The organism is Massilia sp. DWR3-1-1 (assembly GCF_049898325.1).
Lineage (GTDB): Bacteria > Pseudomonadota > Gammaproteobacteria > Burkholderiales > Burkholderiaceae_D > JAFCUW01.
Map to the genome: position 1 here is coordinate 56,368 of NZ_JAFCXL010000010.1, position 57,671 is coordinate 114,038.

At 68.1% G+C, this 57,671-nt stretch carries 39 protein-coding genes and 1 pseudogene (2 of these 40 only partly in view); 19 read left to right on the forward strand and 21 right to left on the reverse strand.

Going from position 1 to position 57,671, the window contains the following annotated elements:
- The 5 genes from ACP7EY_RS12420 to ACP7EY_RS12440 form a co-directional block, all read left to right on the forward strand.
- Positions 1 to 802, forward strand: partial view of a glucokinase gene (locus tag ACP7EY_RS12420; RefSeq protein ID WP_426193934.1) — the 3' portion only. The gene continues 188 nt to the left of window position 1, outside the view; only the last 802 of its 990 coding nucleotides appear in the window; its start codon lies off the left edge, out of view; it ends in the stop codon at positions 800 to 802.
- Positions 787 to 2,082: a sugar MFS transporter gene (locus ACP7EY_RS12425; protein WP_426193936.1), complete on the forward strand. Its 1,296-nt coding sequence runs from the start codon at positions 787 to 789 to the stop codon at positions 2,080 to 2,082. Before ACP7EY_RS12420 ends, ACP7EY_RS12425 begins: the two co-directional genes overlap by 16 nt.
- A 21-nt stretch (positions 2,083 to 2,103) precedes the next feature.
- Positions 2,104 to 3,303 carry a cation:proton antiporter gene (locus ACP7EY_RS12430; protein ID WP_426193938.1) on the forward strand — a complete coding sequence of 400 codons (1,200 nt, stop codon included), beginning with the start codon at positions 2,104 to 2,106 and terminating at the stop codon, positions 3,301 to 3,303.
- A gap of 72 nt (positions 3,304 to 3,375) precedes the next feature.
- Positions 3,376 to 4,494: a sensor histidine kinase gene (locus tag ACP7EY_RS12435; RefSeq protein ID WP_426193940.1), complete on the forward strand. Its 1,119-nt coding sequence runs from the start codon at positions 3,376 to 3,378 to the stop codon at positions 4,492 to 4,494.
- Positions 4,377 to 4,718: a response regulator gene (locus tag ACP7EY_RS12440; RefSeq protein ID WP_426194160.1), complete on the forward strand. Its 342-nt coding sequence runs from the start codon at positions 4,377 to 4,379 to the stop codon at positions 4,716 to 4,718. The genes ACP7EY_RS12435 and ACP7EY_RS12440 overlap by 118 nt, the downstream gene beginning before the upstream one ends.
- Here the strand turns inward: ACP7EY_RS12440 and ACP7EY_RS12445 are convergent.
- The gene (locus ACP7EY_RS12445) at positions 4,667 to 6,880 is read right to left on the reverse strand and encodes an ATP-binding protein (protein WP_426193942.1); all 2,214 of its coding nucleotides are present in this window, start codon (positions 6,878 to 6,880) and stop codon (positions 4,667 to 4,669) included. The genes ACP7EY_RS12440 and ACP7EY_RS12445 overlap by 52 nt on opposite strands.
- A 571-nt stretch (positions 6,881 to 7,451) precedes the next feature.
- On the opposite strand from ACP7EY_RS12445, the gene ACP7EY_RS12450 reads away from it, so the two are divergent.
- From ACP7EY_RS12450 to ACP7EY_RS12460, 3 genes and pseudogenes are all read left to right on the forward strand, one after another.
- Positions 7,452 to 9,128, forward strand: coding sequence for a ShlB/FhaC/HecB family hemolysin secretion/activation protein (locus ACP7EY_RS12450; protein WP_426193944.1), 1,677 nt, complete (start codon positions 7,452 to 7,454; stop codon positions 9,126 to 9,128).
- Between the two features lie 50 nt (positions 9,129 to 9,178).
- Entirely contained in the window at positions 9,179 to 20,206 is an 11,028-nt protein-coding gene (locus tag ACP7EY_RS12455; RefSeq protein ID WP_426193946.1) for a YDG domain-containing protein, read from the forward strand.
- A 341-nt stretch (positions 20,207 to 20,547) separates the two neighbouring features.
- Positions 20,548 to 21,255 (forward strand): annotated as a pseudogene (locus ACP7EY_RS12460) (methyl-accepting chemotaxis protein); the annotation flags it as partial.
- 128 nt (positions 21,256 to 21,383) lie between these two features.
- Here ACP7EY_RS12460 and ACP7EY_RS12465 read toward each other — a convergent pair.
- From ACP7EY_RS12465 to ACP7EY_RS12475, 3 genes are all read right to left on the reverse strand, one after another.
- Positions 21,384 to 23,657, reverse strand: a complete 2,274-nt coding sequence (locus tag ACP7EY_RS12465) for a TonB-dependent receptor domain-containing protein (RefSeq protein ID WP_426193948.1) — start codon at positions 23,655 to 23,657, stop codon at positions 21,384 to 21,386.
- A gap of 130 nt (positions 23,658 to 23,787) precedes the next feature.
- Positions 23,788 to 25,056 (reverse strand): PepSY-associated TM helix domain-containing protein, encoded by a 1,269-nt coding sequence (locus ACP7EY_RS12470; protein WP_426193950.1) that lies wholly within the window; start codon positions 25,054 to 25,056, stop codon positions 23,788 to 23,790.
- Positions 25,057 to 25,090: 34 nt separating this feature from the next.
- Positions 25,091 to 27,328 (reverse strand): TonB-dependent siderophore receptor, encoded by a 2,238-nt coding sequence (locus ACP7EY_RS12475; protein WP_426193952.1) that lies wholly within the window; start codon positions 27,326 to 27,328, stop codon positions 25,091 to 25,093.
- A gap of 242 nt (positions 27,329 to 27,570) precedes the next feature.
- Here ACP7EY_RS12475 and hmpA point away from each other — a divergent pair, with 242 nt between their 5' ends.
- Entirely contained in the window at positions 27,571 to 28,743 is a 1,173-nt protein-coding gene (hmpA, locus tag ACP7EY_RS12480) for an NO-inducible flavohemoprotein (protein WP_426193954.1), read from the forward strand.
- A 17-nt stretch (positions 28,744 to 28,760) separates the two neighbouring features.
- Here hmpA and fliD read toward each other — a convergent pair whose 3' ends face one another.
- The 3 genes from fliD to ACP7EY_RS12495 all read right to left on the reverse strand — a co-directional run bounded on the left by fliD (position 28,761) and on the right by ACP7EY_RS12495 (position 31,082).
- Positions 28,761 to 29,594, reverse strand: a complete 834-nt coding sequence (fliD, locus tag ACP7EY_RS12485) for a flagellar filament capping protein FliD (protein WP_426193956.1) — start codon at positions 29,592 to 29,594, stop codon at positions 28,761 to 28,763.
- 91 nt (positions 29,595 to 29,685) lie between these two features.
- Complete coding sequence (locus ACP7EY_RS12490; RefSeq protein ID WP_426193958.1) at positions 29,686 to 30,138, reverse strand: RrF2 family transcriptional regulator; 453 nt, start codon at positions 30,136 to 30,138, stop codon at positions 29,686 to 29,688.
- 257 nt (positions 30,139 to 30,395) lie between these two features.
- Entirely contained in the window at positions 30,396 to 31,082 is a 687-nt protein-coding gene (locus ACP7EY_RS12495; protein ID WP_426193960.1) for a GNAT family N-acetyltransferase, read from the reverse strand.
- Positions 31,083 to 31,220: 138 nt separating this feature from the next.
- On the opposite strand from ACP7EY_RS12495, the gene ACP7EY_RS12500 reads away from it, so the two are divergent.
- Positions 31,221 to 32,600 (forward strand): tetratricopeptide repeat protein, encoded by a 1,380-nt coding sequence (locus tag ACP7EY_RS12500; protein WP_426193962.1) that lies wholly within the window; start codon positions 31,221 to 31,223, stop codon positions 32,598 to 32,600.
- 274 nt (positions 32,601 to 32,874) lie between these two features.
- On the opposite strand, the gene ACP7EY_RS12505 is transcribed toward ACP7EY_RS12500, so the two are convergent.
- Positions 32,875 to 33,231, reverse strand: coding sequence for a hypothetical protein (locus tag ACP7EY_RS12505; protein ID WP_426193963.1), 357 nt, complete (start codon positions 33,229 to 33,231; stop codon positions 32,875 to 32,877).
- 264 nt (positions 33,232 to 33,495) lie between these two features.
- Between ACP7EY_RS12505 and ACP7EY_RS12510 the strand changes: the two genes are divergently transcribed.
- Positions 33,496 to 34,881, forward strand: a complete 1,386-nt coding sequence (locus ACP7EY_RS12510) for an MFS transporter (protein WP_426193965.1) — start codon at positions 33,496 to 33,498, stop codon at positions 34,879 to 34,881.
- A 43-nt stretch (positions 34,882 to 34,924) separates the two neighbouring features.
- Positions 34,925 to 35,746, forward strand: a complete 822-nt coding sequence (locus ACP7EY_RS12515) for a hypothetical protein (protein ID WP_426193967.1) — start codon at positions 34,925 to 34,927, stop codon at positions 35,744 to 35,746.
- A gap of 189 nt (positions 35,747 to 35,935) precedes the next feature.
- Here ACP7EY_RS12515 and ACP7EY_RS12520 read toward each other — a convergent pair whose 3' ends face one another.
- The gene (locus tag ACP7EY_RS12520) at positions 35,936 to 37,363 is read right to left on the reverse strand and encodes an App1 family protein (protein WP_426193969.1); all 1,428 of its coding nucleotides are present in this window, start codon (positions 37,361 to 37,363) and stop codon (positions 35,936 to 35,938) included.
- Positions 37,364 to 37,489: 126 nt separating this feature from the next.
- Between ACP7EY_RS12520 and ACP7EY_RS12525 the strand changes: the two genes are divergently transcribed.
- Positions 37,490 to 38,191: a hypothetical protein gene (locus ACP7EY_RS12525; RefSeq protein ID WP_426193971.1), complete on the forward strand. Its 702-nt coding sequence runs from the start codon at positions 37,490 to 37,492 to the stop codon at positions 38,189 to 38,191.
- Between the two features lie 51 nt (positions 38,192 to 38,242).
- Here ACP7EY_RS12525 and ACP7EY_RS12530 read toward each other — a convergent pair whose 3' ends face one another.
- Positions 38,243 to 39,187: an alpha/beta fold hydrolase gene (locus ACP7EY_RS12530; protein ID WP_426193973.1), complete on the reverse strand. Its 945-nt coding sequence runs from the start codon at positions 39,185 to 39,187 to the stop codon at positions 38,243 to 38,245.
- 146 nt (positions 39,188 to 39,333) lie between these two features.
- A complete protein-coding gene (locus ACP7EY_RS12535) occupies positions 39,334 to 40,035 on the reverse strand; it encodes a pirin family protein (protein ID WP_426193975.1) in 702 nt (233 codons plus the stop codon).
- 132 nt (positions 40,036 to 40,167) lie between these two features.
- On the opposite strand from ACP7EY_RS12535, the gene ACP7EY_RS12540 reads away from it, so the two are divergent.
- Both ACP7EY_RS12540 and ACP7EY_RS12545 read left to right on the forward strand, forming a co-directional pair.
- A complete protein-coding gene (locus ACP7EY_RS12540) occupies positions 40,168 to 41,121 on the forward strand; it encodes a LysR family transcriptional regulator (RefSeq protein WP_426193977.1) in 954 nt (317 codons plus the stop codon).
- Between the two features lie 131 nt (positions 41,122 to 41,252).
- Positions 41,253 to 44,348, forward strand: coding sequence for a CHASE domain-containing protein (locus tag ACP7EY_RS12545; RefSeq protein ID WP_426193979.1), 3,096 nt, complete (start codon positions 41,253 to 41,255; stop codon positions 44,346 to 44,348).
- 346 nt (positions 44,349 to 44,694) lie between these two features.
- Here ACP7EY_RS12545 and ACP7EY_RS12550 read toward each other — a convergent pair whose 3' ends face one another.
- Positions 44,695 to 45,153 carry a GNAT family N-acetyltransferase gene (locus tag ACP7EY_RS12550; RefSeq protein WP_426193981.1) on the reverse strand — a complete coding sequence of 153 codons (459 nt, stop codon included), beginning with the start codon at positions 45,151 to 45,153 and terminating at the stop codon, positions 44,695 to 44,697.
- A 190-nt stretch (positions 45,154 to 45,343) separates the two neighbouring features.
- Here ACP7EY_RS12550 and ACP7EY_RS12555 point away from each other — a divergent pair, with 190 nt between their 5' ends.
- On the forward strand, positions 45,344 to 45,604 hold the full coding sequence (locus ACP7EY_RS12555) for a hypothetical protein (protein ID WP_426193983.1): 261 nt from the start codon (positions 45,344 to 45,346) through the stop codon (positions 45,602 to 45,604).
- A gap of 373 nt (positions 45,605 to 45,977) precedes the next feature.
- On the opposite strand, the gene ACP7EY_RS12560 is transcribed toward ACP7EY_RS12555, so the two are convergent.
- From ACP7EY_RS12560 to ACP7EY_RS12570, 3 genes are all read right to left on the reverse strand, one after another.
- Entirely contained in the window at positions 45,978 to 46,505 is a 528-nt protein-coding gene (locus ACP7EY_RS12560; RefSeq protein ID WP_426193984.1) for a PEP-CTERM sorting domain-containing protein, read from the reverse strand.
- Positions 46,506 to 46,852: 347 nt separating this feature from the next.
- Positions 46,853 to 47,266: a c-type cytochrome gene (locus ACP7EY_RS12565; protein WP_426193986.1), complete on the reverse strand. Its 414-nt coding sequence runs from the start codon at positions 47,264 to 47,266 to the stop codon at positions 46,853 to 46,855.
- Positions 47,263 to 49,182, reverse strand: coding sequence for an AI-2E family transporter (locus ACP7EY_RS12570; RefSeq protein ID WP_426193988.1), 1,920 nt, complete (start codon positions 49,180 to 49,182; stop codon positions 47,263 to 47,265). Before ACP7EY_RS12570 ends, ACP7EY_RS12565 begins: the two co-directional genes overlap by 4 nt.
- A gap of 50 nt (positions 49,183 to 49,232) precedes the next feature.
- Here ACP7EY_RS12570 and ACP7EY_RS12575 point away from each other — a divergent pair, with 50 nt between their 5' ends.
- A complete protein-coding gene (locus ACP7EY_RS12575) occupies positions 49,233 to 49,448 on the forward strand; it encodes a hypothetical protein (protein ID WP_426193990.1) in 216 nt (71 codons plus the stop codon).
- On the opposite strand, the gene ACP7EY_RS12580 is transcribed toward ACP7EY_RS12575, so the two are convergent.
- The 4 genes from ACP7EY_RS12580 to ACP7EY_RS12595 are packed head-to-tail and all read right to left on the reverse strand — an operon-like array spanning position 49,417 to position 53,053.
- Positions 49,417 to 50,298 (reverse strand): ABC transporter permease, encoded by an 882-nt coding sequence (locus ACP7EY_RS12580; RefSeq protein WP_426193991.1) that lies wholly within the window; start codon positions 50,296 to 50,298, stop codon positions 49,417 to 49,419. The two genes, ACP7EY_RS12575 and ACP7EY_RS12580, sit on opposite strands and share 32 nt — an antisense overlap.
- The gene (locus ACP7EY_RS12585; protein WP_426193993.1) at positions 50,295 to 51,149 is read right to left on the reverse strand and encodes an ABC transporter ATP-binding protein; all 855 of its coding nucleotides are present in this window, start codon (positions 51,147 to 51,149) and stop codon (positions 50,295 to 50,297) included. Before ACP7EY_RS12585 ends, ACP7EY_RS12580 begins: the two co-directional genes overlap by 4 nt.
- A 1-nt stretch (position 51,150) precedes the next feature.
- Entirely contained in the window at positions 51,151 to 52,146 is a 996-nt protein-coding gene (locus tag ACP7EY_RS12590) for an ABC transporter substrate-binding protein (protein WP_426193995.1), read from the reverse strand.
- A gap of 31 nt (positions 52,147 to 52,177) precedes the next feature.
- Positions 52,178 to 53,053 (reverse strand): TauD/TfdA dioxygenase family protein, encoded by an 876-nt coding sequence (locus tag ACP7EY_RS12595; protein WP_426193997.1) that lies wholly within the window; start codon positions 53,051 to 53,053, stop codon positions 52,178 to 52,180.
- 327 nt (positions 53,054 to 53,380) lie between these two features.
- On the opposite strand from ACP7EY_RS12595, the gene ACP7EY_RS12600 reads away from it, so the two are divergent.
- Positions 53,381 to 54,100: a glutathione S-transferase N-terminal domain-containing protein gene (locus tag ACP7EY_RS12600; RefSeq protein WP_426193999.1), complete on the forward strand. Its 720-nt coding sequence runs from the start codon at positions 53,381 to 53,383 to the stop codon at positions 54,098 to 54,100.
- Between the two features lie 14 nt (positions 54,101 to 54,114).
- Here the strand turns inward: ACP7EY_RS12600 and ACP7EY_RS12605 are convergent, their stop codons facing one another.
- On the reverse strand, positions 54,115 to 54,816 hold the full coding sequence (locus ACP7EY_RS12605; RefSeq protein ID WP_426194001.1) for a methyltransferase: 702 nt from the start codon (positions 54,814 to 54,816) through the stop codon (positions 54,115 to 54,117).
- A gap of 240 nt (positions 54,817 to 55,056) precedes the next feature.
- On the opposite strand from ACP7EY_RS12605, the gene ACP7EY_RS12610 reads away from it, so the two are divergent.
- Positions 55,057 to 57,402 carry a hypothetical protein gene (locus ACP7EY_RS12610; protein WP_426194003.1) on the forward strand — a complete coding sequence of 782 codons (2,346 nt, stop codon included), beginning with the start codon at positions 55,057 to 55,059 and terminating at the stop codon, positions 57,400 to 57,402.
- A gap of 35 nt (positions 57,403 to 57,437) precedes the next feature.
- Here ACP7EY_RS12610 and ACP7EY_RS12615 read toward each other — a convergent pair whose 3' ends face one another.
- A protein-coding gene (locus ACP7EY_RS12615; RefSeq protein ID WP_426194004.1) for a zinc ribbon domain-containing protein YjdM crosses the window boundary here: on the reverse strand, positions 57,438 to 57,671 show its 3' portion. The gene runs 114 nt beyond the window's last position; 234 of the gene's 348 nt are visible here — the last part of the coding sequence; its start codon lies off the right edge, out of view; the stop codon is at positions 57,438 to 57,440.

Below are 57,671 nucleotides of genomic sequence, written 5' to 3' on the forward strand. Positions count from 1 at the left end.
GGCCATTGCGATTGCCAATCCGGTCGAGGACGACCTGGTGCGCATGACCAACCACCACTGGAGTTTTTCGATCGCGCACCTGCGCGCCGAGCGCCGCCTTGCCACCCTGCTGGTGGTGAACGACTTCGCCGCGCTGGCGATGGCGCTGCCGTACCTGCGCGACGACCAGCGCGCCAGGATCGGCGGCAGCGGCGCCGGTGTTGCCGGCAAGCCGATCGGCCTGATCGGCCCCGGCACCGGCCTGGGCGTGTCCGGCGTGGTGCCGTGCGGCGCCGGCTGGACCGCGCTGGCGGGCGAGGGCGGTCACGCCAGCTTCGCTCCCAACAACGAGGACGAGCTGCGCATCCTGCAGGCGCTGTGGCAGGACTTCGGCCATGTCTCGGCCGAGCGCCTGCTCTCGGGCATGGGGCTTGAACTGATGCACCGGGTGCTGGCGGGCGAGCGCCTGGGCGCGGCCGACATCACCGCCCGCGCGCACAGCGGCGCCAGCCTGGCCTGTCTGCGCAGCGTGCAGTGCTTCTGCGGGGTGCTGGGCAGCGTGGCCGGCAATGTGGCCCTGACCCTGGGCGCCACTGGCGGCATGTATATCGGAGGTGGTATCGTACCGCGCCTGGGCGAATTGTTCGCCCGCTCGACGTTTCGCCAGCGCTTCGAGGACAAGGGTCGCCTGTCCGCCTACCTGGCGCGCATCCCGACCTATCTGATCACCGAGCAGTACCCGGCCCTGGTTGGCGTGGCCGCGATGCTCACGGCCAGCCTGGCCCACGACCACACACAGGAGTCACCATGCAATCCGCAGTAAAATCCGCAGCGCCCCAGCTCGATGCCGGCGAGCGCTCGCACGGCAGCGCCCTGGTCATCGTCACCATCCTGTTCTTCATGTGGGGCCTGCTGACGTCCCTGAACGACGTCCTGATCCCGCACCTCAAAGCCATCTACACGCTCACCTATCTGCAGGCGATGCTGGTGCAGTTCTGCTTTTTCGGGGCCTACTTCCTGGTGTCGATCCCGGCCGGCGCCCTGATCCGCCGGATCGGCTACCAGAAGGGTGCGGTGACGGGCCTGCTGATCGCCGCCGCCGGCTGCGCGCTGTTCTATCCCGCCTCGCAAAGCGGCTACGCGCTGTTCCTGTTCGCCTTTTTCGTGCTCGCCTCCGGCATCACGATTTTGCAGGTGGCGGCCAATCCCTACGTGACGGTGCTGGGCGCGGCGCGCACGGCCTCGTCGCGCCTGACGCTGACCCAGGCCTTCAATTCGCTGGGCACGGCGGTCGGCCCGTTCGTCGGCGGCATGCTGATCCTGTCGGCCGGCGCGCTCGCCGCCGACCAGCTGGCGGCGCTGCCGCTGGCCGAGCAGGCTGCCTACAAGGCGCGCGAAGTGGCCACCGTCCAGGGCCCCTACCTGGCGCTGGCGGCGGCGCTGGCCGTGCTGGCGCTGGCGTTCGCCGCCGCCCGCCTGCCCAGGATCGTCCATGACAGCGGCGCCGGCCAGGCCGACGCCCCCGGCAAGGGCGCGCTGGCGCACCGCCACCTGGTGTGGGGCGCGGCCGCCATCTTCCTGTACGTGGGTGGCGAAGTGAGCATCGGCAGCTTCCTGGTCAGCTTCCTGGGCGAGGGCAGCGTCGCCGCCATGCCGGCGGCCACCGCCGCCAAGTACGTCAGCCTGTACTGGCTGGGCGCGATGATCGGCCGCTTCATCGGCGTGTTCGTCATGCGCCACGTCAGCCCCGGCAAGACGCTCGCCTTCAACGCCTGCCTGGCGATCGCGCTGGTCGTCACCGCCATGGCGGCCAGCGGTCCGCTGGCCATGTGGGCCATCCTCGCGGTCGGCCTGTGCAATTCCATCATGTTCCCCACCATCTTCAGCATGGCCCTGCATGGCCTGGGCAAATACACGAGCCAGGGCTCGGGCATCCTGTGCATGGCCATCGTCGGCGGCGCGCTGGTGCCGTTCGCCCAGGGCCTGCTGGCCGATACCTTGGGCCTGAAAATCAGCTTCGTGGTGCCGGCCCTGTGCTACGGCTTCATCTTGCTGTTCGGCCTGAAGTTCTCGCGTCTGCACCAGAGCACGGTCAACCCATAAATACCTGCCAGGGGAATTGCCATGAACACCACCGAAGTCTTCCTGCTGGCGATGTTGCTGATCTTTTCGATTCCCTACCTGGTCTGGCGGCTTGGCCGCACCGACTACTGGGCGCCGCTGGTGGTGGTGCAGATCGTCTGCGGCATCGTGCTGGGGCCCGGGGTGCTGGGCCGCGCCTGTCCCGAGTACTACCAGTTCGTCTTCAACCCGGCCGTGGTCGGCGCCCTCAACGGCATCGCCTGGTGGGCGGTGATGCTGTTCGTGATGATCGCCGGCGTCGAGCTTGACCTGGGCAAGGCCTGGCAGCACCGCAAGGAAAGCGCCATCACCGCCTCGCTGGCGCTGGGCGTGCCGATGGCCGCCGGCAGCCTGGTGGGCCTGGGCCTGCTGGGCTACGCTGGCTGGATGGGACCGCAGGCGCAGTCGTGGCAGTTCGTGCTGGGGGTGGGCATGGCCTGCGCCGTCACCGCCCTGCCAATCCTGGTGCTGTTGATGGAAAAGCTGGCCATCCTGCGCCAGCCGATCGGCCAGCGCATCCTGCGCTACGCCAGCATCGACGACCTTGCCATCTGGGGCGTGCTGGCGCTGATCCTGCTCGACTGGGAGCGGGTCGGCCGCCAGCTGGGCTTTCTGCTCGCCTTCGGCATCGCCACCGTGCTGTACCGCCGCCTGATGGCGCGCCTGCCCGCGGCCGACCGCTGGTACGTGGCGCTGATCTGGCTGGCCGCCTGCAGTTTCGGCGCCGACTGGTCGGGCCTGCACTTCATGGTGGGCGCCTTCCTGGCCGGGGTGGTGATGGAGGCGGCCTGGTTCGAGCAAAGCACCATGGACCTGCTGCGCCACCACGTGCTGATGGTGCTGATGCCCGTGTTCTTCCTCAGCACGGGCTTGCGCACCAACTGGGCACTGGGCGGCGCGGCCGTGTTCGTCGCCGCCTTCGCGCTGCTGCTCGCCTCGTGCGGCGGCAAGCTGCTGGGCACCCACCTGGCGGGCAAGCTGCTGGGCTGGGCGCCGGGCGAGGCGGGCATCATCGGCTGGCTGCTGCAGACCAAGGCGCTCATCATGATCATCTTCGCCAACGTCCTGCTCGACAAGCAGATCATCAGCGCCGAGACCTTCACCGCGCTGCTGCTGATGGCGGTGCTGAGCACCATGCTGACGGTGCCGATGGTGTACCCGCGCCTGCACCGCATGGGCCAGACGGTGCTGCGCCGCGCCTGAAGGCGCACGCTTGCCGGGTCGTGGGCGCGCGTTGTTCATGAATAAGTAGTATGGTGTGAAGGGCATCGTCGTGTGGCAGCAAACTCGCTGGCCCACGTGCCTGAAGAATTCACCCAGGACTTTGCCATGCACAGCGACCTCGTTCCCCGGTCCGCCGCCGATCCGGCCCAGCTATTGCGCGAACAGCAGCAGGCAGCTGACAAAGCCGAACTCGTATCGCTGCGCGCCACGGTCGCCCGCCTGCTTGACGACGTCGGCCGCAGCGCGGCGGCGCCGCTCCATGGCGTGGCGCACACCGAGTTCCTGTCCATGCTGGCCCACGAGTTACGCAACCCGCTGCAATCGATGGCGATGGCCAGCCAGCTGCTGGCCTTCGGCGCCGGCAGCGATGCATCGGTGGCCCATGCCCATGGCGTACTCGAGCGTCAAATCGATCACATGTCGCGCCTGCTCGACGACCTGCTCGACGCCTCGCGCGTGGCGAGCGGAAAGCTGGTGCTGCAAATGGCGCCAGTCCGTCTGCGCGACGTCATTGCCGCCGCGGTTGAAACGAGCCAGTCGAGCGTGCACCTGCGCGGGCAGAACGTGCTGATCGACCTGCCCGATCAGGCAAGCGCCGTCACGGGCGACCTGGTCAGGCTGGCGCAGGTGTTTTCCAATTTGCTCACCAATGCCAGCCAGTTCTCCGACATCGGCCGCAGCATCGCCGTCACCGTGGTGTGCAACGATGGCCACGCCGACATCACCGTCACCGATCAGGGCAGCGGTATACCCGTCGAATTGCAACCGTTTGTTTTCGATATGTTTACCCAGGGCCAGCGCACCCTGGAGCGGGCGCCCGGTGGCCTGGGCCTGGGGCTGTCGCTGGTGCGGATGATCGTCAAGATGCATGGCGGCACGGCCACCGTGTTCAGCCAGGGCAGTGGCCTTGGCAGCAGTTTTACGGTTCGCCTGCCGCTGGCGCTGGCGGCATTGCCGGTGCCGGCTGCACCGGCCGCCACGGCGCCCCCTGCCAGCGCGCGCCGCATCCTGGTGATCGAGGACAATGTCGATGCCAATGAAATCTGGCGATGCTGCTCGAACTCGAGGGGCACCAGGTCCGCAGCAGTTTTGACGGCAGCGCCGGTTTGCGCATGGCCCTCGAGGGGCAGTTCGACGTCGTCCTGTGCGACCTCGGTCTGCCGGGGCTGACCGGTTTCGATGTGGTGGCCGCCCTCAAGGCTGCGCACGATGCGCCGCCGCTGGTCATTGCCACGACCGGCTACAGCGACGCGCGCCAGCGCGAGCTGGCCGACGCCGCCGGCTTTGACCACTTCCTGGTCAAGCCGCTCGACTTGTCAGTCTTGCTTCAGATCATCAGCGCTCAGGCGGCCAGCGGGATCGACACCGTGAATGTGACTTTTCCGGCGCAGTGAGAGTAGGCGATGGTGCCGCCGTGTTCGAACACGATGCGCTCGGCGATATACAGGCCCAGTCCCATGCCGCCGCGATTTCTCGCATTGTGCAGCGAGGCGGCCTTGAACGGCGCGTACAGGCTGCGGACCGTCAGCAGATCGAGGGCGTCGGCCACATTGCTGACCGCGAAGCGGGCGCAGCCGTCGGCCACTGACAGTCCGACATCGATGGCGCCGTTGCGTCCGCCGTGGCTGCGGGCGTTGCTGAGCAGGTTGGTGGCCACCTGGGCCAGCCGGTCCGGGTCGCCACTGACGCGGGCACCGCCGTCGTTCACCGTGAGGCGGTACTGCAGGTCGGGATAGCCCGTCATCGCCTCGTCGACGACATCGCCGAGCACCGCCGCCAGGTCGAGCGGGCGCATTTGCAAGCCCAGGCCGATACCCGTTTCGATCTTGCTCACGTCGAGTACCTGGCTGATGAGCCGGCTCATGCGGTTGCCGGAGGACTGAATCCGGATACCCATCGGCACCCCCGGTCCGCCCCTCTGCAAGACGGCCGCCGCCATCTGGATGGCGTGCAAGGGTTCGCGCAAGTCATGTCCGAGCATGGCCATCAGCTGGGCCCGGGCCAGGTCGGTTTCCGCCTGGCGCGCGATACTGGCGCGGTGCAGCTCTTCCTGCATCTGGCCGGCAATCGACAAATGCGTGCTCGACCAGCCTTCGGCGCGCCCGCGTACCGTTTCGCGCCACTCATCGAAGGAACCACGCGGGGTCAGGCGCGTTCCCAGCGGGCCCACCTGGAGAATTTTTTCCGGCTTGCCGGCCCAGCGGATCGATCCTTCCTGTTCAGGCCGCATTGCGATGATCCAGCCATCGGTGGGCGGATCGAAGCATATCGCCAACATGCCCGGCCAGCGCGCAATCTGCGCGCGCGCCGCCGCCGGCCAGTCGTCCACCTGCAGTCGCTCGAGCAGGCTGGCGGCGGCGTCGGGATGCGAGCGGGCGATCACGCTGGCGGTGGCGGCGTCGATATCGCCATGCACCAGGTGCCGGCCCGACTGGGTGATGATCAGGGCAGGGCAGTCGAGGGTGGCGCAAATGGCCGCCGCATGGGCGGCCACGCCATGCAATACGTCCTCGCCCGTGAGCAGCGACTGCAACAGGCTGGTGCGCATGGCGGCAGCCCGTTCGACCGTCTCGGCATGGTGCCTGGCCTCGAGCGTTTGCACGGTGGCGGCGAGCACCTGGGCGATGACGTCGGCGGTCATGCGAATCGCGTAGGGGACCCGGCGCGCGCGCATGTGGTGACAGGCGATCAGGCCCCACAGTTTGCCATCGACGATGATCGATACGCTCATCGAGGCGCTCACGCCCATGTTGCGCAGGTATTCGATGTGCACGGGCGAAACGCTGCGCAGCACGCAGTGGCTCATGTCGATGGCGGCGGCGCCCGGCCGGCCCAGCACCGGCACGGGCACCGCCTGCGCCGTGAGATCGGCGATCAGGCGCAGGGTATTCATCACGTACAGGCGGCGTGCCTGCGCCGGGATGTCGCTGGCCGGATAGCGCATGCCCAGCAGTGGCGCCAGGGTGTCGATGCGCGACTCGGCGATCACCTCGCCGCTGCCATCGCGGCCGAAGCGGTAGCCCATCACCCGATCGAAACCGGTGATCTCGCGGACCTGGTCGGTGGCCATCTGCAGCAGCGCCGTCATGCCGGTTTGACGCTTGAGCCGGTCAAGGGCGCCGTGGGCCTTGAGCGCGAACACGCCGACGGCGTCGAGCGAGACGTCGCGCAACTCGAATTCGGCGATCACGCGGCCGTGGTGGGCGTGCGCGACACAATCGAATTCCCGCCCGCCGATGACCACCGCCAGGGCCAGCGGCCCGCCCTCGCCGAGCGACAGGTCGAAGCACTGGCCGATGGTGGTGCGGATGGCGTCGGGCAGAGCGATCGCGTGCAGCGCCATGCCCAGTTCGACCTCGATGCCCAGCAAGGGCATCAGGTTGGCGCTCCACGCTTCGAGCCGGGCGCCGTCGTCAAATACCAGCATGGCCCCGTGCGGCTGGATGGTGCCCGGCACGTGGATGGGCTCATCGGCGCAGTTGTCCAGGCTCAGTGGTCCATCCGGATCGACGGGGGCGCCGCCATGGGCTGAAACGGGCTCACTGCTGTAGGTCACTGGCGCTTTCGTTCTCGTGCATGGCGGTGAAAATTGGCGGTGAAAATTGGCGGTGAAAACCGTGGCGTACCGCGCGATGGCGGATTACGAAGGGGGAGGCGAGCGTGCAGCGACGAACGCACAAGGTGGGGAGAAGCGGTGCTGATCCGGCCGTTGGCACCGAAAAATGATCTTAGCACAATGGTGTCGACCATTTGACGTGAATGTCACGTGGCATCAATCAGTCCATCTATGGCGCGTTTTACAGAGCCCTGATTGATTGCTTTTGCATATGGCTGACGCCATGCCGATGTGGCAAGCGTCGCATTTTCGGCCGCGCTTTGATGTTGAACCTATAATATTACGTTGCCTAGAGGCAACAATCCACCGCAATGTATATCCGCTAAACGTAAATTTTGTAAAAATTATTTTCAGCGAGTGGCACATTCGCGGTGCCCAGTTCCCGCATCCAGCCTGCCCGCACCTGACATTCCCAATCCCTGAAGCGCCGCCAGCGCCCGACCGCCATTCCCCATGGACGGCCGTGCCCCCGTGCGCCTTGCCGCTTCGTTCAACCCAACCCCCTACGCCGATGAAAAATCACTACCACGTTCTGCCCTTCCTCCTGATCGCGGGCGCCGCCAGCGCCCAGGTGACGCCGGACGCGGGCGCGCTGCAGCAGCAGATCGACACCTCGCGCCAGAGCAGCTTGCCGAAGGCGGCGCCGCAGCAACTGGCGGCCACGCCGGCGCCGCTCGAGCGCCTGGCCGGCCCCACCGTCTCGGTCAGCGCCTTCCGCTTCGTGGGTAACAGCGTCATCACGCAGGCACAACTGGAAGCGCTGCTGCGGCCGTATCTGAACCGGCCGCTCAGCTTTGCCGAACTGCAGGCGGCCGCCCAGGCCGTCAGCGGGGCCTACCGCGAAGCGGGCTGGATCGCCCGCGCCTACCTGCCGCGCCAGGAAATCGACAGCGGCGTGGTGACCATCCAGATCGTCGAGGCGCTGTTCGGCGGCGTGCGCACCGACGGCGCCGGCCGCATCGATCCGCGCCAGGCGGTGGCCATCGTCGAACGGGCGCAGCGCGTCGGCGGCCTGCTCAATGCCGACGCCCTCGACCGCGCCATCCTGCTCGTCGACGACTTGCCGGGCGTGGGCGCCAGCGGCAACCTGGCGGTCGGCGCGCGCGAGGGCGAAACGCTGCTGGCCTTGCGCCTGACTGGCGAAACGCTGCTCGTCGGCGACGCCGCCCTCGACAACACCGGCTCGCGCTCGACGGGCGCCATCCGCGCCAGCGTGAACCTGGCCGTCAACAGCCCCCTGCGCCTGGGCGACGCCGGCGCCATCAACCTGATCCACACCGACGGCAGCGACTACCTGCGCGGCGCTTACACGCTGGCCCTGGGCAGCGCCGGCTGGCGCGCGGGCGTGAACGCGTCCACCTTGCGCTACCGCCTGGTGGCCGACGAATTTGCCGCGCTGCGCGCGCGCGGCAGCGCCGACAGCGCCGGCGTCGACGCGAGCTACCCGCTGCTGCGCTCGCGCCTGGCGAATATTTTTCTGCAATTAAATGGCGACAGCAAGCGCTACGACAACCAGGCCAACGGCGCCGTCAGCAGCCACTACCGGCTCGACAGCCTGGGCGTCGGTCTGAACGGCAACCGCTACGATGAATTCGGCGGCGGCGGCGCCACCAGCGCCAACCTGGCGCTGGTACGCGGCGACGTCAAGCTGGGCGGCTCGCCCAACCAGGCCAGCGATGCCGCCAGCACCCGCAGCGGCGGCCGCTTCGGCAAGCTGCGCTTTGGTTTGTCTCGCCAGCAGGCCCTGTCGGAAAGCTTCAGCGCAGCCGCGTCGCTGGCGGGCCAGTACGCCAGCAAGAACCTCGATTCGTCCGAAAAATTCTACCTGGGCGGCCTGTACGGCGTGCGCGCCTACCCGGCCAGCGAGGCGGGCGGCAGCAAGGGCGTGTTGCTCAACCTGGAACTGCGCGCGCGCCTGCCGGGCGCCGTCAGCCTGGCCGGCTTCTACGACCACGGCCACGTCACCGTCAACCGCGACAACAATTTCGCCGGTGCCGCCCAGGTCAACGGTTACGCGCTCAAGGGCGCCGGCCTGGCTCTGGCCTGGACCGCGCCATTCAAGGTCAGCCTGAAGGCGGTGTGGGCGCGCCGCATCGGCAGCAATCCCAGTCCCAACCTGAACGGCAGCGACCAGGACGGCTCGCTGCGCAGGGACCGCTTCTGGCTGCAGGCCAGCGTGCCGTTCTGAGCCACCCGCATCCGTTACAACAAATTTATAAAAATTACCGAGGAATCACCATGAGCGGACACGCCACCATCAATCGTTTATACCGTCTTGTCTGGAGCGACACCCTGGGCGCCTGGGTCGCCGTGGCGGAAACCACGCGCGGGCGCGGCAAGCGCAGCGGACGGGGCAAGTTGATGGCGGCACTGTTCGCCGGCGTGGCCGCCGGCAGCCTGGCGCAGGCGGCGGCGCCGCCCGTCACCGCGCTGCCCACGGGCGGCCAGGTGGTGGCCGGCACGGTGGCGATCGGTCAGCAGGACGCCACCATGACGGTGACCCAGGCCAGCGCCCGCGGCGCCATCGACTGGCAAACCTTCAACGTGGGCGCCGCCGCCCGCGTCAATTTTGTGCAGCCCTCGGCCAGCGCGGTGACCCTGAACCGGGTGCTCGACACCCAGGCCAGCCAGATCCACGGCCGCATCAGCGCCAACGGCCAGGTGTTTCTCAGCAATCCCAACGGCGTCTATTTCAGCCCCACCGCCTCGGCCGACGTGGGCGCGCTGGTGGCCACCACCCATGGCATCGACAACGCCGCCTTCATGGCCGGCGGCGTCACTTTCGAGCGGCGCGGCGCCACCGGCAGCGTCATCAACGATGGGCAGTTGACGGCCGGCATCGGTGGCTACATCGCCCTGCTGGCGCCCGCGGTGCGCAACAACGGAGTGGTGCTGGCGCAAGCGGGCACGGTGGCGCTGGCCAGCGGCGAAGCGATCAGCCTGCAATTTGACGCCCGCCAGTCGCTGGTGGGCGTGCTGGCCACGCCCATGCAGATCGATGCGCTGGTCGAGAACGGCAATGCCATCCGCGCGCCGGGCGGGATGATCGTCATGTCGGCGCAGGCGGCCCGGCAGTTGCAGGACGGCGTGGTGCGCAACAGCGGCACGCTGGAAGCGGGCAGCCTGACCAGCCGGGGCGGCAAGATCGTGCTCGACAGCGCCGGCCTGGTCGACAACAGCGGCGCCATCGATGCCTCCGGCGCCGGTGGCGGCGCCATCGCCATCAGCGGCGAGCGCATGCTCAGCACCGGCGCCCTGCGCGCCGACGGCGGCGCCGGCCTCATCGCCACCCGCCTGCGCGCGGGCCTGGTGGAAACCACCTCGGCGCTCGTTTCCGCCAACGGCGGCGGCGGCGTCATCGGCGTCGATGCCGGCGCCGGCACCCTGTATTCATCGGGCACCTACCAGGCCGACGGCCGCGGTGCCGGGCAGTCGGGCGGCAGCGTGGTGCTGGCCGGCGACAATATCTCGCTGATGGGCGCGACCGTCAGCGCCAGCGGCAGCGCCGGCGGCGGCACCATCCTCGTCGGCGGCGACTACCAGGGCGCCAGCGCCAGCGTGGGCGGCGCCGTCGTCGCCAATGCCAGCCAGACCCGGGTGGGGCAGGGCGTGACCCTCAAGGCCGACGCCCTCGACGCCGGCAAGGGCGGCAAGGTGGTGGTGTGGTCGGAACAGAACACCGTGTTCGGCGGCGCCATCAGCGCCACCGGCGGCGCCACCGGCGGCGACGGCGGCGTGATGGAAGTGTCCGGCAAGCAGACCTTGCACTTTGGCGGCACGGCCGACGCCCACGCCGTCCGTGGCGTGGCCGGCAGCCTGCTGCTGGACCCGAAAGATATCTATATCGACGCCGACCTGACCGGCCAGCTCGAGCTGCGCGACCCCCATTCCAGCGCCGGCGGCACCTTCGGCGCCACCAGCACGGCCCTGAGCAGCATCAGCGGCGGCGTCGCCAGCGCCACCGGTTACCTCGTCGTCACCAATCCGACCGACGACCTGGGCGCCAGTTCCGCTGGCGCCGCCTACCTGTTTCGCCAGAGCGACCAGGCCCTGATCTCCACCTTGTACGGCAGCAACGCCAACGACCGCGTGGGCAGCAGCGGCACCATCAGTCTGACCAACGGCAATTTTGTCGTGTCCAGCCCCAACTGGGGCACGGGGCGCGGCGCGGTCACGTTTGGCAATGGCAGCACCGGCTGGGGCGGCACCCCCACCGTGGTATCGTCCAGCAACAGCCTGGTCGGTACGCTCACCAGCCACACCAACACCGCCAACGCCACCACCAGTGACAGTGTCGGCGCCAACGCCACCACGGTCCTGCCGAACGGGAATTACCTGGTGGGCAGCGCTTCCTGGGGCGACATGCGCGGCGCGCTGACCTTGGGCAACGGCAGCACGGGCACCAGCGGCGTCATTTCGAGCAGCAACAGCCTGGTGGGCAGCACCGCGTCGTCGTCGCTGTCGACCGATGGCTACAAGCAGTACAAAGCGGGCGACGTGGTGGGGAGCAGTATTAGTGTGCTGCCCAATGGCAATTTTGTGATGCTCACGCCGGCCTGGAACAAGGGCGTCGGCGCCGTCACCTTCGGCACCGCGACCTCGGCACCGACCGGTGTGCTGGGCGCGACCACCAGCCTGATCGGCAATACCGCCCGCTACGACAATACGGGCGAGGGCAGCGGCACCGACAAGGTCGGCACCTATCGCCAGGCCCTGTCCGGCTCCACCTTCCTTGTCTACGAGGCCAGTTTTAACGGCTACGCCGGCGCGCTGACCTATTTCGACGACGTCAACCCGGTTGTCGGCCTGCTGTCCGCCAGCAACAGCCTGGTTGGCGGCGCCGGCGACGCGCTGTCCTCGGCGGGCATCACCCTACTCGGCAGTAACAACGCCTACCTGATCAGGAGCCCCTCGTGGAGCAGCGGGCGCGGCGCCGTCACCTGGGTTCCTTACGGCACCGACGTCAAGACGGTGAGCGTGGGCGCCAGCCTGGCGGGCGGCACCGCCAGTGACGCCATCGGCAGCGGCGCCGTCACCTTGCTGGCCAACAACGACTACGTTGTCACCAGTCCGAATTTCAATGGCGCGCGGGGCGCCTCGACGCTGGTCGACGGCACCACCGGCAAGGCCAAGGCGGACCAGTCGACGGTGGTGAGCAGCGTCAACAGCCTGGTGGGTAGCCAGGCCAATGACCGGGTCGGCGCCGATGGCATTGTCGCCCTCAAGGGCAATGGCAATTACGTCACCCTCAGTCCCTACTGGGCCAATGGCAGCAATACCAGCGCCGGCGCGGTGACCTGGAGCAGCGGCACCAGCCCGACCGTCGGCGCCGTTTCCGCCAGCAACAGCCTGGTGGGCAGCAACACGGGCGACCGCATCGGCTCCTTCCAGTACAATTATTATGGTTACAACAACCCCGCCGTGATATCGGCGGAAGGATCATCGGTCACGGCGCTGAGCAACGGTAACTACGTCGTCGCCAGCCCCATGTTCAATAGCACCCGGGGCGCGGCCACCTGGGTCAACGGCAGCACCGGCGCCACCGTCAACGGCGGCCACACCATCGCCGCCGGCAACAGCCTGATGGGCGCCAACACGGGCGATTTCGTGGGCGGCTTCGTCACCTATGCCGATGTCCTCATCAATTCCGTTAACAATACCTACGGCCACTACGATGCCGTCGCCAATGGCGTCACCGCGCTCGCCGGTGGCAATTACGTCACCTCGAGCAGTTACTGGCGCAACGGTGCGGCCCTGCGCGCGGGCGCCGTCAGCTGGAGCGACGGCGCCGGGGCGCCGCTGGTGGGCGCCATCAGCAGCGCCAACAGCCTGGTCGGCACGGTGCTCGACGACCGCGTCGGCGCCGGCCCCGGCAATGGCAACGGCTTGCAATTGCTCACCGGCGCCTACGACAGCGCCGGCAATCAGACCTACACCGGCAACTATGTTGTCAGCAGCGCCTCGTGGAACGGCGCTTACACCGATGGCGGCGCCGTCACCTGGGGCAGTGGCGTGGCGGCGCTGACGGGCACGCCCACCAGCGCCAACAGCGTGCTGGGCGTGCGCAACGGCGACGTCGCCACCTGGAGCGTGTTGCCACTGCCCGTGACGGGCAACTACCTGATCCAGAATCGCCTGTGGGACAACGGCGCCATCACCGGGGCTGGCGCACTGAGCCTGGTCAATGGCAGCACGGGCCGGCTCAGCGACTACGCGGCGCAGGGCAACCGCAACCTCGTCTCGGCCGCCAACAGCCTGGTCGGCACGCACCTCGACGACGGGGTCGGCAACTACGTCGACTACCTGTACACCTACGATGCTGTCACCAACACCTATCCCTACACGGGCAATTACCTGCTGATCAGTTCCGGGTGGGACAACGGCGCCAACACCGATGCGGGCGCGATCAGCTGGGGCAGCGGCACGACGGGTGTGAGCGGCGCGATCAGCAGCGCCAACAGCATCACCGGGGTCAAGACGGATGACCACGTGGGCTATGTGTACGCCTTGCTCTACAACGGCAATTACGTGGTCGGCAACTCGCACCTTGACGTCAACGGCGTGAGCAACGCGGGCGGCGCCAGCTGGGTCGACGGCAGCACGGGCCGCCTGAGCGACTACGCCGCCCGCGGCAACCAGAACCTGATGTCGGCGGCCAATGCGATGGTGGGCAGCCACACGGACGACCAGGTGGGTAGCGCAGTGACCCTGAGCAACTACTACGGCTACGGCCCCCTCAACAACCAGTCCGATACGGGGTATTTCATTATCTCCGACCAGTGGAATTGCACCGCTGGCGCCTTCACCTACATCGATGCGGCCCACAGCGGCAGCGCCATTGGCGGCGTGGTCGGCGCTGGCAACAGCGTGCTGGGCAACCCGAACGGTTCCCTGTACGGGGGCCTCACCTCCGGCGCCGTCATGACGACCGTGGGCGACACCGCGCTGGTCACTTATACGGGCGCCGGCGGCCATGTGCTGCTGGCGACGACGGCCATGCCGACGGCGCCTTCGATGAGCGTGCCCAACGCCACCGGCTTCGCCGACGCCGACAGCGCCAGCCAGATCATGGCGCCCGATTACATCGCCGGCGTGCTGCGCACCGGCACCAACCTGACCTTGCAGGCGAATAACGACATCTACGTGAAAAGCGCCATCGACGCCAGCGGCGGCGTTGCCGGCGGCGCGCTGACCATGCGCGCCGGCCGCAGCATCGCCGTGATGGGCGACATCATCACGGGCAACCGCGACCTGACGCTGGTGGCCAATGACAGCGTCGCCAACGGCGTGCACAACGCCTACCGCGGCGCCGGCGTGGCCACCATCAGCATGGGCGACAAGCTGGTCGGCGGCGCCGCCATCATCGATGCCGGCACCGGCACGGTGTCGATCACGCTGGCCGCCGGCAGTGACAAGACCTACGCCAATGCCGGTTCGGTCGGCATCAACAGCATCAGTGGCGGCACCATCAAGGTCGTCAACCAGGGCAATGGCCTGGGCACCGACCTGCCGGACCTGCTGGCCAACTGCTGCGGCTACAACCTGGGCTACCGCGCCGCCGGCGCCGACCTCGTCCTGAACGCCGGCGCCGTGCTGCGCGCCAGCGACAGCGGCAGCGCCGTGACGCTGGCCGCCAGCGATAAATTCATCAACAGCAGCGGCAATGCGGGCGGCACCATCGTCACCAGTGACCCGGGCGCGCGCTGGCTCGTGTATGCGGCGGCGTCCGGCACCAGCGTGTTCGGCAACCTCGACAGCGCCAATACCGCCGTCTGGAACGCCAGTTACACGGGCGCCCCCGTCACCCAGGCGGGCAACCGCTACCTGTTCAAGTACCAGCCCACCGTGACGGTGGGCACGCAAAACGCCAGCAAGACCTACGGCGACGACGTCAGCACCAGCCTGGCGGCCAGCGTGGTGTCGCTGTCGGGCGCGCAGGCGGCGGTGGCGGGCGCCTACCTGGGCGACAGTCTCGTCAGCGCCATTTCCGGCACCGTGCTCGCCACCTCGAGCGGCGCCGCCGCCACCGCCAGCGCCGCCGGTTCGCCGTACAGCATCACCGTCGATCTCTCTGGTGTGAGCGGCAACAATGGCTACGCCGTCGCCTTGGGCAGCAACACGCCGCGCACCCTGACGGTGGCCAAGAAGGCACTGACCGTCACCGCCACCGATGCCACCAAGACCTATGACGGCCTGGCCTACAGCGGCGGCAACGGCGTCACCGTCAACGGCCTGGTGAACAGCGAAACGGCCAGCGTACTGGGCGGCACGCTCGCCTATGGCGGCAGCGCGCAGGGCGCCATCAATGTGGGCACCTACACCATCACGGCCAGCGGCTACAGTTCGGCGAACTACACCTTCGCCTACGTGGGCGGGCAGTTGCTGGTCAACCCCCGTCCGCTGACGGTGGTGACGGCCAATCTGACCGGGCTGATCGGCAAGGTCTACGACGGCGGCACCGTTGCCACCCTGAACAGCAGCAATTTCAACTTGAGCGGTTTTATCAATGGCGACGGCGCCAGCGTCACCCAGACGGTGGGCACCTACGCCAGCCGCAACGTGGGCACGAGCAGCGTCAGCGCTACCTTGTCGGGCAGTAATTTCGTCGCCAACAATGGCACCGTGCTCAGTAATTACACCCTGCCCACCAGCGCCAGCGGCAGCGGCACCATCACCGCCAAAAGCGTGACGCTGACGGCGCCCACCGTGAGCAAGACCTATGACGGTGGCCTCGGCTACGTCACCACGGCGGGCAATCTGACCAGCCTGAGCGCAGCCCTGGTCGGTGGTGACACGGTCAGCGCCGCCACGCTGGCCTTTACGGACAAGAATGCCGGCAGCGGCAACCGCAGCGTCTCTCTCAACAGCGCCACCGTCAATGATGGCAACAACGGCGCCAACTACACGGTCAGCTACGCCGGCAACAGTGTCAGCACCATCACGCCACGCACTTTGACGGTGTCGGCCACGGGCGTGAACCGCGTGTACGACGCCGGCACGAACGCGAGCGTCACGCTCAGCGACGACCGCATCGTCGGCGACAGCTTGAGTGTGAGCAATACCAGCGCCAGTTTCGCCAACAAGAATGCGGGGCTGGCCAAGGCGATCAGCGTCGTCGGCATCGCCAAGGCGGGCACCGACAGTGCCAACTACGTGCTGGCCAGCACCACGGCCAGCACCACGGCCGACATCGCCCGCGCCCAGTTGGCGCTGGGCGGCGTCAGCGCCGTCAACCGCGCCTACGATACGGGTTTGAGCGTGGCGCTGAGCGGCAACCCCACCGTCAATGCGCTCGGCGGCGATGTGGTTGTCGTCGGCGGCAGCGCCAGCGGCACCGTGCACGACAAGAACGTCGGCCTGAGCAAGGCCGTTACCGTGGCCGGTTACACGATCACGGACACCAATTACACCTTGGTGCAGCCAAGTGCGGTAACGGTCGACATCGTCCCCGCCGTGCTGGCGCTGGGCGGCCTGTCCGTCAGCGCCAGCAAGACCTATGACGCCAGCCGTGTTGCCAGCCTCACCGGCAGCGCCGTCGTCAGCGGCCTCAATGGCGAAGTGGTCAGCGTGCTGGGCACCGGTTCGGGCCTGTTCGCCGACGCCAATGCGGGCAGCGGCAAGGCCGTCACCGTCGCCGGTTTGACTAGCAGCGACAGCAATTACGTGATCGGCCAGCAGGCGGGCCTGACGGGCACCATTGCCCAGGCCGCCCTGACGGTGGCCGTCAGCGGCGTGAATCGCGTCTACGATGGCGGCAGCAGCGCCAGTTTGAACAGCGCCAACTTCAATGTCGGCGGCCTGGTCGGCAGCGAGACCATTGGCGTCAGCCAGACCAGCGGCACCTTCGACAGCAAGAACGCGGGCGCGCGCAGCGTCAGCGCGATTCTTGCCGGCGGCGATTACGTCGCCGGCAATGGCGCGCTCTTGACTAATTACCTGCTGCCCACCAGCGCCAGCGGCAGCGCCACCATCACGGCCAAAAGCGTGACGCTGACGGCGCCGACGGTGAGCAAGGTCTATGACGGCGGCCTCGGCTACGTCACCACGGCGGACAATCTGACCAGCCTGAGCGCAGCGCTGGTCGGTGGCGACACCGTCAGCGCCGCCACGCTGGCCTTTACGGACAAGAACGCGGGCAGCGGCAACCGCGGCGTGTCACTCAACAGCGCCACCGTCAGCGACGGCAACAACGGCGCCAACTACGCCGTCAGCTACGCCGGCAACAGCGTGAGCACCATCACGCCCCGTACCCTGACGGTGTCGGCCACGGGCGTGAACCGCGTGTACGACGCCGGCACGAACGCGAGCGTCACGCTCGGCGACGACCGTGTCGTCGGCGACGTGCTCAGCCTGTCGAACACGGGCGCGAGCTTCGTCGACAAGAACGCGGGCCTGGCCAAGGCGATGACCGTCAGCGGCATCGGCAAGGCGGGCACGGACAGCGCCAACTACGTGCTCTCCAGCACCACGGCCAGCACCACGGCCGACATCGCCCGCGCGGCGCTGACGGTGACGGGGGTGGGCGCGGTGGCCCGTGCCTACGACAGCGGCCTTGGCGTGGCCCTGAGCGGCACGCCCGTCGTGCAGGCGCTGGGCAATGACGTCGTCACGGTGCAGGGCAGTGCCAGCGGCACCCTGGCCGACAAGAATGCCGGCGGCGCCAAGGCGCTGTCGGTGGCCGGCTACACCACGCTTGATAACAACTATTACCTGGTCCAGCCGCAGGGCTTGACGGTCGACATCACGCCGGCCGTGCTGGCGCTGGGCGGCCTGCAGGTGGCGGTGACCAAGACCTATGACGGAACCCGCCTTGCCAGCCTGAGCGGCAGCGCCGTCGTCAGCGGCATCAATGGCGAAGTGGTCAGCGTGCTCGGTACCGGTTCGGGCCTGTTCGCCGACGCCAATGCGGGCAGCGGCAAGGCCGTCACCGTCGCCGGTTTCACGAGCAGCGACAGCAATTACGTGATCGGCCAGCAGGCGGGCCTGACGGGCACCATCGCCAAGGCGGCCCTGACGGTGGCCGTCAATGGCGTGAGCCGTGTCTACGACGGCGGCAGCAGCGCCAGCCTGGTGTCTGGCAACTTCAGCGTCGGCGGCCTGGTCGGCAGCGAGACCATTGGCGTGAGCCAGACCAGCGGCACCTTCGACAGCAAGAACGCGGGCGCGCGCAGCGTCAGCGCCATTCTTGCCGGCGGCGATTTCGTCGCCGGTAACGGCGCGCTCTTGACTAATTACCTGCTGCCCACCAGCGCCAGCGGCAGCGCCACCATCACGGCCAAAAGCGTGACGCTGACGGCGCCGACGGTGAGCAAGGTCTATGACGGCGGCCTCGGCTACGTCACCACGGCGGGCAATCTGACCAGTCTCAGTGGCGCCCTGGTCGGTGGCGACAGCGTGACGGCGGCATCGCTGAGTTTTGCCGACAAGAATGCCGGCAGCGGCAACCGCAGCGTGTCTCTCAACAGCGCTACTGTCAACGACGGTAACAACGGTGCCAACTACCGCGTCACCCTGGCCGGCAACAGCGGCGCCAGCATCACGCCGCGCACCCTGGCGGTGTCGGCCACGGGCGTGAACCGCGTGTACGACGCCGGCACGAACGCGAGCGTCACGCTCGGCGACGACCGTGTCGTCGGCGACGTGCTCAGCCTGTCGAACACGGGCGCGCGCTTTGTCGACAAGAACGCCGGGCTGGCCAAGGCGATTATCGTCAGCGGCATCGGCAAGACGGGCATCGACAGCGCCAACTACGTGCTGGCCAGTACCACCACCAGCGCGACGGCCGACATCGCCCGCGCCGACCTGCTGCTGGGCGGCGTCAGCGCGGTGGCGCGCGCCTACAACGCCGGCACCGCCGTGACGATTGCCGGCACGCCCACCGTCACCCCACTGGGCAACGATGTGGTCGTCGTCGGCGGCAGCGCCGTCGGCACCCTGGCTGACAAGAACGCCGGCCTGAACAAGGCCGTCACGGTGGCCGGTTACACCATCAATGACGCCAACTACCGCTTGCTTGCCCCGGCCGGCGTGACGGTCACGATCGCCCCGGCGGTGCTGGCCCTGAACGGCTTGAGCGTGGCGGCCAGCAAGACCTACGACGGCAGCCGCAACGTGACACTGACGGGCAGCGCCAGCGTGACGGGCCTGAACGGCGAAGTGGTCAGCGTGCTCGGCAGCAGTGTCGGCCAGTTCGCCGACAAGAACGCCGGCAGCGGCAAGGCGATCATCGTCAGCGGCCTGCAGGCCAGCGACAGCAATTACAGCATCGGCCAGCAGGCCGGCCTGACCGGCACCATCGTCCCGGCCAGCCTGGCGATCAGCGGCGTCACCGCCAACGACAAGCTGTTCGACGGCAGCGTCGGCGCCAGCCTGTCGGGCAGCGCCCGCGTCAGCGCGCTGGGCGGCGACGCCGTCAGCGTGGCGGGCACGCCCGTCGCCCGCTTCGCCAGTGCCGAAGCCGGCATCGGCAAGGCCGTCACGGTCAGCGGCTACACCCTGGCCGGGGCGGACGCTGGCAACTACAGCGCCGTGCAGCCCGCCGGCCTGTTCGCCACCATCAATGCCGACGCCACCCTGGTGCCACCGCCGGTGGTGCTGGCAGCGCCCGTACTGCCGACGCCGCCGCTGACGGCGCGCATCGCCGACCCGGCGCCCGTGCTGGCGCCCGCACCGGCGGCGGCGCCGGGCGCCAGCGTGGTCACGGTGCTGACGACGACCGAAGCGCCAGTGGCCGTGGCGCCAGCGGGCAGCGGCACCAGCGGCACCAGCGGCGCCAGCATCCCCACCAGCGCCAGCGTGATCGCCGAACCGGGCGCCAGTACCAGCAACAGCGCCAGCACCAGCAGCAGCGTCGCCAGCCCCGTCCAGGGTAACGGCCTCATCGCCGGCGCCGGCACCAGCGTTGCCGCCAGCAGCGCCGCCAGCACCGGCGCCAGCAGCAGCGGCATCGTGGTCTCGCTGGTGCGCGAACCGCTGCGCCAGCAAAGTGGCATGGTGACGGTGTCGGTGCCGACCCTGCTCGTGCAGGCGGGGGCCGGTTTCAGCTTCCCCCTGCCGACGCGGCTGGTCGAAGCAGCGGCAGTGAGCCGTGTGCCCGTGCAGGCATCGACCGCCAGCGGCGCGGCCCTGCCGTCATGGCTGACCTTCGACAACGCCAGCAAGACCTTCACCGCCACCGCGGCGCCGGCCGGCAGCTTGCCGCTGCAGGTGCTGCTGACGATCGGCACGCAACGGGCGCTGATCATGATCAGCGAGAGCGGCCGCTAAGCGGGCTGGCGACCCCGCGCGTGCCCACCCACCCTGCGACGCTGCCGGCGTCGCAGGGTGGGTCATGACGGGGCGGCGGCAGGCGCCGACTGGCCAGCGCTGGTGCGTGCAAGGGCCGCCATGCCCGCCTTTTTCTCCGGGTAGCTAACTCCGAATGCGTATGAGGAATTTCTAAAAAGTAATTTCTATCGGCGTAGAATCAGTACGGACCTAATCATCACACAATCTCACAGGACGACCTGCAGCGCGCCATGTTTGCCCGTCGCGTGATGAACAAGCCAGTCATGCAGCTCAGCGTGACTCCCACTCACAGCAGGGCGCAGTCACGGTGCAGGGATGACAGCGTCAAACAAAATGCCGACAACGCCCAGCAGGCCAATCGCCTGGTGCTGGCCGCCTCGGATGTGGCCGTCGAGGGCGGCGAGGTGGTCGAGCGGGTGGTGGCGACGATGGGGGCGATCAAGGAAAGCGCGCGCAGGATTGCCGATATTATCGGCGTGATCGACAGCATCGCCTTCCAGACCAATATCCTCGCCCTCAATGCCGCCGTCGAGGCGGCGCGCGCCGGCGAACAGGGCCGCGGCTTTGCCGTGGTGGCATCGGAAGTGCGCCACCTGGCCCAGCGCTCGGCCGACGCCGCCAAGGAAATAAAAACACTGATCGGTGAGTCCGTCGACAAGGTCGAGGCGGGCAGCAAACTGGTCGACGGGGCCGGTGCGACGATGAAAGAAATCGTCACCTCGGTCAAGCAGGCCGCCGACATCATGGGCGAGATTGCGCTCGCCAGCCGCGAGCAGAGTTCCGGCATCGAGCAGGTCAAGCAGGCCATCGAGCACATGGACGAGGCCACCCAGCAAAATGCGGCACTGGTCGAAGAGTCGGCCGCCGCCGCGGCGAGCATGCAGGAACAGGCGGACAAGCTCGTACGCGAGGTCAGCGTGTTCAAGATGTCGGCCCAGGCCGGGCCGGCCGATCTGGCGCACGGCCTGCCGCCGGTGGCGCCAACGCTGCCAGCGAAGCGCCCGCTGCGAGGCTTGCTGCCTGCGTAAATCGTGGGCAGCGCGCCCGCGCGCCAGCCACGCGGTACGCGCTGGCGCGGCTGCCATGTAAAAACACCCGGCAAGGCCAGTGACGTTGCCGGGTGTTGTGCCGTTTGGCGCTTTGCTGCCGGAGACCGTCAGGCGCCGTCAGGCGCCGGCCCCATGCCGCCCGCGCCGCCCGGTCCCATGCCGCCGGGACCACCGGGACCACGCCCCATGCCCGGTCCCCGTTCGTGCCCGCCTTGCTCGGACGATCGTGGGGCGGGGCCGCCGAAGCGGTACGACAAGCCCACATACAGCAGGCGCCCGTCGAAGCGGCGCGTGCTGGTCTCGCGCAGGGTGGAGCTGTCGATGACGGTTTCCATCTTGTTGGTGTTGAACAGGTCGGTGACATTCGCCACCAGCGTCAGCTGGGGCGTCAGCACGTGGCGCACGCTCAGGTTCAAGGTGGCGTTGGGCGAGCGGTAGCCCTGGCCCGACAGCATCTTGCCCTGCATTTGCAAGGCCAGTTGCAGCTGGTTTGCGGCGTCGTACTGGTAGTTCAGGCGCGCCCGCCCGCTCAGGGAATTGGCGGTGCGGGTGCTGTACAGGCCCGTGCTGTCCTGCACCGTCTGCTGGTTGCGCGCCAGGTTGCCGTTGGCGTTGATGGTGAGGGCGGGGGTGAGCTTGCCGCTGACGGTAAATTCCATGCCGCCCGCGTGGCTGCCGTTGCCGTTGGCGCGGGTGGTCAGCAGCACATTGTCGTCGAGGAAGCGGCGGTAGTCGACGATGGCGTCGCTGTCACGCCGGAAATAGCCGCGCAGATTGGTTTCCAGGCCCGCCAGGCGGCTTTCGACGCCCAGTTCGACGGAATCGGTCTGGGTCGGCTTGAGGTTGGGGTTGCCGGAAAAGACATTGAACTCGTCGCGGTAGATCAGCGCCGGATTGAGGTCCATCGCATTGGGCCGGCGCAGGCGGTGCGCGTAGCTCAGGCGCACATTGGTGATGTCGCTCACTTTATAGGTGGCGAAAAAACTGGGCATCAGGTTCAGGTAGCTGTTGCTCGCCGTCGCGGCGCCGGCACGCTCGGTGATATCGAGATCGGTGTACTCGGCGCGCAGTCCGGCCAGCGCACCCCAGCGCTCGTTGATGCGGGTCTGCCAGGAACCGTACAGGACGGCCGTGTTTTCGACCAGCTCGTAGGCACTGCTGCGGCGCCCGTTGATGCGGCCGACGCCGGCAAAGATGTCGGTGTAGACGGTGTCGCTGTTGCTGCGATTGCTGGCCAGTTTATAGCCGAGCTTGGCCGAGCCGCCGCCCAGCGGACGCTCGTAGTCGCCCGTGAAATCGACGATGCGGTTGCCCATGTCGCTGTGCTGGCGCGCCTGGCTGTCGACGGTGCCGGGGCCGAACACGGCGTAGGTATTGGCGTAGGCGCTGTCGGCCACGTTGTGCGAGGTCGATACCCGCAGGTCGATTTTCACGGTCTCGCCGGGCAGGCTGCCCTTGTGGTCGTAGCGCGCGCCCCAGCCGGCGTTGCGGCTGTCGCCCTCGCGCGCGGTGACGCGCTGGTAGTCCGACAGCGGCACGCCGCCGGCGCCATCGGTGATGTAGCGGTCGCGTCCCTGCTGATCGTTGCTGCGGCCATTGAACGAGGCGCTGGCGCTGACGGTGTCATTGGCGCCCAGGTTGTAGTTGACGGTGCCGTTGACGCCGACCATGTCGTTCAGGCCGGCGCCGTGCGAGTGCTGGCTGCTGTGCAGCATGGCGCCCGTTGGCGGGTCGAGGCGGTCACGGCTGACGTCGGCGGTGGAATTGCGGCCGTCGTGGCGCACGTTGATGCCGCCCTGGTAGCCCCAGGCGCCCTCGTTGTAGGTGCCGGAGACGGCGCTGTTGTAGCGTCCCGCCGAACCGAGGTTGGCATTGGCCACACCGGCGCCGCCGGGGCGGCGGTTGCGCCGCATGACCAGGTTGAGGATGGGGCCGCCGCCCGCTTCGTTGCCGAACTGGGCGCCGGGATTGTTGATCACTTCGACGGACTCGATGTCATCGGCCGCCATCGCCTGCAGGCCGGCGCCGCGGTTATCTCCCTGCAGCATGGCCGAGGGCTTGCCGTCGACCAGGATCTGCACATTGCTGCTGCCGCGCAGGGTGACGGTGCCGTCCGGATCGACCGCCACCGAGGGCACGTTGTTCAAGGCGTCGGCGGCGCTGCCGTTGCTGCTCGAGACGTCCGAGCGCACATCGTAGACCTGGCGGTCGATGCGGTTGGTGGGGCGCTCGCCGGCCACGGTGACGGACGGCAGCACGGTGGCCGGGCGCGCCGCGGTTGCGCTCGTGGCCGGCGTGGCCGCGCCGGTGGTCTGGGCGAAGGCGTCGGCATGGAGCAGGGCGGCGCCGCTAAGGCAGAGGGTCAGAAATGAGTTGGACATGGATGGGCAAATGGTGGCGCTGGTGCGCGGATGGGTCTGGACGGACGAAGCGTAGCCTACGCCGGTCCGGTCGATCGCGCAGCTTTACCAAACTTTACACCAGCGTCGCTATTTGAACGCCTGAGAAACATTACGAAACATGCAGGCTGGTGCGCGCGGGCACGGGCCGCGTCAATACGGCCCGCCGCGCCGCCCGTTTTCTCCACCAGATCAGCACACCGGTCACGCTCAGCATCGCCACCACGAGGCCCATCAGGGAAATCAGGATGCGTCCCGGCAGCCCCAGGATGCGCCCCGAATGGAGGGGGAACTGGGCCTGCACGAAGATGTCGGCGACCGTGCCCTTCCACGGCTGGCGCTCGCCCAGCAGGCGCCCGGCGCCGTCGTAGTACAGGTAAGGGGGGCCGACGCCGCCGGCGCCGTGGTCGTCGCCCGGCTGGAAGAAGCTCACGCCATACACGCCGAATTCGGGCGAATAGAACACCGCCCCGGCCGGCGCCGGCCAGCCGCGCCGGGCCGCTTCGGCGCTGGCCGTTTGCACGATGGCGGGGTAGGCCACGGCCGGCTCGATGGGGTGATCGGCGTCGTGCGGCGCGATGGTGTCGAACGGCGAGGGCGTCACCGTCGAGACGGTCTTGAGGACGGGATAAAACACCTCGGTGTACAGGTTCAGCGAAAACGCCGTGAACGCCAGCACGAACAGCAGCGCCCAGGTCCACAGGCTGAAGGCGCGGTGCAGGTCGAAATTGAGCCGGGCGCCACCGGCACTCCAGCGCAGCAGCCAGGCCGGCTGCCAGCGCCGCCACCAGCTTTTACCGGAGGCGGCGCTGGCAGCCGGCGCGGCCTTGCGGCGCCCCGGCAGGGTCAGGTAAAAGCCGACGAAACTGTCGAACAGCCAGACCACGGCGACTGCGCCCATCAACCACACGCCCCAGCGGTCGATGCCCCAGAAGGCGGGAATGTGCAAGGTGTAGTGCAGTTTATAGAGGAAGGAGACGAAGGTCTCCCGCGTGATCGGCCACACCGCGCCCCATTCGCGCCGGCCCAGTTCGGCCCCGCTGACGGGGTCGAGGAACAGCTGGTTGAAGCCGGGCGCGTACAGCTTGCCGGTGGCGCCATCGACGCGCGGGCCGATGCCCAGCGCGAGCGAGTCGCCCGGCTGCGCGTGCAGCGGCAGATAGGTCACGCGCAAGTGCGGGTAGCGCGACTCGACCGCCTGCGCCAGCGCCAGCGGCGCCTGCGCGGGGCCGCGGCTGCCCGCTTGCATCAGCTGCGGATTGAGCAGGTCGTCGAGCTCGTGATCCCACGAGATGATGGCGCCCGTCACGCCGCTGACGAACAGGAAGGCGGCCGTGAACAGGCCAAGATATCGGTGAATCAGGGTCCAGAAAGGGCGCACGCTGGGTCTCGCTAAGTGATGGTCGAACGGGGGCTCAGAAACGGTACTTGAGCGTCAATGCGGCGCTGCGCGGCGCCGCGTTGCTGACGGCGCCATAGGCGGCGAACATGCCGACGTGGCGCTTGTCGAGCGCGTTATTGACGTTCAGCTGGGCCGACCATTGCTTGTTGATCTCGTAGCGGGCCATCAGGTTCACCAGCGCAAAGGCGTCCTGCTCGATCAAGCCATTGCTGGCGGCGGGGGCGAGGGGATCGACCGTCCAGGCGCGCCCTTCCCAGTTGACGCCGCCGCCCACGGTGAGCGCGCTCCAGGCGTCGGGTAACTGGTAAGAGGTAAAGGTGCGCAGCAGTCTGCGCGGATAGACACTGTTGAGGTCCTGGCCGCTGGCATCCCTGGCCCGGAACTGCGAATAGCCGGCGCTGACGTTCCAGTTGGGCGTGAGCGCGCCCGACACTTCCATGTCGAAGCCTTCGCTCCTGGCCCCGACGGCGGCGCGGTAATAGGTTTCCGGCAGCAGGGGGCCGGCGCCGTCGCGGTCGACCCGGTCCACTTCCTGGCCCAGATTGTCCTGCCTGATCTGGAAGATGGCGAACGCGGTGTTCAGGCGGCCGCCGAAATACGCGCCCTTGATCCCCGTCTCGTAGCTCTTGCCCTTGATGGGGTCGAGCAGATTGCCGGCCAGGTCTTTCAGGTTCTGGGGCTGGAAGATATCGGAGTAGCTGGCGTAGGCCGACAGCGTGTCGCTCAGATCGTAGACGATGCCCGCGTACGGCGTCAGTTCGTGCAGGTGCTTGATGGCGTAGGCGGGGCTGTACAGGCCCAGGCCGGTTTTTTCGTAGCGCGTTACGCGCGCGCCCAGCACCAGCTTGACGCTGTCGCCCAGGTTCAGGCGGGTCATGCCGTAGAGGCCTTGCTGCCGGGTGACGCTGCTTTCATAGAAGCTGGGCGCGCCCCAGCTTGGCTGCGGGTAGGCGGCACCATTCCAGTTGTTGAAATTGCCCACGCTGGCGTCGACGCTGCCGAAATCGGCGGCTCGGCTGTCGGACTTGAAATCCTGTTTCATGTTGAGGTAGCCGAAGGCCGCTTCATGCTTGCGCCCGAAGGCTTCGAACGGGCCGCTGGCGTGGATCCCGACATCGGTCTGCCGGGTGGCGGTCCGGTAGGAGCCGGAGAAGGCCGACATGCCCTGGCCGCTGAGGCGATCGGGCACGCCGGACAGGTAGAGCAGGTAGGAGTCGGATGAACGCTCGCCCTGGCTGGCGTTGGCGCGCAGCTTCCAGCCGTTGTCGAAGCCGTGTTCGAGGTTGACGAAGGCGTTGTCATACTGCGTCGGCCAGCGCGTCCAGCCGGCGGCGCTGGTTTTTGCCACCTCCCAGTGGGTACGGCTGCCGTCCGTGTACCAGTACGGCAGGCCGCCCCACTGGGGACCGGTGGGGCTGGTTTCCTGGTGGCTGACACCGCCCGACAGCAGCGTGCGCGCGCCCAGGTCCGCTTCCACGGTGGCGTACACGGTCCGGCTCTTGTTGGTGGCCAGCTTGACCCAGCTGTCGCCGTCGGTCGCTTCGGCGACCACGCGCCCGCGCACGCTGCCGGCCTGGTTCAGCGGCGCCGCCAGGTCGATCAGGGCGCGCTTCTGGTCCCAGCTGCCGATGCCCAGTTCGGCCGACCCCGTGAACGTCCTGGCGGACGCTTTCTTGCGTATCAGGTTGATCGCCGCCGACGGGTTGCCGGCCCCCGTCATCAGGCCGGTGGCGCCGCGCACCACTTCGACGCGGTCGTACATGGCCAGGCTGCCGGCCACTTCGCCGGCGCTCCAGGCCTGGTCCCAGGTGCCCGGAATGCCGTCGATCTGCAAATTGCTGATGTCGAAGCCGCGCGCGCTGAACTGGGCGCGGTTGCTTTCGTACTGGTTGACGGAGACGCCGGTGACGTTGTTGACGACGTCCGTGACCGACAGCAGGTTCTGGTCTTCGATGCGCTGCTGGGTCACCACCGAGATCGATTGCGGGGTATCGCGCAGCGTCATCGACAGCGGCGTGGCGGTGCGTGCGCGCCCGGTGGTGTAGGAGCCGGTGCCGTCGGTGGTGTCGCCGAACCGGTGCCCGCTGATTTCCACCTTTTGCAGCACTTGCGCGGCCGGCTCGGCCGGCGCCAGTTCCGCCGCGCCTGCGCCGAGGGCGGGCAGGGCCAGCGCGACGCAGGCGGCGAGGCGGGACAGGCGGAGGTGACGGGCAGCGCCGGCGGGCAAGGGCAAGGACAAGGGGATGGACATGCAGACTCCAGTAAAAAGTGAGGGCGCGGGGGCGCCTTGAACGGGCAGGCACACCTGTGTTGTTCATTATTATTGATTGAGAATGCAAATGATAATCATTCCTATTCAAACTGTCAATGCTGGTCTGTTCCTTCTGGTCATTGTTCCTCACGATCCCAGCATAAACATGTATTTAATTTGCATGTTTAGGCGGGCGCCCTTAAAATGGGGCCAGCTCAACCACCACACCTTGAAGGATTGCCATGCTCTCAGCTCCCCACCGCGCCATTGTCAGCGCCACCGTTCCCCTGCTCGAAGCGGGCGGCGAGGCCCTGACCCGGCATTTTTACCTGACCCTGTTCCGCGATTTTCCCCAGGTGCTGCCGTACTTCAATCAAGCCAACCAGGAGGGCGGGCAGCAGCGTGCGCTGGCGGCGGCGGTGCTGGCGTATGCGCGCAATATCGACCGGCTCGAGGCGCTGGGGCCGCTGGTGGCGACCATCGTCAACAAGCACGTATCCCTGCAAATTTTGCCGGAACACTATCCGATGGTGGGCGCGTCGCTGTTAAAAGCGATCCGCGAGGTGCTGGGGGAGGCGGTCGCCACCGATGCGGTGATCGAGGCCTGGGGCGCCGCGTACGGGCAGCTGGCCGATATTCTCAGCGGCGCCGAGGGGCAACTGTATGCGGCGCAAAAGGCGGCCGCGGGTGGCTGGAACGGCGCCCGCTCGTTCGTCGTGCAATCGAAAACCGTCGAGAGCGATGAGATCACGTCCTTCGTCTTCGCGCCCATCGATGGCGCGCCGGTGATGGCGCATGCGCCGGGCCAGTACATCGGCCTGGCCGTCAGCGTCGACGGCAGCGCCCAGCGCCGCCAGTATTCGCTGTCGGCCGCCGCCAATGGCGCCACCTACCGTATCAGCGTCAAGCGCGAGGCGCACGGCAAGGTGTCCGGTTTCCTGCACGGGCAGGTGGCGGCGGGTGACCTGGTCGCGCTGTTCGCGCCGGCCGGCGCCTTCGTGCTGGCCGACAGCGACAAGCCGCTGGTGCTCATCAGCGGCGGGGTTGGCATCACGCCCACCCTGGCCATGCTGGAGGCGGCGCTGGCGGCCGGGCGCGAGGTGGTGTTCATTCATGCGGCGCGCAACGGCCAGGTGCACGCCTTCGGCCAGCACGTCGACGCGCTGGCGCGCAGCCACCCGCGCCTGCAGCGCCATTATTGCTATGAACAGGGGGGGCCGGCGGACGCCGACCACGCCAGCGGTTACATCGATGCCGCCCTGCTGGCGCGCTGGCTGCCGGCCACGCGCGACGTCGATGCGTATTTTCTGGGGCCGCTGCCGTTCATGCAGGCGATCAAGCGCAGCCTGGCCGCGCTGGGCGTGCCCGCCGCCCAGACCCATTACGAATTTTTCGGCCCGGCCGGGGTGTTGTAGGGCTGGCCAGACGTCAATCAGGCCAGCATGTCGAACAGCGAGGTGGGCGCGGTCGAGGTGCCCGCATTGGCTTGCTGGGTGTAAAACGCCGCCAGCGCACTGGCCTGGGCGGTCAGGGTCTTGGTCAGGGCCGCCTGGCGGTTTTCCAGCGCGCTGACCTGGCGGCTGGCGGTGGCGGCCTCGCGGCCCACGGTGCCATTGCTGGTGTTGAGCGCGCCCAGGCGGCTGCCCAACTGGTCGACGATGCCGCGCCCGTTGGCGGCGAACAGGCCGGCCACCGCCGTCGGCTCGGCCGCCAGGGTGCTCGAGAGCTTGGCGGCGTCCAGTTTCATCATCCCGCTGGCGTCGACCGTGACGCCCGCCTTGGCGAGGCTGGCGGCGCCGGAGCTGCCGCCCGTGTCACGCATCATCTGGGCCAGCTGGCTGCTGACCTGGGTCAGGCCGGGGTCGCCCTTGAGATCGCCTTTTTGCAGTGTCTGCAGCTTGCCGTTGAGGGTGTTGAAGGCGCTGACGAACGATTGCAGTTTCTTGCTCAGATCGGCATTGCTGGCGGTCGCGTCCGTCCCGGTGGCCGGTTTGCTCAGGCTTTGCGCCACGCCCTGGAAGTCGGCCAGCGCGCTTTTGAGTTGCCCCAGGCCGGACAGCTTGGCCTGGCCCTCGGCCAGCGCGCTGGTCACTTTTTGCGCACCCGCCGCGACCGGCGCCAGTGCCTGCTTGACCTTGGCGGCGACGTCGGCCGAGATGGTGGTGCCCGAGCCGGTGCTGCTGCTCGAACTGGTGCTGCCCGCGCTGCTGGCGGCCAGGCTCTGGCTGGCCGTGGCGATGGCGGCGGTGGAGGTGACAGTGGCCATGGTGCGCTTTCGCGTGGGTAAAAACTGATTATGGCCTATTTTGGCGCAATTCAAGCGCTAAACAGGCCCGTGTTTGTGCGCCAGCCTGGCGCTACGGTGCCGCGGCGCCGCGGTCAAAGCGCAGCACAGCGTGCGCGGGCGGCGGCGCGGGCAGCAGGTCGGCCAGCGTTTTGCCGTCGAGCACAGCGAGGTAGGCATCGGTGGCGTCCACCAGCACCTGCCGCAGCCCGCAGGCGCCGCCCAGGGCGCAGGGGGCGCCTTGCGGATCGAAGCAGGCGGCCATGTAAAAATCCGACTCCGTGTAGCGCACCACGGCGCCCAGGTTGATGTCGGCGGCGGGGCGCTTCAGGCGCAGGCCGCCATTTCTGCCGCGGACGGTTTCGATGGCGCCGAAAATGCCCAACTGGTGCACCACTTTCGTCAGGTGATTCTTGGAAATCGCATGCAGCTCGGCGATTTCCTGGATCGTCACCAGGCGCTGCGCATTGCTGCCCAGGTGCAGCAGCGTGCGCAGGGCGAAATCGGTGTAGGTGGTCAGACGCATGGGGCCAGGGCGGGGATGGTGGCAACGAAGCATGCAGGATACTGGAAAACCGGCGCCGCCGTGGCGGCGCTTGCTCTGCATCCGATGGAAGGCGCGGAGGAAGCGCACTACTTGGTCAGACAGAATAATTCCACCTTCAAGCCCGGCATTTCGGTCGGTGCGTCCAGCGTCAATGCCAAGTTATGCAGGATTGCATCGTACAGGGGTGTTCACCTTGCGCTCGGTTCGACCACGCGTCGCCCAGCACCTCTTACTCTTTAGTGCTGGCGCCAGCGCAGGCTGGCGCCAGCGAGGCGCCCGAACGGCGCGTCTTTCAAGACCGCCGTCGCGTACGGCGCCAGCACCTGCCAGCCCAACTGCAGGTACAGGGCGCGTCCCGCATCGGTGGCCACCAGCAAGCGTTCGCTCACGCCAGCCTGCCTGGCCAGCGCATCGAGCGCGCCCATCAGCGCGCGGCCCAGGCCGCGGCGGCGGTGGGCGGCGGCGGTGTCGATGTTGTCGAAGATGGCGGTGGCGCCGTCGATCACCACGGCGCCCGAGGCGGCCACCTGGCCGGCGTCGTCGAGCAGGCGCACGACGCTGGCCCCGTGTTCGCGCGCCACCGCGGCCGTGTAGCCGGGCGGGATCGGCGCGCATGCCATCGGGCCGTCGCGGCCCATCAGGTGGCGCACGCTCTCGATCTGCCAGCGCGCCGGCAGGGCGGCCCGCAGCTGCGCCGGCAGGACCGTCGCCTTGATGAACACCCGCGGGGCATCGATGGTGGCGGCGCACTGCTGCAAGGCGGCGCCGGCGTCGACGAACAGGTGGCGGCGCAACTGGTCCGGGCGGCCCACCTCGACCAGCAGGCCGCCATGCTGGTGGCGCGGCAGCGGCAAGCCGCGCGCCAGGCTCCAGCCGCGCAGCCAGCGTTCGAGCAGGTCCAGGTCTGGCGGCGGCAGCGTCATGGCATCGTTCATGGGGCCGATAGTAGCAGCACGGGCGGTGCGGTGGCGATTTTGCTCAGGCTTGCGTCATCGCCACCGGCCGACAGGCCGCTGCTAGAATGCCAGGCTCTTTTCCACGACTTCGAACAGGCCAGGCCGATGAATGCCAACACTGCCCACGGCGATTTCGCACGCGGCGTGACATTGATGCACGAGGGCGATGCGGCGGGCGCGATGGCGGCCTTCGAGGCCGCCCTTGGCGCCGATCCGACCCTGCTCGAAGCGCATGTGAACCTGGGCCTGTTGTGGGCCGAGCGCGATTTCGCCCGCTCGCAGCAGCACTACCTGTCCGCGATCGGCCTCGATCCCCATCGGATCGACGCCTACCTGCACCTGGGCGCGCTGCTGGCATCGCGCAAGCACTTCGCCGAGGCGGAGCAGCGCTACCACCAGGCGCTGGCCATTGATCCCGACTCGGCGCCGGCGCTGTCGAACATGGGCGTGCTGTTCGCCAGCAGCGGCCGACCCGAGCAGGCGCTGGCCTGCTACCGCGCCGCCATCGCCATCGCCCCCGATTACCAGCGCGCCCGCTTCAACCTCTCTTACCTGCTGCTGCGCCAGGGCGACCTGGCAGCGGGCTGGCGCGCGTTCGAGAGCCGCTCGTGGTATGCGGGCATGGCCGCGTATTTTCATTTTCCCCGCTGGGACGGCGAAGCGCTGGCCGGCAAATCGCTGCTCATCAGCGTCGAGGCGGGACACGGCGACATGATCCAGTTCTGCCGCTACGCCACGCTGGCGAAGGCGCGCGGCGCCGCCCGCGTGGGGCTGGTCTGCCACGACGGCTTGAAGCGCCTGTTCGGCAGCCTGGCCGGGGTCGATGCGCTGTACGCGCTGGGCGAGGCGGTCCCGCGCGAAGGCTGGGACTACTGGACGCCGCCGCTGAGCATGCCGTATCACTGCGCCACCACGCTGGCGACCATCCCCGCCCACTTGCCCTACCTGGCGCCCAGCATGGCCGACTGCGCCCGGCTGGCGCCGCTGTTGGCGGCGGGCCCGCAATTGCGGGTGGGGCTGGTCTGGCAAGGCAATCCCCAGTTCGACAATGACGGCGACCGTTCGATCGCCTCGCTGGCCACGCTGGCGCCGCTGGCGACGGTGGCGGACGTGCGCTTTTTCAGCCTGCAAAAAGGTGCCGGCGCAGCGCAGGCCGCCGCCGCCGACTGGCTCGACGACCTGGCCCCGGCGATCGACGACTTCGCCGATACGGCCGCGCTGATCGCGGGGCTCGACCTGGTGATCGCCGTCGACACGGCGGTGGCGCACCTGGCCGGTGCCCTGGGCAAACCCTGCTGGCTGCTGCTGCCAGCCTACCAGACCGACTGGCGCTGGCTCACCGGGCGCGACGATACGCCCTGGTATCCGGGCGTGATGCGCCTGTTCCGCCAGCCCCAGTCGGGCCAGTGGGACAGCGTCGTCGAGGCCGTGCGGCAGGCGCTGGTGCAGCGTGTCGCATTGTCCATTGCCGTGAAAGGGCAATAAAAAAGGGCGCCTGGGCGCCCTCGGTACTGCCAGACCCGAGGATGGTCTGTCCGGCCCCGGATTTGTGTTGCTCGGTTGGTCTACATCTTAGCGCCTATCCCAGTAGATTGGAGTCGCTGCTGCCGCGCCTGGCAAGGGGGGCGGGCCGTCATGCATGACTTGCCTCGTCGTTGCATGGCTAGCCATGCGGCCTCCTCGCGCCTTGCCCGCGCTTGCCAGTCATCGCCTACGCGCATGTCGCCATCCGCTTCCTCCCCTTTACTGAGATAGGCACTTAGCGGCTGCCGTCCGCGGCCGGCACGCTCGAGCCGGTGGTGCCCTGGGTTTCGCCGCTGTTATTGCGCACGGCCGGTTTCGGCGCCTCGTTCGACGGGTTCGCGTTCACACCCGGCATGGTGGGGGTGCCAGCGGCGCTGGTGCCGGTGGCGCCCGACGAGCCGGTGCTGTCGGTGGTGCCGGTCGACGGCGTCGTCGATGGGGTGGCCGACGGCATGGTCGTCGTCGTCGATGGCGTCGTCACGACGGTGTCGGCCGGGGCGGTGGTGACATCGTTTTTCTTGCAGCCGCCCAGGATGGCGGCAACGGCGATAACGCCAATCAACAATTTCGATGGGGTGAATGCTTTGTTCATGATGACTCCTTGTATTCTCAGAAAGGCCAGATGGGCCCCGTTCAAGTGCACGATGTTGTCAAATTGTGTCATCGACCCGGTCGGGCACGTAGTGTCCCTGTCCCGTTCATCGATGTGTATTTGAACAATGTGGATGACTTCATCATACTTGGCGAGATTGCATCGGGCATCATCTGTCCGCTCGCCTTGGCGTAGGACATATCTTGCAAGGAGCGCATGGCAGGGCCCCCGGCAAGCCCGCCGCCCTGGCGCTATACTTGCCGCATGAAAATTGCATCCGAGCAAGCGAACCCGCTCGCCACCCGTGACGGCCTGCACGGCGCCGCGCGGCCGCTGGCCATGGCCGCGCTGGCCATCGGCGTCGGCCTGGCCGCCCTCGACACCGCCATCGTCAACACTGCGCTGCCGGGCATTGCCGCCAGCCTGGGCGCCACCCCGGCGGCGTCGGTGTGGATCATCAGCGTCTATCAACTGGCGATGATCGCCACCATGCTGCCGTTCGCGGCGCTGGGCGAAATCGTCGGCTACCGCAAGGTGAGCATTGCCGGCCTGCTGCTGTTTACGGGCGCTTCGCTGGCCTGCGCGGCGGCCTGGTCGCTGCCCTCGCTGGTGGTGGCGCGCCTGCTGCAGGGACTGGGCGCGAGCGCCGTAATGGGCGTCAATACGGCCCTGCTGCGGGCCATCTATCCGGCCCGGCTGATGGGGCGTGGCATGGGCGCCAACGCGATGATCGTCGCCACCGGCTTTGCCATCGGCCCCACCGCCGCCTCGCTGATCCTGTCGCTGTCGTCGTGGCCGTGGCTGTTCGCCGTGAATGTGCCGCTGGGATTGCTTGGGCTGCTGCTGGCGCTGCGCTACCTGCCGGCCACGGCGCTGGCCCGGCACCGCTTCGACGCCGTCACGGCGCTGTTGAACGCGCTCGCCTTCGGCCTGCTGGTGCTGGCGATGGGCGAGGGCGCTCACCGTGCGCCGGCGGCTGTGATCGCGCTGGAATTGGCGGCGTCGGCGGGGTTTTTTCTGCTGCTGTTGCGCCGCCAGCGGGGCCACCCGGCGCCCATGCTGCCCATCGACCTGTTCCGCCGGCCCCTGTTCGCCCTGTCCGTCGTCACCGCCGTGTGCACCTTCGCCGCCCAGGGCCTGGCCTTCGTCTCGCTGCCGTTCTATCTTGAACACGTGCTGGGCCGCTCGCCCGTGGAAACCGGTTTTCTGATCACCCCGTGGGCCGTGATGGTGGGCCTGATGGCGCCCATCGCCGGGCGCCTGAGCGACCGCTACCCGCCCGGCCTGCTGGGCGGCGCCGGCCTGCTGGTGCTGGCCGGCGGCCTGCTCTCGCTGCTGTCGATGGGGCCGGCGCCGTCCTCGCTGTCGATCTGCTGGCGCATGGCCGTGTGCGGGCTGGGCTTCGGGTTCTTTCAGGCGCCCAACCTGAAAGCGATCATGAGCAGCGCCCCGCCCGAGCGCTCGGGCGGCGCCAGCGGCATCGTCGCCACCGCGCGCCTGGTGGGCCAGGCCGGTGGCGCCGCGCTGGTGGCGCTGTGCTTCACCGTGGCCGGCAGCGGCGGCACCAGCTGGGCGCTGGGACTGGGCGCGGCCAGCGCGGCGCTGGCCAGCATCGCCAGCTTTGCCCGGCTGGTCGTGCAAAAACGGTGAGCACGACGGCAATTGGCTATGATGGCGCCTGAAAGGGTCACCCATGCAACAATTAATCTCTGAACTGTCCAGGCTGTACTTGCTGGAACCCCAGTTGTGCTTCGAAGATGCGGATCGCCAACTGCCGCTGCCCCTGACGCCGGGCCGCCTCGAGCAGCACCTGCTGGGCCTGAAAACGGTGTCGCTGGCGCTGTTGTCGGCCGAAGGCCGCGGCCGCACCATCGTGCTCGACTTTTCGGCGGGCGGTCCCAGCCGCGGCGAGCAGCAGTGGCGCGCCCTGTGCACGCTGGCCAATGCCGTGCGCGACAGGCTGAACCTGCCGGCGCCGGCGGTGAGCATCTCGGGCCATGGTTTTCAGCTGTGGCTGTCGCTGGCGGCGCCGGCGCCGGCGGCCGACATCGCCGAATTCGCCCGCCTGCTGCACGCGGCCCACCTGGTCGACGACAAGGACCGCGACAACGGCGTGCTCGCGCCCCTGGTGGAACTGCCGCCAGGGCGCCAGCCCGGGGGCAAATGGGCCGCCTTCATCCACCCTGGCATGGGCGCCTCGTTCGCCGACGAACCGGCGCTGGAAATGGCGCCACCAATTGGCGCCCAGGTCGGCTTCCTGGAAGGCTTGCGCAGCATCGGCGCCGCCGAATTTGCCGCAGCGCTGGCGCAGTTGCGGCGCCTGCAGGCGCCACTGCCGGCGGCGGCGCCTGCCATTGCGCCGGCCGCTGACCCTGCCCGCCACAGCGGCGCGGGCGTGCCGGCCGGCCTGCTGTTGCAGGACGCCACCCTGGAAGACATCGTCGCCTGGCTGCACGCGCGCAATATTGAACCGACTTTTCGTCACCTGATCCGTGCCGTCGGACCGGCTTTGTAGCGTTGTCGTGTGCGGCGGACGGCATGGCACGTTCCGCCGTCAAAGCGGCGCGGGTGGGCGAGCAGGGCAGGAGCAGGCGTCCACCCTCGAGCAGGTGGTGTGGATTTTTCAGCTCGACGAACCAGGCCAGGGCGGCGTGCCGTCAGGCGCGGCTGCGCCTGACGGCCTGAGGCACACCGGCGGCCCCGCTCAGGGCGTGGCCAGGCGCAGATCGGCGCGCACTTCGGCCAGCCTGGCCCCGTCGATCAAGCCGGCGCCCACGGCGTGCACGGCCGCCGCTTCGCTGTCGGCCACCACCACCAGTTCGCTGCCGGCGGCGGCCACCTGCTCGCCAAGGCGCTCGAGGGCGGCAATCCGGGCCGGATCGGGATTGACGTTGCGGATATAGATGACGCTCACCCGGCGCGGATGGCGCCGCACCAGCTCGGCATAGATTTCCGGGTCCTGCTCGCCACTGTCGCCGATCAGCACGAAGGGCAATTGTGGATAGGTGGCCAGGATGTGCTCGATCCGGGCCAGTTTGTGCTTGCCGTGCTCGCCCATCTTGAACAGTTGTTGCCAGCCCAGTTCGCGCAGCAGCAGGGGACCCGGCGGCAGGCCGTGCAAGTGCAGGAATTCGCGCAGGTGGGCGAACAGGTGCCACGGGCTGCTCGAGACGTAGAACAGGGGGTTGGCGCCTCCGTCTGCGGGGGCGCCGGCGCCGTCGCGCAGCGCGCGGTAGAACGCCGCCACCCCCTTGAACGGCCGGCGCGTGTGGGGATTCAAGCGCGCCAGCATGAGCGCCATGTTCAGTTTATTGGTGACATTCGTCCACAGCACCGTGTCGTCGATATCACTGATCACGCCGAAGCGGGCGCCGGCGCCAGGCACGAGCACGCTGGCGCTGGCGTGGACGGCGCTGGGCGCGTCCGGCAAGGCCAGTTCCACCGTCAGCCAGCCCGGCGCCGGCGCGCTGGCCGGCCTGATGTCGAAACTGAAGTAGCCGCCACGGTCGGTGCGGGTGAGCCAGGTCTGGCCGTCGTAGCGCGCCGATACCGCCTCGCCCGCCACCTGGTCCGCTTCGAGTCGCCGGTACAGTGCTGCCAGGTTGCGCCAGCCGCTGTCGCCAGCCTGCTGCGGGCCGAAGGCGCGCTCGTCGAGCACCCGTCCCCGCACCGCCAGGCCGCCCGCGCTGCCGTAGCCCAGGTAGGGCAGCAGCATCAACTGGCGCCGGGCGATGCCGTAGGCGGCGGCACGGCGGGCGGCACGGGCCAGCCGGCCGACCGTGCTGACCACGCGCCGCCGCGGTTGCGCTGGCGGCGCCGGCACAGCGACCGGCTGCGCGGCCGGCGCCGGCACGGCGACCGGCGCCGGCGCGTGCGCGCGCGGGGCGGCGGGCGCCGCTTCGATCCACCAGCTCTCGCCCGGCAGCGACGGCAGTTGGCGTGCCAGCGCCGCCGCCTGCTCCGGCGTCACCGCCGTGGCCAGCACGGCGACACGCAACCCGGCCGCGTGCAAGGCATCGATCTCGGCGGCGCTGGCCAGTCCGGGATTGAGTTGCAGGCTTGTCCCTGCCGGCACGCCGCGCGGCCCGCTCAGGCTGTCGAGGCCGGCGCGGGTGAGGATCAGGTAGGGCATGGGGCGCGGCCAGGGTCGGGGTGGAAACGGCCAGCCTACCATGGGCTGCTGGTTTTTCGTGACGCATGGGACAGGCTGCCGCGCCGATCGGCGATAATCGCGCCTTACCTTGCCACCGACGCCACCATGACACCGTTCGAACTTCCCTTTCGCGCCACCACCGACGAGGCTTGCACCTGGCTGGCAGCGCACACCGGCCTGCCCTGGGACCTGGCGTGCCTGCTGGAACACCTCACACCCTATGTGTGGCTGGACTACGATGCCGCGCTGGCGCCCCTGTTCGGCGAGGCCAATGGCGGCTACGCGGCGCCGATTTTCCTCGCTGACGACATCGCCCGGCTCGCCGCCGGCAGCGCCGACGTGCTCATCACCCGCACCAAGGACGCCTATAAAATCGTCGCCCCCTTGCCGGATGGCGGCCTGCGGCGCCGGCTCGACGAACTGCGCTTCCAGAAGCGCGATATCGAGCGCCTGCCGGAACAATTGGCGCGCGCCGCCTTGCCGCCGCCGCCACCGCCACCGGCGCGCGAATCGCAGGCCGGCATCGACCGCGCGCAGGTGCTCGAGGCCTTTGCCGCGCTCGTCAAGATCGACCTGGACAAGGCGCTGCGCGAGGCCCTGGGCGTGTTCGGCGACGACGGCGCGCGCGTCAAGGGAAGCGCCCGCAAGTCGCCCAAGCAGGCCTTGTGGAATCCCGTGACGCTGGCGTTCGGCTTGAATGACCTGTACCGCGTGCCGCTGGGGCGCCTGTCGGCCGCGTTCCGCTCGCAACCGGCGCTGGAAGACTGGCGCGAGCGGTGGGAACTGTCGCTCGAACTGCTGCGCTAGCGCTGAACGGACGCAACCGTCGCATTGGCGGGCAGGGCGGGCAGGGCCGATTCATGGGCCGATGAACGCCAGCAGGTCGCCATTGAGGCGGTCCTTGTGGGTGGTCGGCAAACCGTGCGGCGCGCCCTCGTAGATGAGCAGGGTGGCGTCCTTGATGATGGCGGCGGCGGCCTTGCCGGCGCAATCGATGGGCACGATCTGGTCGTCGCTGCCGTGCACGATGAGAGTGGGGACGTCGAATTTTTTCAGGTCCTCGGTGAAGTCGACTTCGGAAAACTGCCTGATGCAATCGTAGGCATTCTTGATGCCACATTGCATGCCCTGCGCCCAGAAGGTGTCGCGTACGCCCTGCGAGACCTTGCTGCCGGCGCGGTTGGCGCCGTAGAAGGGCGCGCTCAGGTCCTTAAAATACTGCGAGCGGTCGGCCAGCACGCCGGCGCGGATGGCGTCGAACACCGCCAGCGGCAAGCCGCCCGGATTGGCCGGCGACTGCACCATTTGCGGCGGCACGGCGCCCACCAGCACGGCGCGGTCGACCCGGCCGCTGCCGTGGCGGCCGATGTAGCGCGCCACTTCGCCGCCGCCCGTGGAATGGCCCACCAGCGTGGCCTCGTGCAGGTCGAGCGCGTCGATCAGGCTGGCCAGGTCGTCGGCATAGGTATCCATGTCGTTGCCGTCCCATGGCTGGCTCGACAGGCCGTGACCGCGCCGGTCGTGGGCAATCACGCGGTAGCCGTGCGAGGCCAGGAACAGCATCTGGTCTTCCCAGGCATCGCCCTGCAGGGGCCAGCCGTGGCTGAACACCACCGGGGCGCCGCTGCCCCAGTCCTTGAAGTGGATGACGGTGCCGTCGGCCACGGTAACGCTGTTGATGGTGAGGGCGCTGGCGCCGACCCGGGGCGCGGCGCGGCCGTTGCCGCTGGTGACGGTGGCGCTGGTACTGCCGTTGCTGCCGTTGCTGCCGTTGCTGCGTGCTGGTGCGCTGTCCTGGTTCATGGCGGATCTCCCTGGCTGTGGTGGAGTGGACGTCCTTGCACAATGTCAGGCCTGGCCATGCCGGGCCTTGACTAGCGTCTAATGCGCACCCTTGCAAACGGCGCGGTTCCGGCATGGCTGGCGGCGGGCGGGGCCCGCCGCCGTTCTCAGGCTGCCAGGTCGAACACGATCACTTCGGCATCGATGCCATGGCGCAGACTCACCTGCGCCTCCTGCTCGAGCAGGGCGGCGTCGCCGGCCTTCAAGGGGTGGCCGTTGACTTCGATGGCGCCACGCACCACGTGCACATAGCCCTTGCGCTGCGGATCGATGGCCAGCGTGGCCGTTTCGGCGCCGTCGAACAGGCCGGCGTACATGGCGGCATCGGCATGCAGCTTGACCGAGCCGTCGGCGCCGTCGCTCGAGCCGACCAGGCGCAGTGCGCCCCGCTTGTCGGCCGGCGCAAAGCTTTTCTGCTCGTAGCTGGGGGCGATTCCCTTGACGTTGGGCATGATCCAGATTTGCAGGAAATGGGTGGTCTGGTCGCTCGCATGGTTGAACTCCGAGTGCACCACGCCGCTGCCGGCGCTCATGCGCTGGACGTCGCCGGGCGGAATCGTCTTGACGTTGCCCATGCTGTCCTGGTGCGCCAGTTCGCCCGACAGGACGTAGGAAATGATTTCCATGTCCTTATGGCCGTGCTTGCCGAAGCCCGAACCGGGCGTTACCTTGTCTTCGTTGATGACGCGCAGATTGCCCCAGCCCATGTGGTTGGCGTCGTAGTACTCGCCGAAGGAAAACGAGTGCTGGCTTTTCAGCCAGCCGAAATCGGCCTGGCCGCGGTCGTGGGAATGGCGAACGGTGATCATGGTGTGCTCCTTGGTAAGTTATCAGCGGGTATCGGTGACTGCACGATGGGATCCATTGTGCGCCTGCGACCTTGCTGGACGGCGCAACACGATTGATGGCATCATTCAAATTATTTGAATGATGGAGTGCCCATGAGTGCCGCCCGCGACGTCCTCACCCCCGCCACGCTGGCCATGCTGCAGGCCATTGCCGACTGCGGCAGCTTTGCCGGCGCCGCCCGCGCCAGCAATATGGTGCCCAGCGCATTGACCTACCGGGTGCGGGTGATCGAGGAGGCGCTCGACGTACTGCTGTTCGACCGCAGCGCGCGCCAGGCCCGCCTGACCGAGGCGGGCAAGGAGTTGCTGCGCGAGGGCGCGCGGTTGCTGGCCGACATCGATGCGGTGGCCAACCGGGTCAAGCGGGTCGCCACCGGCTGGGAGGCCCAGCTGACCATCGCCGTCGACAGCGTGATCGACCGCCTGCCGCTGATGGAGCTGTGCGAGGCGTTTTTCGCCATGCATCCGCCGACCCGCCTGCGCCTGCGCACGGAGACGCTGTCGGGCACGCTGGCGGCGCTGACCTCTGGCCAGGCCGACCTGGCCATCGGCGTGGTGCTCGATTCGAAGCTGCCGGCGGGACTCGAGCATCGCCCGCTGGGCAGCGTGCCCTTCGTTTTCGCCGTCGCCCCGCAGCACCGGCTGGCGGCGGCCGCCGAGCCCTTGAGCGACGCCGTCATTGGCCAGCACCGGGCCGTTGCGCTGGCCGATTCGGTCGAGCGGGGCGGCGGCCTGACGGTGGCGGTGCTGCCGGGACAGGACGTGTTCACGGTGGCCGACATGCGCGCCAAGATCGATGCCCAGGTGCGCGGCCTGGGCGTGGGTTTTCTGCCGGCGGCGTACGCCGGTCCGTACATCGCCAACGGCAGCCTGGTACGCAAGGAACTCGAGCGGCCGGCCCACGCGCTGCAGTTCTGCACCGCCTGGACCAAGGCGCCGGCCCGCAGCAGCCAGGGCCGGGCGCTGGCCTGGTGGCTGGCGCGCATCGACAACGCCGTCACCCGCGCGGCCCTGCTGGGCGAGAGTGGACACCGGCTGCTGCCGTGAGCGCCAGCGGCCGGCGCGACTGGGGCGACCGGCGCGGTGCGCCGGTAAATGTGCCACGCGGCAGCGCGGTTTGTTAATATGGGGACCCATCGTCCTGCAGCGCCGCGGCAAGCGCGGCAAGCACTGAGCCCATGTTTCCAAGCAAGCTAGCGCCGCCCGGGCGAACCGAATCGCCCCAAGCCGTCGTCGATGGCCGCTGGCGCCTGCGCCAGGCCGAGGCGCTGGCGCTGGTGGTGTTCGCGCTGGCGCTGGCCGCCACCTTCGGCCTGTGGCAGGCCGCCGAACTGCAGGCCCAGCGCAACCGCCAGACCGAGTTCGATTTTCAGGCGCGCCGCACGGTGCGCTCGATCGAGCAGCGCATGGCGACCTACCAGCAGGTCGAGCGCGACACCCAGGCTTTCTTGCTCGGCAATATGGACATCGCGCCGGCCGATTTCAAGCTGTTCGTCGAGGCGATCGGCTTGCAGCAGCGCTTTCCCGGCATCCAGGGGCTGGCGCTGGCGCGCCTGGTGCCGGCCGCCGAGCGCGATGCCCACGTCGCCGCCATGCGCGCCGCCGGCGCCGCCGGCTACGCCATCAAGCCGCCCGGCGAGCGCCCCTTGTACTCGTCGATTACCCATATCGAACCGTTCACGGGCCTCAATTTGCGCGCGCTGGGCTTCGACATGCTGACCGATCCGACCCGCCGCGCGGCGATGGAACGGGCGCGCGACAGCGGCGCGGCGGCGGCGTCGGGCAAGCTGCGGCTGATCCAGGAAAACGGCCGCGACGTCCAGTCCGGCTTTGTCATGTATATCCCCGTCTACCGGCGCGGCGCCGCCGTCGCCACCGTCGGGCAGCGGCGCGCCAGCTTGCTCGGCTGGGTGGGCGCGCCGTTTCGCATGGACGACCTGATGGCGGGGCTGGGCGGCGAGCGCTCGGCTGAAGTGACGCTGGCGATCTACGATGGCGACGCCACCACCGCCGATGCCCGGCTCTACAGCACCGACCCCGGCGCGCGCGCGCCGGCTGCCTTCCGGCCCCGCTTTTCGACGCTGCGCCGGATCGACGTGGCAGGCCAGCGCTGGACGCTCGAGATCGACTCCACCCCCCAGCTGGAGGCGCGCATCCCGTCCAGCGGCGCCGCCTGGATCGCCCTTGGCGGCAGCGTCGCGGCGACCCTGCTGGCGATGCTGGTGCTGGCGCTGGGCAGCGGCAAGCGGCGCGCCCTGAACCTGGCCACCGCCATGACGGGGCAACTGCGCGAGAGCGAGTTTCGCTGGAAGTATGCACTGGAAGGGGCCGGCGACGGCGTCTGGGACTGGGACCGCGCCAACGACGCCGCCCTCTACTCGAAACAGTGGAAGGCGATGCTCGGTTACGCCGAGCACGAGCTGCCCAACAGCACCCAGGCCTGGCAGGCACTGCTCCATCCGGACGACGATGCGCGCGTGCGCGCCACCCTCGACGCCTACGTCGACCAGCGCCTCGCCGCCTACGCCTGCGAATACCGCATGCGCGCCAGCGACGGCAGCTACCGCTGGATACTGGGGCGCGGCATGGCCGTCACCTTCGGCGCCGATGGCCGTCCCGCGCGCATCATCGGCACCCATACCGACATCACGCGCACCAAGGAAAACGAAAACGCCATGCGGCTCGTCAATGCCCAACTGGCGCGCCAGCAGCACCGTTTCAACGTCATCCTGCAGCACTCGCACGACGCCTTTGTCGCCATCGGCGCCGATGGCGTCATCACCGACTGGAACGCCAGCGCCGAGCGGATGTTCGGCTGGCGCGGCGCAGAAGCGATCGGCCGCCCGCTGGTCGAACTGATCATCCCGCCCGACCAGCGCGCACGCCACCAGGCCGGGTTTGCCCGCTTCATCGAAAGTGGGCAGGGCACCTTGCTCAACAACGTCATCGAAGTGACCGCCTTGCACCGCTCGGGTCGCTTGTTGCCGGCCGAACTGGCGATGGCGGGCTTTCCGGAAGGCAGCCAGTTTGCCGTCAGCGCCTTCATCCGCGACGTCTCCGAGCGCAAAGCGGCCGAGCGCAGCGCCGCCGAGCGTTCGCTGGCGCTGGAAGAGGCGCGCCTGGCCTTGACGCACGCGCAAAAACTCGAGGCGGTGGGCAAGCTGACGGGCGGGGTGGCGCACGACTTCAATAACGTGCTGCAGATCATCAACGGCAACGTCCAGCTCTTGCAGCAGTTTGCGCCCACGCCGGCGCTGTTGCAGCAGCGCCTCAAGAGCATCGCCGCCGCCGTCGGCCGGGGCGCCAAGCTGTCGTCGCAATTGCTGGCCTTCGCCCGCCGTCAGCCGCTGCAGCCGACCGCCATCGAGCCGCTGCGCATCCTGCGCGACCGCGACGACCTGTTGCAGCGCGCCCTGGGCGAGCAGATCGCCATTGAGTACCGTCACGATGGTGCGCCGTGGAATGTGTTCGTCGATGCCGGCCAGCTGGAAAACGTGTTTCTCAACCTGGCCCTCAATGCGCGCGACGCCATGCCGGCCGGCGGCACTTTCGTCATCGAGCTGCGCAACACCGTGCTGTCGATGGCGCAGGCGCGCGCCATGGCCGACATTGGCCCCGGCGACTATGTGCTGCTGATGGTGTCCGACAGCGGCAGCGGCATGACGGCCGAGGTGATCGCGCATGCCTTCGAGCCGTTTTTTACCACCAAGCCGGTCGGCCAGGGCACCGGGCTGGGGCTGTCGATGGCCTATGGCTTCGTCAAGCAGAGCGGTGGCCACATCCGTCTGTCGAGCGTGGTGGGGCAGGGCAGTACCATCGAGATCTTCCTGCCACGCTCGCTGCTGGCGCCCGCGCCGGCCGCCGCGCCCGCGCCCGACGCCATCGTCGGCGGCGACGACACCATCCTCGTCGTCGAGGACGACGAGGCGGTACGCGCGAGCGTGGTGGGCACCTTGCAGGGACTGGGCTACCGCGTGCTCGACGCCGCCGATGGCGCCGCCGGGCTGGCCATCGTGGAAGCGTGCGCCCGCGCGGGCGGCCGCATCGACCTGCTGTTTTCCGATGTCGTCATGCCGGGCCCCGTCAGCAGCACCGAACTGGCCGCCCGCGCCGTCGCCCTGCTGCCGTCGATGGCGGTGCTGTTCACTTCCGGCTATACGCGCAATGCGCTGATCGTCGACGGCCGGCTGGGCGAGGGGGTGCAGCTGCTGAGCAAGCCGTATCAGCGGGGGCAGTTGGCGGGGAGGATACGCGAGGTAATCAAACAAAAGTGAAAACCTACTTTTGTCTGGTTTCGCGTGCTGGACAGGACTGGCGGGGCCAGTCCTGTCCAGTAGAAAGGGCCACCCCGGCTTACCGGCGCAGGACCAGTCAGGTAAAAATCACTGGCGGAGCCAGATGAAGTGCTCAAACAAAAGTGAAAACCTACTTTTGTTTGGTTTCGCGTGCTGGGCAGGACTGGCGGGGCCAGTCCTGCCCAGTAGAAAGGGCCACACCGGCTTACCGGCGCAGGACCAGTCAGGTAAAAATCACTGGCGGAGCCAGATGATTTTTGGACGGAGACCCGGTCGATGCAGGCTTCGCCGCGGGGATTGGTGCCGCCGTTGGCGTGCTGTCACATCAGGTGACGGTGCGCGTCATGAAGGCGCTGTTGGGGTCGTCGAGGTAGTCGCCGAATGGGGCGCAGGGGACGAAACCGGCGTTGGCGTACAGGGTGCGGGCTGGCGCGAAGCTGCTCTGGGCGCCGGTTTCCAGGCTCAGACGGTGATAGCCGCGGCGCTGCGCTTCGGCGATCAGGTGGGCCAGCAGCGCCTTGCCGGCGCCGCGGCGGCGCCGGGCGGCAGGCGTGCGCATCGATTTGATTTCACCGTGGAAGGCGTCAAGCTGGCGCAGGGCGGCGCAGCCGAGCAGGGTGGCGCCTTCCCACGCCGACCAGAAGCTGATCGACGCGTCGCGCAGGCGCGCCAGGTCGAGCGCATGGACGCTGCCGGGCGGCGACTGCGCCCGCATGCTTGCCAGGTGTTCCTCCAGCAAGGCGTGAATGGCGGGGTCGCTCAGGTCGTCGGGGCGGATTTGCATGGCGGTGCAGCAAGGTCGTCGGGGTGCTAAAATTTTAGCACGACGCCGGCGTGGCTGCCTTGCTGTGTCTGCCGTAACTCCTACAGACGATGGGGTGGTTTTCCGAACGTGTGCGTATGAGCGACGCGCTACGATGGTGTCGTGGCCGATCTTTGCCGCCGAACAATGCTAAACAACGCTGGAGCCTCTTGTGCACACCATGATCGCCGTCTTCGCCAATCGGGCGCAGGCCCGCGCTGCCATTGACGCCTTGCTGGCAGCGGGCTTTGGCAGTGCCGATATCGTCGCCACTGCTGATCCGGCCGGCTTGGGGACGGCGCCCGCGCGCTTCGTTCTCAGCGTGCTCATCAATAACGCCCGCGATACCCGCCGTGCCGCCGCCATCGTCGGGCGCCACGGCCCCGTCGGCATCGACGCCAGGCTGGGCCGCCGTCTGCTCGGTGGCGCCTGAACGGAACTCGTCCTGCACAAATTTCGGCATTAAATTACAGCAGTTGGTCAGCGCGTGCTCGACCATCAAATGGGGTTTGGCATCGACGGCCGTTTGTACCTTGTCCCCAACGATGCCGCGGCCGCCCGTTATCATGGGGCGGGTATCCGGATCAGCGAACGACATCGGTGTTTCGCCCGTCTCTACAAGCGTCGCTTCATTTTCCGTGCGCGACGCCATCTGCGATTGCAACGCTGCTGTTTCCTCTGCCAGGCGCGCGCCGACACGCCGTCTGCAAAAAAGCCGATGGACGCGATCGCCTCGCCAATGACAAACGGCCCGATCGAACCTGCGACCGGGCCGTCAAGGCGGCCAACGCTGGGCCGCCCTTGCGTCAGGTCGCGCGGCGCCGGCGCAAGGCGCCCAGTCCGAACGCGCCCGCCGCCATCAGCACCAGGCTGCCCGGTTCCGGAACCGCTGCCGCCTGCTCCGTGATGGTGGCCGTCAATCCATTCGCGATCCAGGTGTCGTATCCGTTGTAGACGGCGTAGGCCAGGTTTTTGTAGCCGCTTGAATAAATCACATAAAAATCATCGGAAGTGTAACGGGTGGTGCCGGCGCCGTTCACCAGCGCACCGAAGTAGTAGCCGTCACTGTACGCGCCCCAACCGAGTTCCGCCGTGGTGTAGGCATGGCCGTTGATCGTCAGGTTGACCGCGTCGATCGTCGACACGGGTGCGCCTGCGGAAGCTGCAGTGAACGTGATCGAGCCGGCCAGCGTGTTTTGCGGTGCTGCAATACTCGAGAAGATGCCGGCGCTGAAACTGGGCGCGGAGAAATCGAGCTTGTAGACCGTGGCATGGGCGCTGGCACAAGCGAGCAGGGTGGCCAGGGCTGCAACGAGATGGACGATTTTTTTCATGGTTTTTTTGCTTCGTTATAAGTAGGGGTATCGAAAATTCGCACTAGCGCAACATTAATTACTATAAAGCAATTTCCATGCCAGATTAACGGTGTTTATACGAATCAATGACTTGCGCGCCCGCTGATCGCAAGCGTCAATGCTGCCTGTAAGAAATTCCGACAGATCCACCGATCCCGGCCTGGCGGTGCATCACCCCCGCGGCCGAATCGCTTGCACCGTTGCGTGATCGCTTGCAATGAAGATGCTGTCGCCTTGTTGATGACGAGGCAGCCTGAACGGCGGCGTGCCTGATGACGCGCGCCTGACCTTGACCTGGGGGTGTTGTCAGGTGCTCTTGATGTATCTTATTTTACCGAGCGCAGGTAAGCGATCAGATTGGCGATCTGCCGCTCGTCGCTCAAGCCCCAGAAGCGCATGCTGGTGCCCGGCACCACCTGCTTGGGATCGCGGATGAACGCCGCCAGCTGCGCCTCGGTCCAGACGATGCGCGAGCCTTTCATGGCCGGCGAATAGGCGAAGTCGCGCGTCGAGGCGGCGGGGCGGCCGACGATGCCGGTCAGCTGGGGGCCGAAGGCGGCGCCGGCGGTGCCGCCGATCTGGTGGCACGAGGCGCAGCGGGCGAACACGCGCTGGCCGGCGCCGATGTCGGCGGTGGGCGCGCCAGCGGCCGCCCACGCGGGTGCGCCGCACAGCAGTGCCAGCGCCGCCGCCAGCAGCGGCGCGCCACTGCGCGTGGTGCGCGCGCGGGTCCCGCTCACGCCGCCGCCGCCATCGAGTACGGCGCGACGCCCCGTTTCCTGGCTTTTTCGTCGGGCATGACGAAGGCCAGGCCCTCTTCGAACGAGCGCAGCACCATGTCGACCTGGGCATCGACGACGCCCTGGTGGGCGGTGTCTTCGTCGAATGGCAGGCGGATCGTCGCCAGCAGCGCATGCGGCAGGTTGGCGCGCATTTCGCGGGCGGCCGCCAGCCACTGTTCGAGCGCGTCGCCGGCGGGATAGGCCAGGAAAATTGTCGACACCAGGTCGGGGCGGCGGTTTTCCGGCACGTCGCGCTCGACGGTGGCGGTGACGCTGCGCGCGTCGATGCCCACTTCGCGCAGCGAGCGCACCAGCAGTTCGGTGAGCAGGTCGTCGCGCTCGGAGGGCAGGCCCACGCACAGCACCACCGAATGGGCGGCCACGTCGAGCGAACCCTGCCAGCGGCCCAGCCGCGCTTCGCGCATCTGGCGCAGGTGGGCGCCCACGTTGGCGTCGAGCAGCGACACATCACGCCGGCGCGCGCGCCGGTTGGGCGCGTTGGAAATGGGCGTGAGCGTGGCGGCCACTTCGGCAATCGTCGCGCGCACCTGTTTTTCCTGCGCTTCGTCGGTCTGTCCCAGGTCGTGGTCGCTCACCGCCAGCACCAGGCCGGGCAGCAGGATCTGGTCGCAGTAACGGGCAAAACTGGAGTGGCGCAGGTAGGCGCGGGCGTCGGCGATGATGGCGCGCGTGTCGCCCAGCAGGAAGCGCTGGTAGATGCGCTCGGCCGCGCTCATGCTGGTGGCGTGCCCCAGCAGGGTCGAGAAGGTTTCCAGCGAGCGCACGTGGCGCCCCGCCACCACCAGGCACAGCGTCAGCGGGGTCGACAGCAGCAGGCCGATCGGCCCCCAGATAGCGGCCCAGAACAGCGCCGAAATGATGATCGACAGGGGCGACATGCCGGCGCTGCGCCCGTACACCTTCGGCTCGACCACGTGCGCCACCAGCACCTCGATGATCAGGAACAGGGTCAGGCAGGAAAACGCCAGTTGCCAGCCCGGATCGATGGCGGCGACGAACAAGGTCATGGCGGCGGCGGCGATCATCACGCCCAGGTAGGGCACGAAGCGCAGCATCGCCGCCAGTGCGCCGAACACGGCCGCGTGGGGAATGCCGGCAATCCACAATCCGATACCGAGCACGGTGCCGAAGGTGACGTTGACCACCAGTTGCGAAAAGAAGAAACGGGAGATGCCGGCGGTGGCATCCGACAAGGCCTTGATGGTGCGCCGCCGCTCCGACTGGCCGGCGAACATGACGAGCCGGTCGCGCAGCGAATCGTGTTCGAGCAGGATGAAAATGAGCAGCACCAGCACGATGCCCGCTTCGCCCACCGGTCCCCAGGCGTAGGCGACGACGCGCATGATGGCGTCCTTGGTGGTCACTTTCGGGGCGCGGATTTCCACCGGCAGCGGTTGCGAGGGGTTGACGACCAGTTGTTGTTGCTGTTGCTGCTGCAGGGTGCCCCGTTTCGACGTCAGGCCCGGCACGGCCAGCGGCGCCGGCATCGACGGCGAGACCGAATTGAGTTCCGCTTCCAGGCGGGCGAACGGGCGCTCCGTCACCTCGCGCACTTTTTCAATCTTGGTGCGGATGGCGGCGCGGTACTTCGGCAGGTCGCCCGCCACCGCCGCCAGCTGGAACGCCAGCACGGTGCCGATGGCGGCGATGGTGCTGGCGGCAATCACCACGGCGATCAGGGTCGCCGGCATCTGCCCCAGCCGGGCGCGCCGGCGCAACTGCCGCACCAGCGGGGCGATCATCAGGCTCAGGATCGACGCCAGGGCGATCGGCTGGAGCACGTCGCGGCCAAAATACAGGAGCGCCAGTACACAGGTGGCGGCGACGACGGCGATGGGAGTAAGACGCTTCAAGGGAAACTGACGAGAAAGTGGACGCTCGTAACTTATAGGAAAACGCTGCATTGCGCAAACGAACGGTGCGCAATGGGGCAGGGGTGATGTTGCAGGTGCACATAGTAACCCTGCACGCGCGTGGCAAGCCGTGGGGGCGCACCTTGCAGATCGTGGCGCTGGTGGGGGACGCCGGCGATGCCGGCGGCGTCGGCCGCTTCAGTCAGGCGCGCTGGCCCAACGGCGGCAAGCGCATCAGCGCTGCATGCCCCAGCGGCGGATGCTGATTTTCTCCAGCACCTGGAACACCAGGTGTTCGGCCACCAGGCCCACCAGGATCACGGCGGCCAGGCCGGCGAACACCTTGTCGGTATAGAGCTCGTTGCGGCTCTGAAAAATGTACCAGCCCATGCCACCCTTGCCCGAGGTGGTGCCGAAAATGAGTTCGGCGGCGATCAGGGTGCGCCAGGAAAACGCCCAGCCGATCTTTAGGCCCGACAGGATCGCCGGCAGGGCGGCCGGCACCAGGATGTACACGATCAGGCGCAGGCCCGTCAGGCCGTAATTGCGCCCGGCCAGCGTCAGCGTCTGCGGCACGCCCCGAAAGCCGGCGTAGGTGGCCAGCGCCAGCGGCCAGGTGACCGAGTGCACGAGCACGAAGATCAGGCTGCCCTGGCCCAGGCCGAACCACAGCAGGGCCAGCGGCAGCAGCGCGATCGCCGGCAGCGGGTTGAACATGGCGGTGGCCGTTTCCAGCAGGTCGCGCCCCAGCCTGCTGGCCATCGCCAGCGCGGTGAGCACAAAGGCGCAGGCGATGCCGGCCCCGTAGCCGGTCAGCAGCACGCCCAGCGAGACTTTCAGGTAGCCGCCGATCTCACCGGAGGCCACCCCGGCGGCGAAAGCCTGCGCCGTCTGCACGAAGCCGGGCAGCAGCAGGTCGTTGTTCTGCCAGCGCGCCAGCGCCTCCCACAGGACCGCCAGCAGCACCAGCAGGACGCTTTTGCGCAGCCAGCCGTGCTCGAACAGGGCGGCCACGGTGGCGCGGCGCGGGGCCACGCCACGCGCCGCCGCGCCGTTCCACGGCGCCAGCACGTATTCGATATCCGGCCGTACCGGCGGCTCCCATTGCGCGCTCATGGCACGAGCGCGCGCGCGCCGCTGGTGGTGATGGTGGCGGCGGTGCCGGCGGCCGGTTCGCCCGCCGGCGGTGCGCCGAACAGCAGCCGGTGGATGCGGCTGGCGGCGGCCTGGAACGGCGCGCTGCCGCTGCTGGCCAGGGTGAACTGGCCGCTGCCCAGCTCGGCCCGCACGCGTCCCGGGTGGGGAGAAAGCAGCAAGATGCGCTTGCCCACCACCAGCGCTTCCTCGATCGAGTGGGTGACGAACAGCATGGTGAAGCGGTGTTCTTCCCACAAGGCTTGCAGTTGTTCCTGCATCTGACGGCGCGTCAGGGCGTCGAGCGCGGCGAACGGCTCGTCCATCAGCAGGATGTCGGGCTGCATGGCCAGCGCGCGGGCGATGGCCACGCGCGCTTTCATGCCGCCCGACAGGGTGTGGGGATAGGCGTCGGCGAACGGCGCCAGGCCCACCCGCGCCAGCCAGTCGAGCGCGCGCCGTTCGGCCTGGCGGCGCTCGATGCCCACCGCCAGCATGGGAAACATGACGTTGGCCTTGACGGTTTTCCAGGGCGGCAGCTGATCAAATTCCTGGAACACCACGATGCGGTCGGGCCCCGGCTTGGTGATCGGCCGTCCGCCCAGGGTCAGGCTGCCGGCGCTGGGTGTGATGAAGCCGCCGACCGCCTTGAGCAGGGTCGACTTGCCGCAGCCGGAAGGACCGAGCAGGACGAAGCGCTCGCCGCGGAACAGCGCGAAGCTGACCTGGTGCACGGCGCGCACGCTGGCGCCCCGTTCGCCGCGGTAGTCGATGGTGACGCCATCGGCGCGCAGCAGCGGCTGCGAGACCAGGTGCAGGTCGGCTGTGGCCATCTCAGCTGCCCGTGGCCAGTGCCGGGTGGTCGAAGAAATAATCGCGCCACGAGGCGGGCTTGTTCTTCAGCGCGCCCGAGCGGGCCATGAACTCGGCCAGCCCCAGGGTGTTTTGCGGCGCCACCTTGAAGTCGACTTTCGGATTGGTGATCACCTTGAGCAGCAGGGCGCGGTCGATCTTGCTGGCATTGACGCGCAGGTAGGCGTCGGCCGCCAGCTCCGGCTTGGCCTTGATCAGCGCGGCCGCTTCGGCCAGTGCGGCGACGAACGCGCGGCTGGTTTTCGGATTGTCTTTTAGGTATTTTTCGGTGGCATACAACACCGTCAAGGAGCCGGGGCCGCCCTGCACCTCGTAGGAGTCGAGTATCACGTGGGCCTTCGGATTGCCGGCCAGTTCCTGCTCCTGGTAGGGCGGAGTGGCGAAATGGGCGTTGATTTCCGTGCCGCCGGCGATGATCGCGGCGGTGGCGTCGGGGTGGGGCAGCGACTGGGTGAACGGGTCGAGCCGCCTGGACTGGTCGACGCCCCATTGCTTCGCCGCGGCCATATGCAGGATGCGCGCCTGCACCGACACCTGCGCCGCCGGCAGCGCGATGCGGTCCTTGGCGCCCAGGTCGGCGATGGTCTTGACGGCCGGATTGGTGCTCACCAGCTGGTAGGGGAAATTGCCCAGCGAAGCCACGCCACGCACGTTCTGGCGCCCGCGCGTGCGGTCCCAGATGGTCAGCAGGGGCCCCACGCCGGCGCCGCCGATGTCGATCGAGCCGGCCAGCAGGGCGTCGTTGACGGCGTTGCCGCCCGATAGCTTGATCCAGTCGACGTCGATGTCGATGCCTTCCTTCTTGCCGTGCTTTTCAATGAGCTTCTGGTCCTGGGCGACGTTGAGCATCAGGTAGACGATGCCGTACTGTTCGGCGATACGAATCTTGCCTTCGGCATGGGCGTTGGTGGCCAGCAGCAGGGTGGCGGCGGCGATCGCGGTGAGGCATTTTTTCATGTTGGGGTCGTCAATCAGTGGTGTGGCGTGGTCAGAAAGGCGCGTCGCCCTCGATGGTGGTGCGGTAGAGCATGCGGCGCTGGTCGGCCGGGCAGCCGGCCGCCAGATGGGTGACGCTGCGGTTGTCCCAGAACACCAGGTCGCCCGCCTGCCAGCGGTGGCGATACACCAGGCTGGGGTTGCTGCTGTGATCGAACAGCGCCTGCAGCAGGGCGCGGCTTTCGCTGTCGGGCAGGCCGATGATGCGGGTGGTGAAATGCTCGCTGACGAACAGGGCCGGCTGGCCCGTCTCGGGATGGCGCCGCACCACCGGGTGGATGGCCGGCGTCACCTCGTCGATCTGCGCCTGGGTCAGGTCCGGTCGCCAGGGATTGCGCTTTTGCAGCTCGGCATATTTCGCCAGATAGCTGTGCTCGGCGCGTGCCTCGCTCACCGCCGCCCGCAGGTCGGCCGGCAGGGTGTTCCAGGCCGTGTGCTGGTTGGCGAACAGGGTGTCGCCGCCTTCTTGCGGCAATTCTTGCGCGTGCAGCATGGAGCCCAGGCTGGGAATGGCTTTATAGGACAGGTCGGAGTGCCAGTAGTGGCCGGCGTCGCCCAGGCCTATGGGCTGGCCGTTCTCGCGGATGTTCGAGATGATCAGCACTTCCGGGTCCGAGGCCAGCTGGAACTGGCGCAACACGTGGATTTGCAGGGGGCCGAAGCGGCGGCTGAAGCGCACCTGCTGGCGGGGGCTGATCTGCTGATCGCGAAACACCAGCACGTGGTGATCGAGGTGGGCCTGGTGCAGGACGGCGAAATCGTCGTCGTCGAGCGGGGCGCCCACGTCGAGGCCGATGACCTCGGCGCCGAGCGGGGCGTCGAAGGGGACGATGGTAAAACCGGGACGGAATTTGAGCAGGGCGGACATGATGGCGGCGCGGACGCTGGCTGGATCGGTGGCCCAGCTTAGCCGCTGCGGCGGTGCCCTCAAACGAAGCTTTTCGGCTATCGTCATGCGCTGGCCGAACTTGGCGGGCGCGCGCTGCAGATTAAGTGGCAATTAAAACAATATTAATAATATTGAAGCTTACCCACAGATTCTGTGGATAAAACGACCACGTTGCGCGGGACCTGCGGGGCGCGCCACGCTTTCCATCGGCGTGCTCAAAAAACAGGCAGTTACTGCAGTACAGGGGCTGCCGGCACGCGCGCCGCAAGTGCGTCATAATCGAACGCTCTTGTCAAGGAACCCACCATGAGCGCCTCCCCCGCAGATTTGTCGCATTTCACGATCACCGCCAAGTGGCCGGCGGCCCACCCCGAGCGCCTGCAGCTGTATTCGCTGCCCACGCCCAATGGCGTGAAGGTCGGCATCATGCTCGAAGAAACCGGCCTGCCTTACGAGCCCCACCTGGTCAATTTCGCCACCGATGACCAGTTGAGCGATGCCTTCCTCTCGCTCAATCCAAATAACAAGATTCCCGCGATCATCGATCCGGACGGACCGGGCGGCCAGCCGCTGGCCCTGTTCGAGTCGGGCGCCATTTTGCTGTACCTGGCCGAGAAAACCGGCCAGTTGCTGCCCGCCGATGCGGCCGGCCGTTACCATGCCCTGCAGTGGCTGATGTTCCAGATGGGCGGCATCGGCCCGATGTTCGGCCAGCTGGGCTTTTTTCATAAATTCGCCGGCAAGCAGATCGAGGACCCCCGTCCGCTCGCGCGCTACGTGGGCGAAAGCCGGCGCCTGCTGGGCGTGCTGGAGCGGCAGTTGCGCGGCAAGCAGTGGCTGCTGGGCGACGCTTACTGCATCGCCGACATCGCCACCTTTCCGTGGGTGGCCAACCTGGTGGGTTTCTATGACGCCGCCGAACTGGTCGGCTATGCCGATTTCCCCGAAGTGCAGCGGGTGGTGGCGGCCTTCCTGGCGCGCCCGGCGGTGGTGAAGGGCCTGCAGATTCCCGCCCGCCCCGCCTGAGCGGGGCGCCATGGTCAAGCGGGGCGCGTCGCCTTGAACATGGCCCGGATGTAATTGGCCGTGCCATCGAAATCGAAGGCCAGCAAGGCCATGTCGAATTCGTGGTCGTCGAAGACGGCCGGATTGGAGCAATTCGAAAACGTCACGACGATACAGCCACCGGGCGCCAGCAAGGCGCCGGCGCCTTGCATAAAACGCTGAAACAGCGAGCCGCCGGAATCGGACAAGGTGCGCTCCTCGATTGCAATGTCGCGATCGACATGAAAAAACGGCGGATTAAACGCAATCACGTCGAATGTTTCACCGCTAAAGGCCGAAAACAGGTCGGACTGGCGCACATCGACGGCGAGCGCGTTGGCGCGCGCATTGGCCGCCGTCGCCGCCACGGCGGCGGCATCGATGTCGCCCGCATGGGCTTGCCAGCCGCAGCGCGCCGCCAGCAGGGCGATGGCGCCGGCGCCGCAGCCCACTTCAAGAAAGCGCCGCCCCTTGCCCTGCAGTAAGCCGGCCGCCTCGAAATGGTCCGCGAAAAAACGGGTCGAACTGGTGTCGTGGGGGGAATAGACGCCCGCGCCCGCGTCCAGTTGCAGGCCATGCAGCACGAAGCTGCCGGGCGTGGCCACCTGTTCGAGCACGGCGCGATAACCTTCCAGAAATACGGCCTCCTTGATGGGCTGCTGGCACGCTGCGATCAATTGATTTACAAAACTTGTCATCGGGCTGATTTCTCAAAAGCGGGGAGTGGTTGCCGCGCGCAGGCAATCGAGGCGGCAGCTTATTTTTCTCGCGGAATATTAACGCAGCTTCGCGCTACCCGAACAGCTTTATTGCCCGCCCAGGGCAATTGCCGGGAAAAAATAACAATCCGGGGGCGGTTGTCAGAAGCAAGGAAAAAGGTTAATCTGGCATTAATTTTTAATTAACATCAAGCGCGGCTGAAGCTGCCTCTTTCCCTCATGAGCGATCTGCCCGTTTCCCTTTCCAAAGACCAGCCCGTCAAGGACAGCGGGGGCGCGCAGCCAGGCGCCGCCGCCCCGGTGGGGGTGCGCGCGGTGGTGGCCAGCCACGTCGAGCGCCTGACCCGCTTCGACGACGCCGACCTGGGCGAGCGACAGGACGAGCAGCAGATCGCCGTCAAGCTGGCGCTCGAACGTCACCATGGCGTCAGCTTCGCCATCACGCGCTTTCGCGGCAAGGGACGCTTGCCGGCCTCGGCCACGCGGCTGACCAGCAAGGCCGCCATGGAGGCCACCCTCGACGAGCGCCTCGACGAAGCCGGTGACGAGGTGGGCGCCGCCATGGCGCGCTGGGCCGGCGCCGACCAGCGCGCCTACCGCCGGGTAATGCGCAGCGCCGATGCCTTTCTCGCCGCGCCCTGCGCAGCCGGTTACGAACACACCTGCCGCGGCTGCCGCGGCGCCCGCCAGCTCACGTGCGACAATTGCCGCGGCAGGGGAAAGATCAGCTGTTCGCCCTGCGCGGGGACGGGCAAAATCAATTGCAGCAACTGCGGCGGCAGCCGGAAAAAAAGCTGCAGCGGCTGTTATGGCAGCGGCAGCGTCCAGGAGTCGGTCAGCAACCAGGTGTGGGACTCCTCGACCAACAGCTATCACTATGTGAGCGGCACCAGGACCGTGTCCTGCTCGGGCTGTTCCGGGTCCGGCTACCTCAGTTGTTATTCCTGCGATTACGCCGGCAAGGTCCGTTGCGGCGCCTGCGGCGGCGATGGCGACATCGGCTGCCGGCCGTGCGGGCGCACCGGCAAGGTCGATTGCGGCACCTGCGCCGCCACCGGCATCGAGCACGCCGGCGGGATCGTTGCCGCCAGCGTGGAGGCGGCTGAATCGCTGGCCATTGCCGGCGCCAACCAGCGCTTGAGCGCCTTGGTGCGCCAGCGCATTGCGACGGCCGAGCTGCCCGCCTACGGCGCCCTGCTGGGGGTGACGCACCAGGCCGGCGACAGTGCGGTGGTGTCGACCTACACGATGCGGCTGGACGTGCGCCACGCCGCCATGCGCGCGCGCGAGCGTGAATTCAGCCTGTACGGTTTCGGCCCCGCGTGTGCCGTGCTGGACTTCTGCAATATCGTCGGCCACATGCTCGAAGACGATCTGCAGGCCTTCGAAGCCGATCTGCTGCAGGCGCGCCGCTGGCGCCTCAAGCGCGCCGGCGGCGACGGCGTGCTGGCGGCGAGCGCGCGCTTTCTGCGCTCCGAACTGAACATGGAAATCGTCGAGCATGCCAATGGCGCCGCCGCCGACGCCGCCGCCGTGGAGCAACGCTTCTCTGGCCTGGTCGATGCGGCCTATATCGCCCGGGTGGTGGCGGCACTGGGCCGCGCCACCGGCCACATCTACGGCGACCAGATGCGCGCGCCGGCGCTGGTCCTGTGCGGCCTTGTGGCCCTTGCCGCCGCCGCCACCGCGGTGGCGCAGTGGCCCGATCCGCGCGCCCCGCTCAGTGCGGCCGCCTGCATGGGCGCCGCCGCGGCGGCCTGGCTGGTGCTCGAATGGTGGCAGCAGCGCGCCATCATGCGCGGTTTCGACGGGGACATCGGCGCGCGCATGCTTGCCCGCATCAAGGCCGATGGCAGCGTGCGCAACTGGCGCATCGGCATGCTGCTGGCGGCGGGTGTCGCCGCCGGCCTGGGGCAGGCGGGCGCCTTGAAGGTGCCGGCCGTGCGCGCCCTGCACGCCGAGCGGGCCGCCGTGTCGGGCGCGCGCGCCGATATCGACGGCTGGTTCGGCCAGTCCGATCCCGACTACCGGCAGCGCGTCTATCCGGCGCAGGCAGGGCTGCGCGCGCAAGCGCAGGCCGGCAACGCGGCGGCGCAAACGGTGCTGGCGTGGCAATTGCTGTTGGGGGCGGGCGGGGTGCCGCAGGACCTGGCCGGGGCTGGCGCGCTGCTCGACCAGCTCAAGGCCGCCGGCGCCCGGGGGGCCAGCTTGCCGGTCGCGGACGCCATCCTGGTCTTGCAGCGCGAGGCCACGCCGGCGCAGCAGCGCGATGCCGCCGCGCTGCTGGGCCAACTGGCCGAGCGGCTCGACTTTGCCGAGGCGCGCTACTGGCAGGCGCGCAGCCATATCGATCCGCGCAGCGCCACGTTCGACAGCGCGCGCGCGGTCAAACTGCTCGATCGCGCGGCCCGGCAGGGCCATGCGCATGCGGCCCTGTTGCTCGGCCAGGTGTTCGCCGAAGGGCGCGCCGTCAGGCAGGACCGCCGCCGCGCGCGCCAGTTGCTGCAACTGGCGGCCAGCCGCGGCCTCGATGAGGCGCGCGAAGCGCTGGGCAAGCTGCGCTAATTACGAGCCGGCCCGGCCCGGGGGCATGCCAGGCGTCAGGCCTTCTTGACGTACATGGTTTTCAGGCTCATCGCGCCAAAACCGTCGATCTTGCAATCGATGTCGTGGTCGCTGTCGACCAGGCGGATGTTCTTGACCTTGGTGCCCATCTTGACGGTGCCGGCCGAACCCTTCAGTTTCAAGTCCTTGATGACGGTGACGGTGTCGCCGTCCTGCAGGATGGCGCCGCTGGCGTCCTTGTAGACGCGCGGGCCGGCGGCGGCATCTTC

Excerpts from the sequence above, each read along its gene's own strand:
- hmpA (WP_426193954.1), top strand. The coding sequence starts at position 27,571 with ATGCTCTCAGCTCCCCACCGCGCCATTGTCAGCGCCACCGTTCCCCTG.
- ACP7EY_RS12450 (WP_426193944.1), top strand. The coding sequence starts at position 7,452 with ATGAAAAATCACTACCACGTTCTGCCCTTCCTCCTGATCGCGGGCGCC.
- ACP7EY_RS12580 (WP_426193991.1), bottom strand. The coding sequence starts at position 50,298 with ATGAGCGCGCAATGGGAGCCGCCGGTACGGCCGGATATCGAATACGTG.
- ACP7EY_RS12530 (WP_426193973.1), bottom strand. The coding sequence starts at position 39,187 with ATGAACCAGGACAGCGCACCAGCACGCAGCAACGGCAGCAACGGCAGC.
- ACP7EY_RS12430 (WP_426193938.1), top strand. The coding sequence starts at position 2,104 with ATGAACACCACCGAAGTCTTCCTGCTGGCGATGTTGCTGATCTTTTCG.
- ACP7EY_RS12465 (WP_426193948.1), bottom strand. The coding sequence starts at position 23,657 with ATGTCCAACTCATTTCTGACCCTCTGCCTTAGCGGCGCCGCCCTGCTC.
- ACP7EY_RS12540 (WP_426193977.1), top strand. The coding sequence starts at position 40,168 with ATGAGTGCCGCCCGCGACGTCCTCACCCCCGCCACGCTGGCCATGCTG.
- ACP7EY_RS12590 (WP_426193995.1), bottom strand. The coding sequence starts at position 52,146 with ATGAAAAAATGCCTCACCGCGATCGCCGCCGCCACCCTGCTGCTGGCC.
- ACP7EY_RS12585 (WP_426193993.1), bottom strand. The coding sequence starts at position 51,149 with ATGGCCACAGCCGACCTGCACCTGGTCTCGCAGCCGCTGCTGCGCGCC.
- ACP7EY_RS12475 (WP_426193952.1), bottom strand. The coding sequence starts at position 27,328 with ATGTCCATCCCCTTGTCCTTGCCCTTGCCCGCCGGCGCTGCCCGTCAC.
- ACP7EY_RS12505 (WP_426193963.1), bottom strand. The coding sequence starts at position 33,231 with ATGAACAAAGCATTCACCCCATCGAAATTGTTGATTGGCGTTATCGCC.
- ACP7EY_RS12550 (WP_426193981.1), bottom strand. The coding sequence starts at position 45,153 with ATGCAAATCCGCCCCGACGACCTGAGCGACCCCGCCATTCACGCCTTG.
- ACP7EY_RS12515 (WP_426193967.1), top strand. The coding sequence starts at position 34,925 with ATGCAACAATTAATCTCTGAACTGTCCAGGCTGTACTTGCTGGAACCC.
- ACP7EY_RS12610 (WP_426194003.1), top strand. The coding sequence starts at position 55,057 with ATGAGCGATCTGCCCGTTTCCCTTTCCAAAGACCAGCCCGTCAAGGAC.
- ACP7EY_RS12495 (WP_426193960.1), bottom strand. The coding sequence starts at position 31,082 with ATGACGCTGCCGCCGCCAGACCTGGACCTGCTCGAACGCTGGCTGCGC.
- ACP7EY_RS12595 (WP_426193997.1), bottom strand. The coding sequence starts at position 53,053 with ATGTCCGCCCTGCTCAAATTCCGTCCCGGTTTTACCATCGTCCCCTTC.
- fliD (WP_426193956.1), bottom strand. The coding sequence starts at position 29,594 with ATGGCCACTGTCACCTCCACCGCCGCCATCGCCACGGCCAGCCAGAGC.
- ACP7EY_RS12490 (WP_426193958.1), bottom strand. The coding sequence starts at position 30,138 with ATGCGTCTGACCACCTACACCGATTTCGCCCTGCGCACGCTGCTGCAC.
- ACP7EY_RS12535 (WP_426193975.1), bottom strand. The coding sequence starts at position 40,035 with ATGATCACCGTTCGCCATTCCCACGACCGCGGCCAGGCCGATTTCGGC.
- ACP7EY_RS12560 (WP_426193984.1), bottom strand. The coding sequence starts at position 46,505 with ATGAAAAAAATCGTCCATCTCGTTGCAGCCCTGGCCACCCTGCTCGCT.
- ACP7EY_RS12425 (WP_426193936.1), top strand. The coding sequence starts at position 787 with ATGCAATCCGCAGTAAAATCCGCAGCGCCCCAGCTCGATGCCGGCGAG.
- ACP7EY_RS12520 (WP_426193969.1), bottom strand. The coding sequence starts at position 37,363 with ATGCCCTACCTGATCCTCACCCGCGCCGGCCTCGACAGCCTGAGCGGG.
- ACP7EY_RS12455 (WP_426193946.1), top strand. The coding sequence starts at position 9,179 with ATGAGCGGACACGCCACCATCAATCGTTTATACCGTCTTGTCTGGAGC.
- ACP7EY_RS12525 (WP_426193971.1), top strand. The coding sequence starts at position 37,490 with ATGACACCGTTCGAACTTCCCTTTCGCGCCACCACCGACGAGGCTTGC.
- ACP7EY_RS12605 (WP_426194001.1), bottom strand. The coding sequence starts at position 54,816 with ATGACAAGTTTTGTAAATCAATTGATCGCAGCGTGCCAGCAGCCCATC.
- ACP7EY_RS12510 (WP_426193965.1), top strand. The coding sequence starts at position 33,496 with ATGAAAATTGCATCCGAGCAAGCGAACCCGCTCGCCACCCGTGACGGC.
- ACP7EY_RS12600 (WP_426193999.1), top strand. The coding sequence starts at position 53,381 with ATGAGCGCCTCCCCCGCAGATTTGTCGCATTTCACGATCACCGCCAAG.
- ACP7EY_RS12500 (WP_426193962.1), top strand. The coding sequence starts at position 31,221 with ATGAATGCCAACACTGCCCACGGCGATTTCGCACGCGGCGTGACATTG.
- ACP7EY_RS12545 (WP_426193979.1), top strand. The coding sequence starts at position 41,253 with ATGTTTCCAAGCAAGCTAGCGCCGCCCGGGCGAACCGAATCGCCCCAA.